This is a genomic window from Budvicia diplopodorum, assembly GCF_009800925.1.
Classification (GTDB): domain Bacteria; phylum Pseudomonadota; class Gammaproteobacteria; order Enterobacterales; family Enterobacteriaceae; genus Budvicia; species Budvicia diplopodorum.
Window position 1 is genome coordinate 1 of the sequence record NZ_WOYF01000018.1, and the last position, 57,671, is coordinate 57,671.

General features: G+C 49.5%; 50 protein-coding genes and 1 other annotated feature (1 of these 51 running past the window's edge). Of the genes, 15 read left to right on the forward strand and 35 right to left on the reverse strand.

What is annotated here, in order from left to right:
• The 3 genes from GVI43_RS13810 to GVI43_RS13820 all read left to right on the forward strand — a co-directional run.
• Nucleotides 1-1,982, forward strand: a 1,982-nt coding sequence (locus GVI43_RS13810; protein WP_159567440.1) for a VENN motif pre-toxin domain-containing protein, incomplete at its 5' end; no start/stop codon positions are given.
• Between the two features lie 395 nt (nt 1,983-2,377).
• Nucleotides 2,378-2,971, forward strand: coding sequence for a hypothetical protein (locus GVI43_RS13815; RefSeq protein ID WP_159567441.1), 594 nt, complete (start codon nt 2,378-2,380; stop codon nt 2,969-2,971).
• Nucleotides 2,972-3,286: 315 nt separating this feature from the next.
• A complete protein-coding gene (locus GVI43_RS13820) occupies nt 3,287-3,463 on the forward strand; it encodes a hypothetical protein (RefSeq protein ID WP_159567442.1) in 177 nt (58 codons plus the stop codon).
• Nucleotides 3,464-3,545: 82 nt separating this feature from the next.
• On the opposite strand, the gene GVI43_RS13825 is transcribed toward GVI43_RS13820, so the two are convergent.
• From GVI43_RS13825 to glgB, 7 genes are all read right to left on the reverse strand, one after another.
• Nucleotides 3,546-4,028 carry an AraC family transcriptional regulator gene (locus GVI43_RS13825; protein ID WP_159567443.1) on the reverse strand — a complete coding sequence of 161 codons (483 nt, stop codon included), beginning with the start codon at nt 4,026-4,028 and terminating at the stop codon, nt 3,546-3,548.
• Nucleotides 4,029-4,047: 19 nt separating this feature from the next.
• Nucleotides 4,048-6,189: a 4-alpha-glucanotransferase gene (gene malQ, locus GVI43_RS13830; protein WP_159567444.1), complete on the reverse strand. Its 2,142-nt coding sequence runs from the start codon at nt 6,187-6,189 to the stop codon at nt 4,048-4,050.
• Nucleotides 6,190-6,324: 135 nt separating this feature from the next.
• Complete coding sequence (gene glgP, locus GVI43_RS13835; protein ID WP_159567445.1) at nt 6,325-8,772, reverse strand: glycogen phosphorylase; 2,448 nt, start codon at nt 8,770-8,772, stop codon at nt 6,325-6,327.
• A gap of 190 nt (nt 8,773-8,962) precedes the next feature.
• Nucleotides 8,963-10,396 carry a glycogen synthase GlgA gene (gene glgA, locus GVI43_RS13840; protein WP_159567446.1) on the reverse strand — a complete coding sequence of 478 codons (1,434 nt, stop codon included), beginning with the start codon at nt 10,394-10,396 and terminating at the stop codon, nt 8,963-8,965.
• A gap of 137 nt (nt 10,397-10,533) precedes the next feature.
• Entirely contained in the window at nt 10,534-11,811 is a 1,278-nt protein-coding gene (gene glgC / locus GVI43_RS13845) for a glucose-1-phosphate adenylyltransferase (RefSeq protein ID WP_159567447.1), read from the reverse strand.
• 66 nt (nt 11,812-11,877) lie between these two features.
• A complete protein-coding gene (gene glgX, locus GVI43_RS13850; RefSeq protein WP_425482155.1) occupies nt 11,878-13,899 on the reverse strand; it encodes a glycogen debranching protein GlgX in 2,022 nt (673 codons plus the stop codon).
• Nucleotides 13,871-16,087 (reverse strand): 1,4-alpha-glucan branching protein GlgB, encoded by a 2,217-nt coding sequence (gene glgB, locus GVI43_RS13855; protein WP_159567448.1) that lies wholly within the window; start codon nt 16,085-16,087, stop codon nt 13,871-13,873. The genes glgX and glgB overlap by 29 nt, the downstream gene beginning before the upstream one ends.
• A gap of 1,110 nt (nt 16,088-17,197) precedes the next feature.
• On the opposite strand from glgB, the gene GVI43_RS13860 reads away from it, so the two are divergent.
• Complete coding sequence (locus tag GVI43_RS13860; RefSeq protein WP_159567449.1) at nt 17,198-20,470, forward strand: autotransporter family protein; 3,273 nt, start codon at nt 17,198-17,200, stop codon at nt 20,468-20,470.
• 119 nt (nt 20,471-20,589) lie between these two features.
• Here the strand turns inward: GVI43_RS13860 and GVI43_RS13865 are convergent, their stop codons facing one another.
• The 3 genes from GVI43_RS13865 to pbpG form a co-directional block, all read right to left on the reverse strand.
• Nucleotides 20,590-21,180 carry a Yip1 family protein gene (locus GVI43_RS13865; protein ID WP_159567490.1) on the reverse strand — a complete coding sequence of 197 codons (591 nt, stop codon included), beginning with the start codon at nt 21,178-21,180 and terminating at the stop codon, nt 20,590-20,592.
• A gap of 214 nt (nt 21,181-21,394) precedes the next feature.
• The gene (locus GVI43_RS13870) at nt 21,395-22,321 is read right to left on the reverse strand and encodes a DUF808 domain-containing protein (RefSeq protein ID WP_159567450.1); all 927 of its coding nucleotides are present in this window, start codon (nt 22,319-22,321) and stop codon (nt 21,395-21,397) included.
• A gap of 230 nt (nt 22,322-22,551) precedes the next feature.
• Nucleotides 22,552-23,469, reverse strand: coding sequence for a D-alanyl-D-alanine endopeptidase (gene pbpG, locus GVI43_RS13875; protein WP_159567451.1), 918 nt, complete (start codon nt 23,467-23,469; stop codon nt 22,552-22,554).
• 326 nt (nt 23,470-23,795) lie between these two features.
• Here pbpG and GVI43_RS15925 point away from each other — a divergent pair, with 326 nt between their 5' ends.
• The 4 genes from GVI43_RS15925 to kwaB all read left to right on the forward strand — a co-directional run bounded on the left by GVI43_RS15925 (nt 23,796) and on the right by kwaB (nt 26,959).
• Complete coding sequence (locus GVI43_RS15925; protein ID WP_170324339.1) at nt 23,796-24,050, forward strand: hypothetical protein; 255 nt, start codon at nt 23,796-23,798, stop codon at nt 24,048-24,050.
• A gap of 272 nt (nt 24,051-24,322) precedes the next feature.
• Nucleotides 24,323-24,811, forward strand: a complete 489-nt coding sequence (locus tag GVI43_RS13880) for a DUF1003 domain-containing protein (RefSeq protein WP_159567452.1) — start codon at nt 24,323-24,325, stop codon at nt 24,809-24,811.
• 571 nt (nt 24,812-25,382) lie between these two features.
• Nucleotides 25,383-25,955: an anti-phage protein KwaA gene (gene kwaA, locus GVI43_RS13885; RefSeq protein WP_159567453.1), complete on the forward strand. Its 573-nt coding sequence runs from the start codon at nt 25,383-25,385 to the stop codon at nt 25,953-25,955.
• Between the two features lie 8 nt (nt 25,956-25,963).
• Nucleotides 25,964-26,959, forward strand: a complete 996-nt coding sequence (gene kwaB / locus GVI43_RS13890; protein ID WP_159567454.1) for an anti-phage protein KwaB — start codon at nt 25,964-25,966, stop codon at nt 26,957-26,959.
• Nucleotides 26,960-27,083: 124 nt separating this feature from the next.
• On the opposite strand, the gene GVI43_RS13895 is transcribed toward kwaB, so the two are convergent.
• From GVI43_RS13895 to dusC, 3 genes are all read right to left on the reverse strand, one after another.
• Nucleotides 27,084-27,446 carry a hypothetical protein gene (locus GVI43_RS13895; protein WP_159567455.1) on the reverse strand — a complete coding sequence of 121 codons (363 nt, stop codon included), beginning with the start codon at nt 27,444-27,446 and terminating at the stop codon, nt 27,084-27,086.
• Nucleotides 27,447-27,862: 416 nt separating this feature from the next.
• Nucleotides 27,863-28,402, reverse strand: coding sequence for a DUF2058 domain-containing protein (locus tag GVI43_RS13900; protein WP_159567456.1), 540 nt, complete (start codon nt 28,400-28,402; stop codon nt 27,863-27,865).
• Nucleotides 28,403-28,559: 157 nt separating this feature from the next.
• Nucleotides 28,560-29,498, reverse strand: coding sequence for a tRNA dihydrouridine(16) synthase DusC (gene dusC / locus GVI43_RS13905; protein WP_159567457.1), 939 nt, complete (start codon nt 29,496-29,498; stop codon nt 28,560-28,562).
• A 153-nt stretch (nt 29,499-29,651) separates the two neighbouring features.
• Here dusC and GVI43_RS13910 point away from each other — a divergent pair, with 153 nt between their 5' ends.
• Nucleotides 29,652-30,266 carry a hypothetical protein gene (locus GVI43_RS13910; RefSeq protein ID WP_159567458.1) on the forward strand — a complete coding sequence of 205 codons (615 nt, stop codon included), beginning with the start codon at nt 29,652-29,654 and terminating at the stop codon, nt 30,264-30,266.
• Nucleotides 30,267-30,306: 40 nt separating this feature from the next.
• Here GVI43_RS13910 and moeB read toward each other — a convergent pair whose 3' ends face one another.
• The gene (gene moeB, locus GVI43_RS13915) at nt 30,307-31,068 is read right to left on the reverse strand and encodes a molybdopterin-synthase adenylyltransferase MoeB (RefSeq protein ID WP_159567459.1); all 762 of its coding nucleotides are present in this window, start codon (nt 31,066-31,068) and stop codon (nt 30,307-30,309) included.
• Between the two features lie 3 nt (nt 31,069-31,071).
• Complete coding sequence (gene moeA / locus GVI43_RS13920; RefSeq protein ID WP_159567460.1) at nt 31,072-32,313, reverse strand: molybdopterin molybdotransferase MoeA; 1,242 nt, start codon at nt 32,311-32,313, stop codon at nt 31,072-31,074.
• Nucleotides 32,314-32,547: 234 nt separating this feature from the next.
• On the opposite strand from moeA, the gene folE reads away from it, so the two are divergent.
• Nucleotides 32,548-33,219 carry a GTP cyclohydrolase I FolE gene (gene folE, locus GVI43_RS13925; protein ID WP_159567461.1) on the forward strand — a complete coding sequence of 224 codons (672 nt, stop codon included), beginning with the start codon at nt 32,548-32,550 and terminating at the stop codon, nt 33,217-33,219.
• Between the two features lie 5 nt (nt 33,220-33,224).
• A complete protein-coding gene (gene yeiB / locus GVI43_RS13930; RefSeq protein WP_159567462.1) occupies nt 33,225-34,415 on the forward strand; it encodes a DUF418 domain-containing protein YeiB in 1,191 nt (396 codons plus the stop codon).
• A 16-nt stretch (nt 34,416-34,431) separates the two neighbouring features.
• Here the strand turns inward: yeiB and sanA are convergent, their stop codons facing one another.
• The 4 genes from sanA to GVI43_RS13950 all read right to left on the reverse strand — a co-directional run bounded on the left by sanA (nt 34,432) and on the right by GVI43_RS13950 (nt 38,468).
• Nucleotides 34,432-35,190 carry an outer membrane permeability protein SanA gene (sanA, locus tag GVI43_RS13935; RefSeq protein ID WP_159567491.1) on the reverse strand — a complete coding sequence of 253 codons (759 nt, stop codon included), beginning with the start codon at nt 35,188-35,190 and terminating at the stop codon, nt 34,432-34,434.
• Nucleotides 35,191-35,417: 227 nt separating this feature from the next.
• Entirely contained in the window at nt 35,418-37,115 is a 1,698-nt protein-coding gene (locus tag GVI43_RS13940) for an NAD-dependent malic enzyme (protein ID WP_159567463.1), read from the reverse strand.
• A 274-nt stretch (nt 37,116-37,389) separates the two neighbouring features.
• Nucleotides 37,390-38,076, reverse strand: coding sequence for a CidB/LrgB family autolysis modulator (locus GVI43_RS13945; protein ID WP_159567464.1), 687 nt, complete (start codon nt 38,074-38,076; stop codon nt 37,390-37,392).
• On the reverse strand, nt 38,073-38,468 hold the full coding sequence (locus tag GVI43_RS13950) for a CidA/LrgA family protein (protein WP_159567465.1): 396 nt from the start codon (nt 38,466-38,468) through the stop codon (nt 38,073-38,075). Before GVI43_RS13950 ends, GVI43_RS13945 begins: the two co-directional genes overlap by 4 nt.
• Nucleotides 38,469-38,936: 468 nt before the next feature.
• Here GVI43_RS13950 and GVI43_RS13955 point away from each other — a divergent pair, with 468 nt between their 5' ends.
• Both GVI43_RS13955 and GVI43_RS13960 read left to right on the forward strand, forming a co-directional pair.
• Nucleotides 38,937-39,146 carry a hypothetical protein gene (locus GVI43_RS13955; RefSeq protein WP_159567466.1) on the forward strand — a complete coding sequence of 70 codons (210 nt, stop codon included), beginning with the start codon at nt 38,937-38,939 and terminating at the stop codon, nt 39,144-39,146.
• Nucleotides 39,136-40,560 carry an APC family permease gene (locus tag GVI43_RS13960; RefSeq protein WP_159567467.1) on the forward strand — a complete coding sequence of 475 codons (1,425 nt, stop codon included), beginning with the start codon at nt 39,136-39,138 and terminating at the stop codon, nt 40,558-40,560. Before GVI43_RS13955 ends, GVI43_RS13960 begins: the two co-directional genes overlap by 11 nt.
• Before the next feature lie 154 nt (nt 40,561-40,714).
• Here the strand turns inward: GVI43_RS13960 and sbcB are convergent, their stop codons facing one another.
• From sbcB to hisG, 10 genes are all read right to left on the reverse strand, one after another.
• The gene (sbcB, locus tag GVI43_RS13965) at nt 40,715-42,142 is read right to left on the reverse strand and encodes an exodeoxyribonuclease I (RefSeq protein ID WP_159567468.1); all 1,428 of its coding nucleotides are present in this window, start codon (nt 42,140-42,142) and stop codon (nt 40,715-40,717) included.
• 291 nt (nt 42,143-42,433) lie between these two features.
• Complete coding sequence (fucO, locus tag GVI43_RS13970) at nt 42,434-43,585, reverse strand: lactaldehyde reductase (protein ID WP_159567469.1); 1,152 nt, start codon at nt 43,583-43,585, stop codon at nt 42,434-42,436.
• 286 nt (nt 43,586-43,871) lie between these two features.
• Entirely contained in the window at nt 43,872-44,489 is a 618-nt protein-coding gene (gene hisIE, locus GVI43_RS13975; protein WP_159567470.1) for a bifunctional phosphoribosyl-AMP cyclohydrolase/phosphoribosyl-ATP diphosphatase HisIE, read from the reverse strand.
• Nucleotides 44,483-45,259, reverse strand: a complete 777-nt coding sequence (hisF, locus tag GVI43_RS13980; protein WP_159567471.1) for an imidazole glycerol phosphate synthase subunit HisF — start codon at nt 45,257-45,259, stop codon at nt 44,483-44,485. Before hisF ends, hisIE begins: the two co-directional genes overlap by 7 nt.
• Nucleotides 45,241-45,978 carry a 1-(5-phosphoribosyl)-5-[(5-phosphoribosylamino)methylideneamino]imidazole-4-carboxamide isomerase gene (hisA, locus tag GVI43_RS13985; protein WP_159567472.1) on the reverse strand — a complete coding sequence of 246 codons (738 nt, stop codon included), beginning with the start codon at nt 45,976-45,978 and terminating at the stop codon, nt 45,241-45,243. The genes hisF and hisA overlap by 19 nt, the downstream gene beginning before the upstream one ends.
• 5 nt (nt 45,979-45,983) lie before the next feature.
• Complete coding sequence (gene hisH, locus GVI43_RS13990; RefSeq protein WP_159567473.1) at nt 45,984-46,571, reverse strand: imidazole glycerol phosphate synthase subunit HisH; 588 nt, start codon at nt 46,569-46,571, stop codon at nt 45,984-45,986.
• On the reverse strand, nt 46,572-47,639 hold the full coding sequence (gene hisB / locus GVI43_RS13995) for a bifunctional histidinol-phosphatase/imidazoleglycerol-phosphate dehydratase HisB (RefSeq protein WP_159567474.1): 1,068 nt from the start codon (nt 47,637-47,639) through the stop codon (nt 46,572-46,574).
• A 14-nt stretch (nt 47,640-47,653) separates the two neighbouring features.
• Nucleotides 47,654-48,709, reverse strand: a complete 1,056-nt coding sequence (gene hisC / locus GVI43_RS14000; RefSeq protein WP_159567475.1) for a histidinol-phosphate transaminase — start codon at nt 48,707-48,709, stop codon at nt 47,654-47,656.
• 8 nt (nt 48,710-48,717) lie between these two features.
• Nucleotides 48,718-50,022 (reverse strand): histidinol dehydrogenase, encoded by a 1,305-nt coding sequence (gene hisD / locus GVI43_RS14005; RefSeq protein ID WP_159567476.1) that lies wholly within the window; start codon nt 50,020-50,022, stop codon nt 48,718-48,720.
• Nucleotides 50,023-50,027: 5 nt separating this feature from the next.
• The gene (hisG, locus tag GVI43_RS14010) at nt 50,028-50,927 is read right to left on the reverse strand and encodes an ATP phosphoribosyltransferase (protein ID WP_159567477.1); all 900 of its coding nucleotides are present in this window, start codon (nt 50,925-50,927) and stop codon (nt 50,028-50,030) included.
• A 45-nt stretch (nt 50,928-50,972) separates the two neighbouring features.
• Nucleotides 50,973-51,097, reverse strand: a sequence feature (His leader region).
• 453 nt (nt 51,098-51,550) lie between these two features.
• Between hisG and GVI43_RS14015 the strand changes: the two genes are divergently transcribed.
• Entirely contained in the window at nt 51,551-52,378 is an 828-nt protein-coding gene (locus tag GVI43_RS14015; protein ID WP_159567478.1) for an SDR family oxidoreductase, read from the forward strand.
• Nucleotides 52,379-52,744: 366 nt separating this feature from the next.
• On the opposite strand, the gene artM is transcribed toward GVI43_RS14015, so the two are convergent.
• The 5 genes from artM to GVI43_RS14040 form a co-directional block, all read right to left on the reverse strand.
• Complete coding sequence (gene artM, locus GVI43_RS14020; RefSeq protein WP_159567479.1) at nt 52,745-53,410, reverse strand: arginine ABC transporter permease ArtM; 666 nt, start codon at nt 53,408-53,410, stop codon at nt 52,745-52,747.
• A complete protein-coding gene (gene artQ / locus GVI43_RS14025; protein ID WP_159567480.1) occupies nt 53,410-54,114 on the reverse strand; it encodes an arginine ABC transporter permease ArtQ in 705 nt (234 codons plus the stop codon). The genes artM and artQ overlap by 1 nt, the downstream gene beginning before the upstream one ends.
• An 11-nt stretch (nt 54,115-54,125) precedes the next feature.
• Entirely contained in the window at nt 54,126-54,857 is a 732-nt protein-coding gene (gene artJ, locus GVI43_RS14030; RefSeq protein ID WP_159567481.1) for an arginine ABC transporter substrate-binding protein, read from the reverse strand.
• 75 nt (nt 54,858-54,932) lie between these two features.
• Nucleotides 54,933-55,661 carry an arginine ABC transporter ATP-binding protein ArtP gene (artP, locus tag GVI43_RS14035; RefSeq protein WP_159567482.1) on the reverse strand — a complete coding sequence of 243 codons (729 nt, stop codon included), beginning with the start codon at nt 55,659-55,661 and terminating at the stop codon, nt 54,933-54,935.
• 239 nt (nt 55,662-55,900) lie between these two features.
• Nucleotides 55,901-56,491 carry a phosphatase PAP2 family protein gene (locus GVI43_RS14040; protein WP_159567483.1) on the reverse strand — a complete coding sequence of 197 codons (591 nt, stop codon included), beginning with the start codon at nt 56,489-56,491 and terminating at the stop codon, nt 55,901-55,903.
• Nucleotides 56,492-56,893: 402 nt separating this feature from the next.
• On the opposite strand from GVI43_RS14040, the gene nikR reads away from it, so the two are divergent.
• Nucleotides 56,894-57,346 carry a nickel-responsive transcriptional regulator NikR gene (gene nikR / locus GVI43_RS14045; protein ID WP_159567484.1) on the forward strand — a complete coding sequence of 151 codons (453 nt, stop codon included), beginning with the start codon at nt 56,894-56,896 and terminating at the stop codon, nt 57,344-57,346.
• A gap of 66 nt (nt 57,347-57,412) precedes the next feature.
• Here nikR and yqhD read toward each other — a convergent pair whose 3' ends face one another.
• Nucleotides 57,413-57,671, reverse strand: the end of a protein-coding gene (gene yqhD, locus GVI43_RS14050) for an alcohol dehydrogenase (protein ID WP_159567485.1). Its footprint extends 899 nt past the window's final position; 259 of the gene's 1,158 nt are visible here — the last part of the coding sequence; the start codon falls outside the window, past its right edge — the gene reads right to left on this strand; it ends in the stop codon at nt 57,413-57,415.

Below are 57,671 nucleotides of genomic sequence, written 5' to 3' on the forward strand. Positions count from 1 at the left end.
TCATCAGCGGGCGCGATACCAGCCTGATTGGCGCACAGGCCAAAGGCGACAGCGTGTTGATGGACGTCGGCCGCGACCTGACCGTCAGGTCGCTACAGGATACCGACGACTACAGCTACGAAAGTTTCTCACTCAACGTCAGCGGCAGCTACGGCTCAGGCTTTGATATGAGCCTGGGTCTGGTTGTGGACAAAATGGACAGCACCTGGGCCAGCGTCAATGAGCAGGCCGGTATTTTTGCCGGCAAGGGCGGCTATGGCATCACCGTTGGCGGCCACACCCAGCTCGACGGCGCGGTGATTGCTTCTGAAGCCACCGCCGATAAGAACAACCTCGACACCGGCACGCTGGGCTGGAGCGATATTAAGAACAAGGCCGAGTACGACGTCAGCCACCTGTCAATCAGCGTCGGCACCGGCGGCGGCGCGCCAATGGGCTTCCCGGGCGTACCGACCACACCGATTGTGGTGATGTACGGCGAGAAAGCCTCCAGCACCACCAATTCGGCGATTGCGGCGGGCAATATCACCATTCGTGATAAAGAGAATCAAAAGCAGGACGTGGCAGCGCTCAGCAACGATACGCAGAATGCCAACGACGTGCTGGATAAAATCTTCGACGCCGAGAAAGAGCAGAACAAGCTGGCGGCCATTACGCTGGCGGGGGAGATTGCGCAGCAGGTCACGACCATCGCCACCAATATTGGCGTGAAGGCCGCGCAGGATGAGGCGGATAAAAATGCAGGATCGTTGGCTGAAACATTATCCAACGATCCGGATTCTGTTGCGAAGGCTAGAGAAAATCTGGCCAAACAAGATATTACATCGCCGACTGAGGCTCAGTTAAATAAAGCCATTTATGATATGGCTTACAGTAATATCTACGAAGGTGTGATGAGAGACTACGGCACCGGCAGCGATGTTCAACGGGCAATCCAAGCTGCTGGGGCTGCTTTGACAATAGCAATGGGTGGTGGCTCTGTAGGGAATGCAGCGGCAGCGGCTTCAGCACCTTATCTTGCAAATGAAGTGAAGAAACGCACTGAAGGACCAGAAGACAAAGATAAAGTCATCAATGCCATCGCACATGCCATTGTAGGTGCTGCTGTTGCGCAGGGTTCAGGAACTAATGCCCTTGCTGGTGCGGCCGGTGCAACCAGTGGAGAATTGATAGCTCAGATTATTATCAAAGAACTGTACAATGGCAAAAATCCTAAAGACCTGACGGAAGATGAACGTAAGACAGTATCTGCATTGTCGATGATAGCAGCCGGCGCAATTGGTGGCGTAGCCGGAAACAGCTCAGAGTCGTTTGCTACGGCGGCAGGGGCTGGGAAAAATGCAGCGGAAAATAATACAATGAGCCTACCAAAAGGGATATCGGATCACGGACAAAGTGTATCCAGCCTCCTGACAGATATGACACAAAAGGGCTCATCACAGGCAGAAATCGATGCAGCAATGCGGGATTATATGAATGGGAGTTTGCCAGAGGGGGCAAATATCACCAAGGCACTCATTGATCATTATACCAATGGCTTAATGATAGGTGGCGCTTTGTATCTGGGGCCTGCGGCAGCAGCGGGTGAAATGGCCACTAGCGGAGCATTGACTCTGGGTGCGAACGGCGCTTATCAGTGGTATGACTTGAGTCAGCCGGGCAATGAAAATAAGCCATGGGACTACAAATCCAGTATTGGATCATTTGGCATTGGGTTATTGGGACCGGGACGTGGAATAGTGGCAAATACGGGTATATCAATGGGAGGGGCATTCTTTGTTGATGGACCAGATGGCGCATCTCAAGCCGGAGCTATGTTTGGAGGCTTTTTCGGTGGGGTAGTCGGAAAATATGTACCAAATTTGCTTACACCGTATATAGGCCCGTCATTCTCAGGGGCCACCGGGATTGCGGGAGGAGCATTCACCTCTGAAGTGGTGAATGATGCAGTTAAGAATGCTAATAAAAAGGAAGGGCAGTAATGATACTGAAGAAAATGACTCCTTATATTTTTGTATTGGTATTTTTATACTTGACTGGAGCATTTTTTCTGCTCGGATTGGGAGCTCGTTGCGTTGTTGGGTTGATATACACATCATCATTAAATATCTCAACAGAAGATGTTCTCAAAACTTTGATAATGAGTTCAATAACAGGGGCGTTCCTCTCTATTGGCGCTCTTGTATTTAATCGAATAGGTATTTATAACGCCCGAAAAAGGCCCCCATCAGATCCAGATCAGTGAGTACTCTAAACCCAGTTCTTATGAGCTGGGTATTGTGAACTGTCCTTGATTTAATACCCACGTTGTTTTCATATCAATAAACTAAAGTCATTATGACAAGGCAATTGGAATTTAAAGGATTATAGGATTTATATGAATTATCAAATAGCACCTTTCTGGTTCTATTCAGGAAAAATTATCCTGATGGTATTTACGGCAATTGGGTTATCTTTTTTTGGAATAACCGCACTTATTTTTTATGGGCTGTTGATCGGGTTAGTATTTAATATTGCTATTCCTATGCGTTTACATCAGTTAGTTGAAAAAGGGTTTGTTGTTATTCCTGAAAAACTTTCACAGTGGACTATCTATGTGCACGGAATTCCGGTTCAGGAAACGCGTAGTCAGCTGACTAATCCTCATTTTGCAGTTGAAGAGCATATGCGTACTTTCTTTTTGCGATCTTTTATCACCAAAATAATAGCTCAAATCACGGTACTAACCGTGTTGATATCACAAGTATGGAAAGCTGCGCCTACTAATGTCTGGATCCTTAGCATCGCCTTGACGGCTGGGTTCTGGATAGCTGTTAAATGCATTAGCACCTTTATTGCTTTAAATGCAATATTCAGACAAACGTGGCAACACATGGAAGTTGTTACTCGGAATGATAGTGTGTGGTATTGCGCCGGATTCGGTCAAGGTAGTAAGCAAGTAACAGCTTTAGATAAGCTACTCTTACTTTAATTATTTTTTGCGATCCATCCCCAAAATCCAAAATTCCCCGTCCAAAAAGCCGTTACACCAATTGACCCAATCCCTGAGTAAACATACAGTACCTGCGCAGGCGGTTTTTCGCCTGCAAAAGCAAAACCCCGCAGTGCTCGAACACATACGGGGTTTCTAACCAACAAGTTACATGAAGAGGTAACTCATGGCTGTAAAAGAGCATAACCAAACTCGCCCCAAATTTATACTCGTCACCCGATCTAATTTTCGATCCAGCTCGAATAAACGATCTTCTGTTTCAGTCGGTTACCGGCTAAGCGGGGGGACAATCCCATGCTTAATAGCGTTGATTCGACCTCTACCGATCTGCTAGAACTGGCTGAACAGTGCCTTGCCCTTGTCTCAGCAATAATTAACCTTGATGAGGCTTCGCTAACGGAGTCACTCCAGTTTATTCTGCATGAGAAACTAGCCGCTTTATACACGGTATTGTCCGCCAATAACGGCTAATTTCCGGCAGGTCCCGATTAATAGACGCCCATTGGCGTCTATTTTTACCTCTATTGTCTTACCCGATAGCTTAACGCCGTGGCTATTTTTTCATCATCGGAAAATAGATATCGGTGATTAGCTGGTCTTCCGGCGTGTTCATCGGGTTGTTGCGGTAGATTTCATACGAAGGCTGCTCGGTTTTCTCATACTCGCTGGCCGGTAGCCATTGGTTATAAAACTGGTTATAAACCGGTTCCAGAGCAGAATAGGGCCCGACGTGGTGATATACCGCGTAGCAGCCGCCGGTTAGCTCTATGGGGTTGACGATTTCAGACAGACGCTCGTCTGCGAGCGGCTGGTAAAATTCAACGCAGGCGTCTGAACGGCACTGCTCCGGCGCTTTGGTTTTGGGGTTATCGTGGTAAATGGCAATGCCGCACTTTGCCTGAGCCGTGAGGTCGGCGGCTAATATCCAGTCCCATAGCGCGCCAAAGGCTTTATGAATGTCTATGTAGGGTCCGTTGTGGCGAATGCCATATACCGTGGTGGTTTCACGCGTTTCAATGGTGATATTCATATTCATATTATTATCCCTGTTTAATTTATGAGTCTCGGGTGGATTGAACGGCCTTTAATAGCCGGACTATTTCAATATTATCAAAAATACTGTTTAAATCTACAGTTATTTTTCGCCGCCAGTTAGGATATTGAACCGTGGTTCCCGGTACGTTAACCGGGCTATCCATGCCCAGCCAGTCTTCCGGCTGTAGCCCAATCAGCAAGCTGCCGGTGGAGGCAATAAACCGATGAATGTGGTTGCTGAGCGCTGGGGTCATGGGTACGTCAGCCCGCTGCTCCTGCGGGTTCTCATCAATAAAACCGTTATCAAACAGCGTGGTTAATATTTCTCGTTTGCTGCGCTGTCGGTCAGCGTTAAGCTCGGCCAGAATCTCTGGGTCAGGGTAGATCCCCAGCCTTTCGCCCAAATCTAAATCACCCGCCTGCCAGTAGCTGTGCAAGGTTGGCAGGTCGTGGGTGCTGATGGTTGCCATCGCCTGAGCGGGGTAGTCGGCGGGGTTTCTAAACTGGCCTTCGGGCGTTTGCTCAAAGTACAGCACCTTATACGAGAACACGCCGCTCTGTTGGAGCTTATTGACTATCTCTGGCGGAACTATGCCCAAGTCTTCGCCGATCACCATGCATTTTTGCCGCTGGCTTTCCAGCGCCAGAATCGCCAGCAGATCGTCAACCGGATACATCACGTATCCTCCCCGATCGGCAGTTTCGCCATAGGGGATCCACCACAGGCGCAGCAGCGACATCACGTGGTCGATGCGTAACGCGCCGCAGTGGCGCATATTGGCGCGCAACAGGTCAATAAACGGCTGGTAGGCGCGCTGGACCATAATCTGTGGGTCCATTGGCGGTAGCCCCCAGTTTTGCCCCAACGGCCCTAACGGATCGGGCGGAGCGCCGATTGAGGCTTTAATCCGGTAGAGGTTTTTGTCGCACCACGTATCGGAGCCTCCGTCGGTCACGCCGACCGCCAGATCGCGGTAAATGCCGATCGGCATGCCCTGACGCTGGCTGAGGGTAAAACATTCGGCTAACTGGCCGTGGGCCAACCACTGTAGCCATGCGTAAAAGCGTACGTCGTCCGCGTAGTTTTCGACAAACTGCCTGACCGCCGGACTGTTACCGTCGTGATATTCCGCTGGCCACGCAGGCCAGCCCCACATAAAGGGTTCACGGGCCGCATGATAGGCATGAATCGCATCAAACTCAGCCTGCTTTTGTAGCGATTCGCCGTGGTTATACAGGAAGTCGTTGAAGGCACTGACCCTAGGGTGTTGGTCGTCTAAATTTTTAAAATGGCCGTAGGCATGGCGCAAGCCTTCCAGCTTTAGCGCCATCACCTGAGGGTAATCAACCAAGTCGGTAGCGCGTACTGCCTGCCAGCGCTGTTGCACCGGCGCGCTGAGCCACCACGCTTGGGCGGTAACGCTGTTTTGAAACTCGCTAACGGTCGTTACGTCAATATAGATAACGTTTAGCCAGTTGCGTGACGACGGGCTGTAAGGGCTGGCGCTGCCCGGATTAGACGGGTAGAGCGCGTGAATGGGGTTAAGGCCAACGAAGGCACCGCCGCGCCGGGCAACGTGGCCAAGCATCTGTTTCAGGTCGCTAAAATCACCAATGCCCCAGTTGGTTTCTGAGCGCAGGGTATACAGCTGAATACAGGTGCCCCACAGCTTGGTGTGATTAACCAACGGGCGGGGAATAAAGCAGCGCTGTGGGGCGATAATAATGCGACACGACCACTGCTCATCGCCCTGAGTGACGGTTAGCAGGTGATACCCCAACGGTAGGGTTGGCGGTAAGATTATTATCGGGCTTTCGTCTAATTCTGAGCTACCGGAATACTGGTGCGCATCGGCCATCAAAGCCATTGACAGATCTTCCAGCTGTAAATGCCATTGATAAGCGCCGGGTCGGCTGAGCGGCAACCGGTATTCGGTTTCGGCGTAAAAAATCGTCACGCCCGGCAGCGGCGAATGGTCAATATCCTGCCAAAAATCGCTTTCTGACGCCGCCATCGCCGCAAAAAGCCGTTCCCTGACGCTCAGCGGGATGCTCTCTTGCTGCCCTTTGGCATTAATATAGTGGGTTGCTATTCCGGCCAGCTCCAGCGCGTCTTTTTGGGGGGAGTCTGGCAGCGTTGCCTGAAGGGTAAGCTTATCCATGAGTCAGATTCATCATAAATCCCCCGCCGTAAAGCGGGGAAGAAGTGTCGGGTTGATAGCGATACCTTTGGCGTTTAGCGTGGCGATCACGCCGGGCACGTTTGGGTATCGCTCTTGGGTATCGATAGGGTTCAGCTACAGTTTTACCGGTTTAATATTCCAGATCTCGTCGGCGTACTCTTGAATCGTACGGTCAGAGGAGAAATACCCCATATTGGCGATATTGAGCACCACTTTATGCGCCCACAGGTTTGGCTTACGGTACAGCTTATCGACTTCATCCTGCATGTTGACGTAAGAGCGGAAGTCGGCCAGCAGTTGGTAAAAATCACCGAAGTTAACCAGCGAGTCAAACAGGCTGCTGTAGCGATGAGGCTCTTCGGGGCTAAAGAGGCCGGTGGCAATCTGGGTTAAAACCTCATGAAGCTCTTCATCTTCCTCATAGAACTGGCGGGGAAGGTAGCCGTTGCTGCGTAGCGCTTCCACCTGCTCGGCAGTATTGCCGAAAATAAAGATATTATCGTCACCGACGTGCTGTTTGATTTCGATATTGGCCCCGTCGAGGGTGCCGATGGTTAACGCGCCGTTCAGGGCAAACTTCATATTACCGGTGCCCGAGGCTTCGGTACCGGCCAGCGAGATTTGCTCTGACAGGTCGGTTGCCGGAATGATTGCCTGCGCCAGACTAACGCTGTAGTTAGGAATGAAAACCACTTTGAGCCTGTTTTTGATCCGTTCATCGCCGTTCACCACTTTGGCTACGTCGTTGATCAGGCGAATAATCAGCTTCGCGTTGACGTAGGAAGAGGCCGCCTTACCGGCAAAAATAACCACCCGAGGCACCCAGTCTTCATCCGGTGACGCCAGAATACGGTTATAGCGGTTAACCACCTGCAACAGGTTAAGCAACTGGCGTTTATATTCATGGATCCGCTTTATCTGCACGTCAAACAGCGCATTGGGGTTGACAATGACGTTCAGGTTTTCGGCAATGTAGGCCGCCAGCCTTTTCTTATTTTGCAGCTTTACCTGTTTGATTTTGTCAATAAACGCCGGGAAGTCGATATGATCGTTTAAGTAAGAGAGTATGCTCAAGTCGGTGCGCCAAGCGCTACCAATCACCTCATCCAGCAGGGCTGACAGCGGCTTATTGGCAAGGCCTAACCAGCGGCGAGGGGTTATGCCATTGGTTTTATTACTGAAGCGACCGGGGAAGAGCATAGCAAAATCAGCAAACAGTGACTGAACCATTAGCTCTGAGTGCAGCGCCGATACGCCATTGACTTTATGGCTGGCAATCACCGCTAACCAGGCCATACGAACCTTTCGGCCGTTATTTTCATCAACGATCGACACGCGGCTCAGCAAACCCGGATCGTCAGGGTAGTGGCTTTTGGTTATGTCCATAAACTGGTCGTTAATTTCAAAGATAATCTGTAGGTGGCGGGGCAGGTTTTTACCCAGCATATCAACCGGCCAGGTTTCCAGCGCTTCGCTCATCAGGGTGTGATTGGTATAAGAGAATACCTGACAGGTGACGAACCACGCGTCTTCCCAGCTATAGTTATGGTTATCCATCAGTAAGCGCATCAGCTCAGGAATAGCCAGCACCGGGTGGGTATCATTGAGGTGAATGGCGATTTTACTGGCCAGATTGTCATAGGTTTCATACAGCGCCCAGTGACCGCTCAGAATGTCTTGCAGCGTGGCTGAAACCAGAAAATACTCTTGGCGCAGTCGCAGCTCACGGCCGGAATAGGTTGAGTCGTTGGGGTAAAGTACCCGGGAAACGTTTTCTGAGTGGTTTTTATCTTCTACGGCGGCGAAGTAATCACCCTGATTAAATTTACCCAGATTAATTTCATTACTGGCTCGGGCCGACCACAGGCGCAGGGTGTTGGTGGCATCGGTATCAAATCCGGGAATAATCTGGTCATAGGCGCAGGCCAGAATTTCTTCGGTTTCCAGCCAGTGGCTAACGGCCCCTTCGGTCTGAATGCGCCCGCCAAAAAATACTTTATAGCGAATATGATGGCGCGGAAATTCCCATGCGTTGCCGTATTCTAGCCAGTTATCCGGTGATTCAGCCTGCTGGCCGTTAACGATATTCTGTTTGAACATGCCGTATTCATAGCGAATGCCGTAGCCGCGGGCCGGTAAACTTAAGGTCGCCAGTGAGTCGAGGAAGCAGGCCGCTAAGCGGCCAAGGCCGCCGTTGCCTAAACCCGGATCGTTCTCTTCGTTAATCAGTTGCTCAAGGTTAAATCCCATGTCATTGAGCGCCTGCGCTAAGTCTTCGTAAATACCGACGGAAAGCAGGGCGTTAGACAGGGTTCTGCCCATCAGAAATTCCATCGACAGGTAATAAACGCGCCTACCTGACTGAGATATATGCGCACGGGTGGAGCGCAGCCAGCGTTCTACCATTCTGTCGCGCACCACAAAAGAGATCGCATTTAACCAGTCGTGTTCGGTGGCCAAGGCCGGCTCTTTACCAATGACAAATTTCAATTTTTCCTGAATTGAAGTTTTGAGGCTTTCAATTCGGTCAGCGGGTGATTCAAAATTAAATTGTGAGGACATTGTTTATTCATCTCTGGTTTGTGTCAGTGTTTTAGGGCAAATCTATTTTTATCAACAGCCCCGTGAATAATGTTCTGTCACTTGGTTAATACGCTGGCAGATTTTATCGGCCACCTTTATAACGCTGGCCTCAATAACCAGCGGGCTTAGCTTTGAGTATCGTTCAAAAACTCAGCAATACCAGTAAGGTTTATTCTAACTGGCTATACATTTGTAAATATTTCTTAGCCGCGATGTCCCAGCTGAAGTCCATCGACATGGCCTGTCGCTGCACGCGTTTCCATTTTACCGGCTCGGCCCACAGCGCAAAAACCCGTCGCATGGCGTTAGACAGTTCGCTGGCCTGACAGTCACGAAACACAAATCCGGTGGCGGTTTTGTCCGCCAGATTCTCCAGCGAGCAGTCAACCACGGTGTCGGCAAGCCCGCCGGTATGCCTGACCAGCGGTAAGGTGCCGTATTTCAGGCCGTAGAGCTGGGTTAGCCCGCAGGGTTCGAAACGGCTTGGAATCACGATGACGTCGGCGGCCCCGATGATCCGATGGGCCAAGTTTTCGTCGTAGCCGATTTTAACCGCAATCTGCTGCGGGTGCCGTTCAGCCATGGCCAGATAGGCATGCTGTAAGTCGGCATCGCCGCTGCCCAGCAGCATTAGCTGGCAGCCTTCGTCTAGTAGGGTTGGCAGGGCTTCCAGCAGTAAATCTAAGCCTTTTTGGTCGCTCAGGCGGCTGACAACGCAAAACAGCGGTACGTCGGGGGTAATTGATAGCCCCGTAGCCGATTGCAGTTGGGCTTTGTTTTCCGCTTTGCCGCTTAGCTTTTTAGCATGGTAGCTTTGCGGGAGCAGCGCGTCTTTTTGCGGGCTCCAAGTGTTGTAGTCGACGCCGTTGAGTATGCCTTCCAGCTTGCCCCAGTCCCGGCGCTGGCTGAGCAGGTGTTCCATACCAAAGCCAAACTCGGGCCGGGTAATTTCCTGTGCGTAGGTCGGGCTGACGGCGGTAATTTTATGAGCGTAGTACAAGCCCGCTTTGAGATAGGAAATTTGGCCGTAAAACTCCAGCCCTTCCGGCTGCATAAAGTGCCACGGAAGCTGAAGCTCATCCAGATGGTGGGGAGAGAACAGACCCTGATAGGCCAGATTATGAACGGTAAACACAAAGCGCGCCGGGTAGCCTTTGGTCGCCAGATAGGCACCGGCCAGCCCGGCGTGCCAGTCATGGCCATGAACCACCTCCGCCTGCCAGTAGAAATCTATACCGCAGGCCAGTTCGCAGGCGATCCAGCCCAACAGGCCAAAGCGTTTATAGTTATCGCCATAGTCGAGCTGTGAACTGTCGTGATACGGGCTACCCGATCGATCGTACAGATGCGGCGCGTCGATCAGATAAACGCCAACGTTGTTGTAGGTGCCGTAGCGTAGAGTGACTCTGCCGGCAAAGGTGTTGACCTCGGTGACGATTACGGTGTCTGGAATTCCGGCCAACAGCGCCGGAAAGCCGGGCAGCAGTAGGCGTACGTCGGCACCGGCGGCAATTTGTGCGCCGGGCAGGGAGCCAATCACGTCGGCCAGCCCTCCGGTTTTCAGCAGAGGAAATAACTCAGAACATGCGTGTAGAACTCGCATCTTGTCTCCTGAATATTCGTTTCTTTAACGCGTCGAAATAATGGTTAACCGCTTGGTTAACGCAATTCTTCGGTTAAACAATCTCGACCGACCCGCGGTGGCAACCTGATTGAAACCACCGTCGGGGCAGCTATTGGCTAAAGCTTTTTCAGCATCTCACGGGTAACCAGAACGATACCGCTTTCTGAGCGGTAGAACCGGCGTTCATCCTCTTCGGCATTTTCACCGATGACTAAACCTTCGGGTAAATTACAGGCCCGATCGATGACGCAGCGGCGCAGGCGACAGGAGCGGCCTATGTACACGTCCGGCAGTAATACCGTTGAATCCAGCGTGCAGAACGAGTTTATTCTAACCCGAGGGAACAGTACTGAGTTGAGCACCACAGAACCCGAAATAATGCAGCCAGCGCCGATCAGTGAGTTCATGGTCATGCCATGGCTGCCCGAGCGGTCTTGGACAAATTTGGCCGGTGGCAGCGGTTCCATATAGGTTCGAATTGGCCAGTTATGGTTATACATATCGAGTTCAGGCGTGACCGAGGCCAGATCGAGGTTGGCGCTCCAGTAGGCGTCTAAGGTACCCACATCGCGCCAGTATGGCGTAGCGTTAATATCTGAGGTGACGCACGACAGGCTAAACGGATGCGCCCATGCGACCCCTTCGGATACCGCTTTCGGTATCAGATCTTTGCCGAAGTCATGGCTGGTTTCCATGCTGTTGCTGTCTTCTTCCAGTAGCTTATACAGATATTGAGTATTAAAAACGTAGATACCCATGCTGGCTAACGACATATCAGGGTCGTCCGGCATGGACGGCGGATTGTTCGGTTTTTCTAAGAAGTTCAGGATCCGATGGTCATCCGCAATGTCCATCACGCCGAATTCGGTGGCTTCCGTGCGGGGAACGGCGATACAGGCAACCGTGCACTGGCTGCCTTTCTCTACGTGGTCGAGCAGCATGCGCGAGTAGTCCATTTTATAGATATGGTCACCGGCCAGAATGACGATGTACTCTGCGTTGTAGCGGCGGATAATATCTAAATTTTGGTAAATGGCGTCGGCGGTACCGCGATACCATTCTCCGACGTCTTCACGCTGCTGGGCCGGTAATAAATCGACGAATTCGTTCATTTCTTCATTGAGAAACGACCAGCCGCGTTGAATATGCTGTACCAGAGAATGTGAATGATATTGGGTTAACACGCCAATGCGACGGATCCCCGAGTTCATACAGTTAGACAAAGCAAAGTCAATAATGCGGAATTTTCCACCAAAATGAACCGCCGGTTTGGCGCGTTTTGAGGTTAAACCTTTCAGGCGTGAACCTCGTCCTCCGGCTAAAATGAGCGCCACGGACTGTTTTGGTAATTGCCTTGCCAACATTAACTGATGGTTTGTATCTGTCTTAACCATTTTTCCTCCTAACATCTATAAAACCCTATAGGTAAAATTTAAATGAGTGCCATAAAAAGGCATAAGTTAATCAATATCTTGTTGTTGCTTTTGCAATACGCCGATCGTTCGAGGCATGGCCTGACACGTTGTGCGGTCAATCTGAACTTCACGCTGGCTAAACGGTGGGGCAGTTAGCCATTCTCCTGCCGGTAAACTTAAGGTTTGCCGGTGTTCGCTCAAATTAATGACGATTAGCCATTGGCCTGACAGTAATATTTGCAGAACCTGTTGTTCACCCTGTTCCCACTGCTGCGGTGACAACCGTTGGCTTTGAGCATTGAGCCAATCCACATCGCGGATTCCGTCCTGTGATGTGACCCAGCCTGTCCACCAGTCAGCGGTGGTTAACGCCGGGATTTTTTGACGCAAATGAATCAGCCCGCTGGTGAAGCTAATTAGCGCTTCATCGGCCTGAATCCAGTTTATCCACGTCAGGGCTGAGTCCTGACAGTAGGCATTATTGTTACCCCGTTGGCCGTTACCCAGCTCATCGCCGGCCAGCAACATGGGGGTGCCCTGTGAAAGCAGCAGGGTTGCCAGCAGCGCTCTGACGCTGACTGCGCGACGTTCTAAGGTTTGGCTATCGGCATCTGAACCTTCGGTGCCGTGGTTATTGCTATAATTCTGTGAATGACCGTCGCGGTTGTCCTCTCCGTTAGCGTAGTTGTGCTTTTGATTAAAGCTGACCAAATCGCTGAGGGTGAAGCCATCGTGGGAGGTGATTTTGTTTATTGAGGCGAACGGCAGCCGACCTTGGCGATTAAACACATCGCTGGAGGCGGCATAGCGACGGGCAAACTCACCGGCGCTAAGTGAACCCTGTAACCAAAAGCGGCGCATATCATCGCGGTATTGGTCGTTCCATTCGGCAAACGGTGAACTGAATTTACCTAACTGATAGCCGTCGGGGCCGATGTCCCAAGGTTCGACAATCAGCTTCAATTGCGATAGCGCCGGGTCTTGAAGCAGGGCGATGGTGAGCGGTGAATCCGGTGAAAACGCGGGCGTTCGGCCAAGCACCACGCCAAGATCGAAGCGAAAACCGTCAACGTGACACTCATTGGCCCAAAAACGCAGGCAGTCCATCACCCATTTCACCGTTGCCGGTTCGGTGAGGCGCAGCGTGTTGCCGCATCCGGTCCAGTTGTGGTAATCCCCTTGCTCATCGATCCAGTAGTAGCTGGCGTTATCAATGCCGCGCAGCGACAGGGTCGGGCCTTTGAGGTCCAGTTCGGCAGTATGGTTAAACACCACGTCTAGAATCACTTCAATTCCGGCGGCGTGCAGCGCCTTAACCATATCTCTGAATTCAGACAGCGGCGTTGAATTCGCCTGCCCGGACCAGTAGTCAGGCTCGATGGCAAAGGGTGCCAATACGTTATAGCCCCAGTAGTTGGTTAATCCTGCCCGCTGTAGCCGGGGTTCATCGATATGAAGCTGAACCGGCAGCAGCTCCAGCGCGGTGATGCCTAGCTTTTGTAGATATTGAATCATCACCGGATGGGCAACCGCCGCGTAGCTGCCGCGTAAAATGGCCGGAATAGCGGGGTGGGTTTTGGTCAGGCCTTTTACGTGGGCTTCGTAAACCACGGTTTTTGACCACGGCGTTTGCGGCGGTTTATCCTGCTGCCAGTCGTAGACTTCATCGGTCACAATGCATTTGGGCACCAGGCTGGCGCTATCCGTTGATTCCGGTTGAGGGCCTGAATCGACCACCAGAGGGCTGTCGGGGACTTTGCCATCCAGCGCCCGGCAGCAGGGGTCGATCAGCAGCTTTTGCGGATTGAAGCGTAAACCCTTGGCCGGATCCCAAGGGCCGTAAACGCGGTATCCATAGCGCAGCCCCGGCCGATAGCCAGCAAGGTAACCGTGCCATACGTTACCGGTACGGGCGGGGAGTAATAGCCGATGTTCCCGATCGTGTTCGTCAAACAGACACAGCTCTACCTTTTCAGCATGGGCTGAAAAAAGCGTAAAGTTGATGCCGCTGCCATCAAAATGGCTACCGGCAGGGGAATCACAACCCCTGAGTAGCATGAGCGTCATATCGGGCTTCCCGTCGTAAATAGATGGTTGCCAGAGGCGGTAACGTTAACCGCAGCGAATGATTTCTGCCGTGGGAAGGGATAGCTTCACTGTGTACGCTGCCCTGATTGCCAGCGTTGGTACCGCGATAATATTCAGAATCGGTATTGAGAATTTCCCGATACTCAGCGGGAATATCAATGCCAATGCGGTAGTTCTCTCGCGTAACCGGCGTAAAATTACTGACTATCACCAGTTCATTACCGTCTGCATCGCGGCGCGCAAAGGCAAAGACTGAGTTTTGTTTATCGTCGACCACCAACCATTCGAAGCCTTTTGGATCAAAATCTAACTGATAAAGCGCAGCCTGCTGCTGGTAGCAATGGTTAAGGTCGCGTACCAGATCCTGAACGCCGTTATGCCAGCCGCCCTGAATCGGATCTAATAAATGCCAGTCGAGGCTGCTGTCGTGGTTCCATTCACGACCCTGTGCGAATTCACCGCCCATAAACAGCAGTTTTTTGCCGGGGTGAGCCCACATAAATCCGTAGTAAGCGCGCAGGTTGGCAAACTGTTGCCATGTGTCGCCGGGCATACGACCCAGCAGCGAGCGCTTACCGTGAACCACTTCATCGTGCGACAGCGGCAGGACAAAGTTCTCGGTATGGGCGTAAAACATGCCGAAGGTCAGCAGATCGTGATGATACTGGCGGTGAACCGGGTCGAGCTTCATGTAGTCCAGCGTGTCGTGCATCCAGCCCAGATTCCACTTGTAGTGAAAGCCGAGCCCGTCCATATCCGGCGGCAGGGTCACGCCCGGATAGTCGGTAGACTCTTCGGCGATAGTCACCGCGCCCGGGCACTCAATGCCGATGGTTTTATTGGTGTAACGGACAAAATCGATGGCTTCGAGGTTTTCATTGCCGCCGAATTTATTCGGGATCCACTCACCGTCGGCCCGGCTGTAGTCGCGATAGACCATGGACGCGACGGCATCAACCCGCAGGCCATCGATACCAAAGCGTTCTATCCAGTACAGGGCGTTGCCCGACAGGTAATTACACACTTCGAGGCGGCTATAGTTGTAAATCAGCGTATTCCAGTCTTGATGAAACCCTTCGCGCGGATCGGAATATTCATACAGTGCGGTTCCGTCAAACTGGGCCAGACCGTGGGCATCGGTGGGGAAGTGGGCCGGAACCCAGTCAAGCAGCACGTTAATGCCTTCTTTATGGGCCGCGTCGATCAGATCGCGAAATTCTTCAATCGTGCCGAAGCGGCGGGTTGGTGCATACATGCCAACCGGCTGATAGCCCCACGAACCGTCAAACGGGTGTTCATTCATCGGCAGCAGTTCAATGTGGGTGAATCCCATGTATTTAACGTAGGGGATCAGCTGCTCTGCCAGCTCTTTATAGCTGAGCCAGCCGTTGTCATCGCGGTGGCGACGCCATGAGCCTAAGTGAACTTCATAAATCGACATTGGCGCAGAGAAACCGTTTGCCTGACGACGCTTATCCGACACCGGAACCCGCGGCGGTAGCTGGCAAATGCGCGATGCGGTATTGGGGCGCATTTCGGCGGCGAAGGCATAGGGATCGGCTTTCAGTACCGGTTGGCCGTGGCTATTAATCACTTCATATTTATACAGTTGCCCAACCTGTACGTGAGGAATAAACAGTTCCCAGATCCCGCTCTCTTTACGCAAACGCATTGGGTGGCGTCTGCCGTCCCAAAAGTTGAACTCGCCAACCACGGAAACGCGCAGGGCGTTCGGTGCCCATACGGCAAAGGTGATGCCGTCAACGTCGTCTAGCCGGGCTGAATGGGCACCGAGCCGCTCGTAGGGCCTTAGATGCGTGCCTTCAGCTAAAAGCCAGCTGTCCAGTTCCTGAAGCAGCGGGCCAAAACGGTAGGGGTCTTCAATCACCTGCTGGTGATCTTGCCAGCTGATAAGAAATTGGTAACGGTAGGGGAGTTCCCTTGGCGGAAGCGAGCCGGAGAAGAATCCGGTCTGGTCTACCTGCGATAGGGTAATAAGCGGTTGCTGGGTCTGCTTATCTAATACGCTGACCTGTAGCGCGTCAGGTGCAAAGGCGCGAACGGTAAAGCCGTTGCTTGTTTTATGCATACCCAGTATTGAGAACGGATCGGCATAGTGTCCCGTGGTTAGCTGCCGGATTGTATCCTTATCAATAGTTCCTGACATCCCTCTTCTCCCTTATCGAAATTTTTAGGAAACCGAAGCCAAAGCTCAGCTCAAAAAAGAATAAAGGTGAGATCCTGATATCATTAAACTAACGACGATATCAATAAGTTACCTGATTTCACCATACTGTAATAGTAGATTAAAACTGTGAGATAGTTCTTGAATTCACTTCATGCGTGGGCGATCGCCCAATATGCTAAATTTTTCAGTATTTATAGGGTTCTAAAGGCAGGAAAATGATATTTGAGTCCCATTAAAACCACTATGCTAGGTTGGGATGACCATCGGCGAAAATGGCTATGCCATTGTTTATTTTAGTACATAAAAACAAGCGGAAAGTTGAACCTAGATTGCGCGGGAGTGTGAGTTACTTCAATTTGTTGATAATTATAGAATTAATAATTTATAACTTATTTTGTAGTGGGTGTTTATATTGTTTTTTAGCCTCATTTTCCTACTATATTTTTTGATATTATTATTTTCATTATTTATAAACTAGATTGCATTTGCAACCACACATTAATAAATGTAAAAAATTATTTCATTCACGCTATTGCAGTATGTTTTTTTATTGTAAATAATGTTTTTGAATATTTTTATTTCGGTATTTAAATTTTGGTGAATAAGTGAATTTATCTATTAAGTAGCAGTAATTCATTATATCGACCTAATGAGTTTGCATTATTCTATCTTAAGGGCTTTCTTTTAAACCTGCATCTAGCGTTAAATATCGATTTTAATCGTATTGATAATTTTTTAGATCGATTAAATGATCTTGATTGGAGTATTAAATTGTAGTTTAATCGGTGGCACTTTTTAATTCTGATTGCATTTAACGCTGATTATGACTGAATCTATCGATGTCTGTGGTAATAACCCTATTTTATAGTTGCTTTAATGTTTTATGCCCCGTGCCATTTTTAAATGATTTTAGTAAAAGCATTTAGTGATTTTTAACTCAATCACAAGAGCGTTTTTTTTAATAAAAACAGGCGTAAAGGTAGATTCAGTAATTATTCACTATTTATTATCGATTATTCATTACCCATAAAATTAAATTTTTAACATTCTAATGAAGCAATATTTAACATAATTAAACGGATATTTTTTATGAACAGTACCTCTATAGTATTACCTAAGTTTCAAAGAACCCTTCTGTCTACTTTAGTTATCACGTTTCTTAGCGCTCCTTACTCTTGGGCGGATAATACCTTTAGCGTTACCAATGGTTCGGTACAATCGGTCTCCGGTAATTATAATTCAGCAACCAGTAACGTTCCGGCTATTCTGGTTCAAGGTGCTAATAGCACCGTCAATAGCAGTTCAGGCCTAGTGGTCAATACCAACGCGCGCGCTAGCCATGGCGCTAAAGTGGCCGATGGCGGAACGATTAATCTAACTGATTTCCGCATTACCATCAGCGGCGATGTTGCAAACGGTATTAACAATATTAACGGTACCGTTAATAATCAGGGCGGTACTATCACTACCACGGGAGGTAGCTCACACGGGCTGGTTGTTCAAGGTAGCAGCTCTAGCGCGATTCTTAACGGTACGACTATCTCGACGTCTGGGTCAGGCGCTTACGGTATCTATGGCTCTTCGGGGGCGAACGTTTCTCTGACGAATACCTCCATTTTGACCAAGGCCAGCGGGATCGATCTTAGCAATGCGGGAAGTAAGCTGACCGGTAGCGGTAATCGTTTTGATATTACCGGTAATGGCTCTACCGCTATCAGTTTGTCTAGTAGCGGAGTGACCGGCAATTTAACTAATACAACCGTTCATATGCAGTACGGTTATGCCATCGCGTCGGTGGCTCGCGGTGCTGAATTAACGTTAAATGGCCTGACGGCCACCGGGTCTGTCGATCAGGTATTGGAAGGCGGCGGTACTGTTAATCTGAGCAATGCTGACATTCACCTCGATCGGGGGGGAGTGGTGAGGGCTATCGGCAACGCCACCACGATGGCCAACGTTACGCTGACCAACGTTAATGCCGTTTCTGAAAGCGGCAATTTAAATATGATCGATGCGAATATCTATGCTGACGTAAAGGTGATCGGCGGCTCTTATCTATCTAAAGGTGATTATGCCAAAGGCGTTTGGGTGCCGGGCATCGATTCTAAAATTCAGGTTCAGGGTTCACAAATTGTTACCGAAGGCGGCGGCGCGACCGCTATTGAAATCCGGGGAACGGCGCAGGTAGACAATACGATTGCCAGAAGTAAGGGTGACAATTCCCACGGCCTCTATTCTGAATACCGTTTTGACGCGACCAATATGACCGTTTCAACGGCCGGTGTGGGTAGCATTGGCGCAACGGCAGCCAGAGGCGGAATGTTAAATTTAAATACGGCTACCGTTGATACCACCGGTAATTCGGGCATGGTAATCGGTACGTTTTCCGGCTCAACCGTCAATGCAAAAAATGTTGTTGGTACTTCAACCGGTGCCAGTGCGTATGGGTTATGGAGCCAAACAAGCGGTACAATTAACCTTGAAAACAGTCGTATTACCACTCAGGGCATTAATGCCGGCGGTATTTATGCAGCAGGTGCAGGCACCGTCTATACCAAGGTTGATCTCAATAATTCAGCGGTGATTAGTGAGCAGGGTACTGGCTTACGCGCCTATGGTGCTAATATTAACGCCACCGTACGCAATGGCTCAACGTTAAGCGGTGGCAACGGTATTTTGATCGATGCGGCGCTAAACGTTGCCAGTAACGTTAATATGACCGTAGATAATCAGTCGATTGTCGTGGGCGATATACGGGCGGCTGGAAATAATAACGTCAATTTGTCATTAATCAATCGTTCGGTATGGAACGGCGCAGCGGTTAATGCCAACGGTATCAATATTGATGATACCAGCGTTTGGAATATAACCGGTGACGCCGACGTTAAATCGCTAGCCCTGTCCGGTAACGTTAATTTTTCGCCAAACTCAACCAGCGCTCGCGCTTCCGGCTCTGATTTCAGCACGCTAACCGTAAACGGTAATCTAACCGGCGGCGGTAGCTTTGTTTTAAACGGTGAGTTGGGAGATAGCAATTCGGCGACGGATAAAATCCACGTGATTGGCGATGTGACCGGTAATTACGGGGTAAACGTAGTTAACCGCGGCGGCCTTGGCGCCCTGACTACCGGCGACGGTATTAACGTGATCGCCGTTGACGGTGACGCTTCATCCGGCCAGTTTGCTATGAACGGCAGCGTATCGGCCGGTGCCTATGACTATTATTTGTACCAGATAGATACTAATCACTGGAACCTACAGTCAAATCTGACGCCGGTGGTTCCTGCGCCAAATCCAAATCCAAATCCAGAGCCAGAGCCAGAGCCTGCGGAGCCATCGGACCCTGTTATTCCGGTACCGACACCAACGACACCACCGACACCAACTACACCACCGACACCAACTACACCACCGACACCAGAGATTGCTTACCGTGCTGAAGTGCCCGGATATATTGCGGCACCATGGCTCAATGAGTTCTACGGTTTTACTACGCTGGGTAGCCTGCATGAACGCCGTGGCGATTCCGCGGCATATAGCTCAGCGTTTAGTGAGGGCGCATGGGGTCGTATTAGCGGCCAACATAACCGTTTCGACGCCGGTCGCTTTAGCTATGATTCCGATATCTGGTTTGCCCAGCTCGGTAGTGACGTATACCGGTCAGAAAATGCGGCCGGAACGCAAACCACCGCCGGCGTGATGATTACGCTGGGTACGCAATATACCGACGCCCAAGATCGCGCACGCGCCGTCAGGCCTGAACTGTCGGTGAATACCGGCAAGATTAAAACCGATGCTTACGGTTTGGGCGGCTACTACACCATGATGACCAATGACGGTGGCTATCTTGACTTAGTCGGGCAGGGTACCTGGTATCGCAATAAGTATGAAAGCCGAAACGATGCCGATCAAAATGGTTACGGTTTAGCCATGTCGGCGGAAGCGGGTCAGGCATTCAATATTATTGACGGCTGGAGCATTGAACCTCAGGCTCAGCTGAAGTACCAGTATTTGAACCTGAAAAGCTTCAGCGATGCTCTCTCCGACGTAAGCAGTACCTACCATAGCGTTGGTCAGGCCAGAACCGGATTGCGCATTTATTATGATTCAGCAAAAGAGCAGACGGTTAAGCCTTATCTATCGAGCGACGTGATTTATCAGTTAGGTAAAGAGCCTGAAGTTACGGTGGATACCGCAACTATTCGGCCAGATTTTAGTAAGTCTTACTGGCAGGGTGGCGCCGGTATCACCGCTAAAGTCGGCAACGGCGTAGACGTTTATGCCGACGGCCGATACCAAAAAGCCTTTGATGGCCAGATGGAAGGCTATTCAGGTAATATGGGTATTAAAGTCAGCTTCTAATCCAATTGGCTAAACAAAAAATGGGCTATTACCTAGCGGTGATAGCCCATTTTACTATTCATCAACGCTCTATCCACTCTTGTTCAACGGTTAACGGTCGGTTTGATATTTCGTCGGTACTACCAAAAATGGGAACCGTATCCCCACAGCAGAACGGTCAGCCCCAGTAAAGCCTCAAGAACCAAAATACCGATGGCCAGTGTTGAGCTGGAAAAGATAAAGCCTTCATTGTGGTCAATATGAAGAAACGCCGGAATACCGGAGTAAAGCAGATAAGCACAGTAGCACAGCCCCACAATACCGGCTAACAGGCACAGCCAAACCAGCGGGTAGAGCGCCACGATGCCGCTTAAAAACATCGGCGTTGCGGTATATCCGGCAAAAATAATGCATTGCGACAGGCTTGGGTTCTGCTGGTAGCGGTGGGCCATCCAGTGAATGACTTTACCAACGATGGCGACGGCAACCAACAGCATCAGGTAAAACACCACACCAATGTACAAGGCAGTGACTGGCATGATTTGGATCACCCGATCTTCGCCCAGCATCCAGCCGAAATAGGTGGTGCCTATGGCGGAACAGATAACCGGTATGGCCGCCATTTGCAAAATATAGCTGGAATAGAGGTGGGTAATCGTCTCTTTTCTTTGACTGATCTGTTGGAATTCCCGGTCAGGGTGGGCCAGAAGTCCCCATACGTGATTGAACATCATAAGTCACCTCAGATCCTGCCGGTGGCCGCACCCGGCATGGAATTACGCCTTTCAATTGGGCGAGTCTTATCATGCGGTCCTATAGTAAGTATAGAACGGGTTGAGGCAATAGATATGCCAACGGCCGAGGATTTTATGACTAACGATGAGCGCTCACCGGCCGGTTGCCGGTGAGGAAAAGTGGGGTATTCAGGCAGGCTAATCAGGCAGACTATGAAGGCAGCTTTGGCCGCTTGAATTTACTGATAATCGTGACGCCCGCTAAGACTATTGCTCCGACAACTAGGCCGAAAAGCATGTTCAGTAGGGTCGGGCCAACGGCGCTAAGCACCCCGCCAACGGTGGGAATACTACCGACAGCCGCAGCCAGCCTTTCAATCGCGTGACCGACCGGAGGCAGACCGTGAGTCAGTATGCCTCCGCCCACCATAAACATGGCCGCGGTGCCAACAATCGACAGCGTTTTCATCAGATAAGGCGTTACGTTGACCAGCCCGTTACCAATCGCTTTAAGTACGCTGGACGGTTTGCCGCTGAGGTAAAGCCCCACGTCGTCGAGTTTAACAATTCCTGCCACCAGACCATATACGCCAATCGTCATCACGATAGCGATACCGGATATCACGATAACCTGCTGTAAAAAATCGGCTTCGGCCACGATGCCTAACGTAATGGCAATAATTTCGGCAGACAGAATAAAGTCGGTTCTGATTGCCCCTTTTATTTTATCTTTCTCAAAAGCGACCAGATCTTCCGGCTCCTGCTCAGGCGCACTATGTTGGTCGGAGTCTGAATGTTTCCGATGAAGATAGGTATGGGCCAGCTTTTCGAACCCTTCAAAGCACAAAAATGCGCCACCGACCATTAACAATGGCGTGACCGCCCACGGGGCAAATGCGCTGATTAGCAGCGCCAAAGGAACCAGAATCAGCTTATTAAGAAACGACCCTTTAGCCACCGCCCAAACCACGGGGATCTCGCGCTCAGCCCTTATACCGCTGACCTGCTGAGCGTTCAGCGCCAAATCGTCGCCTAATACGCCAGACGTTTTCTTTGCGGCCATTTTGGTCATGAGAGCAACATCGTCCAGTACGGAAGCAATGTCATCGAGCAACGCAAGTAAGCTACCACCAGCCAAAGTATAAGTTCCTTATGAAATTGAATAACAAATTGGGTAACAAATCGAATAACAACCTGCCTTGATGCAGGCAACAGGGTTTAAAGCTTACCTGAAGCGGTTTGCTCTTCCTACAGAAAGATCGGGCGAATAGAAGGGGAAAACCCTTAACGTTTACTATAGCACCGCCGCTCAGGTATCAACCAGAACGGCGGCGTTATCAGGCGGTTTGCGAAATTAGAATGGAAAGGTTAAGCCTGTTTGGCTTTCGGCTTTTTATTGCTTTTGGCCGCTTCAGGCACCATCGGAGCCTTACCGCTTTCCATCCATTTGCGTAAACGGTTGGCGTCAGCAAAGTGGGTATACTTACCGTAGGCGTCGAGCACCACTAAGGCAACATCGCGGTTAGCAATGGTAGTTCTCATCGCCAGACAGTGCCCGGCTTCATTGGTAAAGCCGGTTTTAGTCAGGTGAATATTCCAGTCAGTATTGTTGATTAAATGGTTAGTATTGCGAAAGCCCAGCGTATAGTTTGGCTTTTGGAAGGCGACTATTTTATCGGGGGTGGTGCTTAACTGGCTGAGCAACGGATACTGTTTAGTGGCAATCAGCAGGCGAGTTAAATCGCGGGCGGTTGAAACATTGCTTTCAGACAGGCCGGTTGGTTCAACGTAACGGGTGTGAGTCATGCCAAGGGATTTAGCTTTAGCGTTCATTGCCCGAATAAAGGCGTTATAGCCCCCGGGATAATGATGGGCAAGGCTGGCTGCCGCGCGGTTTTCTGATGACATTAATGCCAGCAGTAGCATTTCCTGGCGGGTAATTTCACTACCAATTTTTACCCGTGAATAAACGCCTTTCATCTCTTTAGTATCGTTGATATTAATTGGAATAACTTCGGTAAGCGGCTGTTTCTTATCGAGAACAACCATGGCGGTCATCAGCTTGGTAATTGAGGCAATCGGAACCACTTTGTCCGGATTGTTGGAATAAATAACGCTACGATTCTTCATGTCGATCACTAGCGCACTATTGGAAGCCAGCTCCGGCTGTGATAATGAGCTTTGAACTGCGGTTGGGCTACTTTTAGCCATCGCCTCGGGTATCGAGATAGTGCCGGTGGATAAAATTAACAGGCTTAAGAATGAACAACAGATTTTTGCGCGCATAGCTCACTGACTTAATTTAGATTATTGGAAACGAACGAAACGTTCAGCCTGTAGAATTATAATTTATCATGATGCATTTCGTATAACTGTATTCATGCATATATACCTAATAAAAAGATGGATATTTGTAATAAATTGTATTTTTATGCTGTTAAGGCCGGTTAATCGATTTTCATCATGCCAAGCTGGCGATATTTGCCCATGAAACCAGCTATTGTCGACATTAGTTTTTGCTATTTATTTTGGCTATTCATCTTGGTTATTCATTTTCTAGCTCGCTTTTACCGCGTCAATGGTCTAATAAATATAATAGCTAAGGGGGTATTATGATATGGCTAGAACAAGGGCTCTACCTTAGAGTCGAACAGACAGACCGCGCTCCTAAACCTTATCCACTTGATAGCGGCTTTAACACCAACACGGCGTATCGTGCGCTGGGTATGTATAACCCTTCTGAAACCTCAGATGCCTATTTCATACTGTCTAACGACCGGGATGAGATCTGGTTCATATGCAACAGGCACTTTAGGACGGTAGGTCTATCATCAGATGAAAAAGCGTTTAGATATCCACTAGGGTAGGCCGTTAACGACGGCGATGAACGGTTTTTTTCCAAAACAATATTGATGATGATTTCAACGTTAATGGGTAAATGGGTATAAGAAACAACAATTCTATTTACAGAATTCATATTAACGTTTTCACCTTCACTAACTGTTTAATGATTAAGATTATTCATTTTTGGTAAATATATAATGGGGCATATTTTATAATATTTAAAAATGCACCCTCATTATTATTGCGTTTTTTGGCTACGCTTTAGTCCACACAGCCTTGATCGAGAGCTACCAAGATGGATACCAAATCACGAAACCAACTTGCAAAATTGCGCAAACAGAGTAAAGCCGAACATGAAGAGCTTTTGGCGGATCCTACCGCCTGTGAGCGGGAGGCTAGCTTTGGCGAACACTTGGCGGACGTCATCACCAGCGCGATAGCCTCATGGACTTTTATCCTGATACAAAGCACCATCATTATTGCCTGGACCATCTATAACCTTATTTTTAAGAAAAGCGGCTTTGATCCTTATCCGTTTGTTTTATTAAATCTGTTCCTTTCGTTTCAGGCCGCATATACCGCTCCGGCGATCATGATGAGCCAAAAACGCCAGAGCATGAACGACAGCCGCCGAAATGAAATAGAGTCCGACGTTAACGTCAAAACCGATTTGGAACTGTATGCGCTGCACGAAAAAATAGACGACATCAAAGATAAAGAGATCGCCGAAATTAAAGCCATGATGAAAGAGTTAATTGAGGAAATGCGCAAAGGGCGGGGGTGATGGGGGAAAGGTTATATTAGAAATAGTTTATTGGGTGTTGCTGGTAGGGTGGGGAAGGGCGAGGAGTGGGCTCATCGGTCCTATAGCGTGCAAATTTTATCTGTTCTTCGGTACAACGGGTCTTTTTTATGGTGGATATGCCTCTATGTGAGATGAACGATAGATCGGATATTCCAGTTTATCTTGGCGCTGTTTTCAGGGAGAGGATCACCACAGTTCTGCAACTAGCGTGGGCTAAGCCTGTGGATTGAAGAAAGCTAAAACTGAAAAAATTTGTGATACAAAAGCGGCTGGAGGTAAGATGTAGTGCGATTTTTGTCACAGACATAAGTTTACTCCCATAAAATTATGAATTGAGAGGTAGTATCTTTTAGACAAATGCAGGAGACTATGTAATAGCTATCAACTAACTTATTGAATTACGAACTCATGTTTTAAGATTAGAGGACATTATTTCATACAGAACAGGTTAGTTCTGCTTAATATTTTCCTTAAGTTTAGAGCAACATTAATATTAGCCACTATAATTTTATAAGGTGAATAATGGATACAAGAAATAGAGGGAGGGGGCATGATTTTAAGAAAAATTAATTTATATATCCTTTCTCTATCACTTCTTTTCTTCTTTTTTATAGTCATTACTGTGGATGTACCAATTTGTTTTGGTGATAAATGTGAATTTATTGGTGCCAAAAAACTACTCCTTAATAACGCTGTAGCAATAATATGCCTTGTCCTTTTTGTATATAGTATTTTGGCATATTTTAAATTTAAATGTGATATTAAGCAAACAACTGAGATTCCATTCGAAGTTGTGAAGGTTGAAGGGATCAATTATGAGCATTTAACTTTTCTTGCGACATATGTCATCCCACTGATAACATTCGATTTTGGAAAACCCCAATATATAATTGTACTTGGTCTGTTACTGGTTGTCATGGGTATTATTTATATTAAAACAGACCTGTTTTATGCAAATCCTTCATTGGCATTGATGGGTTTTCATATTTATAAAATAGATGGTATTTTCAAAGGAGGAGAAAAAAGAGAGGGAATTGTTGTTATAACAAAGAAAAAGATTAAAATGGGTGATTCAGTAAAATACATAAAACTTGATGATAAGGTTTATTACTCAGGATATTAAGGTTTTTTATGCCAGATATAATATATGATAAAGAAGTGATGGATCGTAAGCTTCAATATTTTATCGATAATCAAGCAAAGCTTGGCATTGTAGTCTACGCACTGACCAGAAACTCAAACACTCCTAAAAAAATGAATATTGATCCAGAGGCTCAGCGTGGCCTTATAAGTTTGTTTATGGATAATATTCGTGACAATGTAGTGTTAAATGAAGAATTATCCATATTACAACTTTCTGCCTCAGATGAGAGGATTAAGGTTATATATCAATATGATCTTGAAATTCCTCATGAGTTAAGTGTGTTAGATGATGTCAGACAGACTGATGGACACGAATTATACGATATTGCCATTGAGGGCGTAAATAATATAAGAGTATTGCTTATCGAAATAGGTGATGCAAGAGAACAAATGGTTTTGTATAAAACCATGGCTCCCGTAAATATCTTTTCAAGAAAAAGTTTTTTCCTAAAAAAATCTCGGACTAAATTTGAGAAAATTGATGATGACTTTTTTAGGATAAGTGATAATTTTCAACTTTTACGATTTTCTGACGGATTGTTTGTATTTGATTTAGATACTATTGAAAAATCATTTGGTTTTCATGAAGTAATTATTCGTGAGGCTTCATCGGGCATGACTGCAATAGCGGAGCGTAATATAGTATCAAACATCGATGTGTTAGAAGAACTTATCCAAGATGTAAAATATGCAAGGAAACTAACGAAAGTTGCAAGATCTTCTCCAGTGATTCAAAGAAAAATTGAAACTGCTAAGATCATACTTTTTTGTCAGAACTATCCATTGTTAAAAGGTAAGATAAGATTCTCTGACGATGGAACGCAAATCATGCTTGACACAAAAGTATCAAAAGATTTGTTCATAAAATTATTAATGGACGACTTTCTTATTTCTGAGCTTACGGAGAATTATTACAACAGTATAGCGAAGGATACTGTTGAAGTAGCCGTAGTTCGGCCTGAAGTTGCGCAGAATCCGGTTTAATGGCAATGGCGGTAGACCTACGACCTACCGCCATTTTTATGTAGTCAGTTATGAGCGAAAAGCGGAAGTTCTCAATGGCTTCCGCTGTTAATGGTGCATCTTAATCGGCAGGAGCGGGTCATGGTTAATCTGCATAGCTTTTCAGAAAGTCTTCTTCAGAAAGAGCTAGGTCATTTTTTATTAAAAATTCCAATAAATTATACTGAGCTTCTATTCGGTGTTGGCGGAGCGCGCCCATTTTCTGATTAAGAAGTATGTTTCTTATCAACTCTCGAGTGACTACATGTCGAGGGTGCTTTTTTAAGTTAGCGAGCCATTTTGGCATTTTATCATTAATTTCCTGCTGTCTTCTTTTTGGCAGCGAATCTATTCCGCCGCCAGCGCCTGGGAACATTACTCTTTTTGAGTGTTCCAGCTCCTCAAATACGTTAGTTAATTTTGTTAATGTATTACCAAGTGCGATTTGAGAGAAAATACCAAAGACCATGTTTTCTGCCTCATGTGGAAACTGTCCGGTCAAGGAAAGAGCTGGTTAATCATATGCTACTTCTAGATTGCTATTGATATCAAAGAATATTCTTAGCAAGGTAAACGAGCATAATTGAGAGCTTGGTAAATCACATCATTCAATGATAGTTGTGTTGTCTGTATTTTTATCATTCAATTATAGCTTATTAAGAACATAGGGTGAATGTACCGACCTCCCTGCTTAATGCTGTGCAGGCTTATCAAGGTCCGCTCCTGGCACAAAGCCGACGGTCTCGCCTATTTAATCCAACCGGGCTGCAAAGATGTTAGCAACTATCCAGAATAACCCTGCATTTCTCCATGAACTAGCTAAACATTCAATCTTAATAAAAAGCCCCTCAGGACTTTTCATACATAAGCATCTGCAAACCTTAATTACCACATCAAATCATCGGGCACTTTAAAATCAGCATACGGATCTTCTTCATCCTGCTCTTCCTGACTAAGTGCGCTATTTAATACGATACTGTTCGCATCTCGCAGAGCAATTTTATCGGCTACGATCGCGGGGATAATCGCGTATTCACTCTCTTTGCTGCTATCAACAACCAAACGAGCAATGGCGAGACGACCACTAATCAGCTGAGCTTGAGTCATCTTATCCACAACTATTTTTTTAATTAAATTATTATCGGTGAAGTTAAAACTAATATCGCCTTTTGAAATTTTGATTCTGTTCATTTCAATGAGCTGCTTCACCTGAGCTTTATATTCTTTAGATAAAGCAGCCTGTTTTTGCTGTTCGTTTAGCTGTTTATCACGCTCAAGCTGTGCCTGTTTATTTTCTTCCACAGCCTCTCTTGCCTCACGAGCCTGAACCCGTGATTTTTTGGCCGTTCTTTGGACTTTAGCCATTTTTTTGCTGGTCACTAATCCAGCTTTTAGCATTTGTTCTTGTAAGGTGAGTTTTGTCATCTTCGTTTCTAAGCCCGTTGAATAATTTGTGGGATTATACCTGTAATGTTTGAGGCTGTACCAGCTTGTAGGCCCTGATAACCGTATGGCTTGAGTTTGGAGGGGTTTATCAGAGGCTAACGTGACCTGTTCTCAGGTTTAGACACTACGCTTTATATCAAACGTGAGCGTTGGTAATAACCAGCGCTAACCGTTTTTTATCAGTAATGGTTCTGATCTCAGAAAATAATTCAGACGCTTCACCGTATTCCTTGCGCAAATACCCCAGCCACTGTTTAGTTCTGGCAATATTATACAGCCCGGTGTCATAAGGATTATCAGTTTGGACGTATTTCTTAAGCAGCGTTAATACCTGTTTCCACGGCAGCTTATCCTGCTGGTGCTTTACCACCGAGCCGAGATTGGGAATATTCAGCGCTCCGCGGCCAACCATCAGCGCATCGCAGCCGGTAATGTCTAAACAGCGCTGGCCGTCTGCGTAATTCCAGATTTCACCGTTGGCAATCACCGGAATGGTTAAACGCCGACGAATGTCTCCAATCGCCTGCCAGTCAATTTTATCTGCCTGATAGCCATCTTCTTTGGTTCTGCCGTGAACCGTAAGCTCATTGGCGCCGGACTGTTGAACTGCATCGGCGATTTCAAAACGACGCTCGGGAGAATCCCAGCCTAGCCTGACTTTCACCGACAGCGTTTTATCTGCGGGAATGGCTTGCCGCATGGCTTTAGCAACCCGATAGATCGTTTCTGGCTCGCGCAGCAGGCTGGCTCCGCCGTCACCGCCGACCACCCGTTTAGCCGGGCAACCGCAGTTCAAATCAACCCCGTGCGACCCCATTCCAATGGCTCTGGCGGCGTTTTCAGCCAGCCATTCGGGTGAATTGCCCAATAGCTGAACTCGTACCGGCGTTCCTGACTTGGTCAGCCCGCCATGGTGTAATTCGGGGCTTAAACGGTAAAAGCTCTTTTGCGGCAGCAGCATGCCCGTAATGCGCATAAACTCGGTTATGCACAGGTCATAGTCATTAATCTCTGTGAGAAGTTCACGAACAAAGGCATCCAATACGCCTTCCATCGGGGCCAACATTACGCGCATGGGTTCACCGGGGTAGCATTAAAATAAAGCGGGTGCATTCTGTCACACCCAGCTCCGAGATATCAATCCTGTTGGATTATTCATCCTATTTTGTTTACCAAAGCGTACTATATTTATTGACTGGCAGTTCGGTATGAATCGGAACTTACTATAATGAATATAAATTTTACGGTTTCCGGTATTCTTGCCAGATCTTCTTTAATCGAGCGCGGTGGTGAATCAATGAAAAATCTATCTCTGGCTATAGCGACCTGTCTGGCCCTATGGGGTGTGGGAGTTAGCGTTGCCTGCGCCGCTGAGGCCGCGCCAAACTTTACCTTTGCCGGTGAATACCGGGCGGTTAACCCTGAAAGCGGGGAAGTCGCCGCCTCCACAACGTTACGGATTATCCCTTATCAAAAGGGCATGGAACAGGGCGATGGGGAATCCAACCCGGCGCTGGCGTTACGCGCTTGGGTGGTGGAGGTCGAGGAAACTAACGAGAAAATATACCTCGATCGCCTGAGTGATAAAGACCGTGAAATGTCAGACAGCCTAAAGTCTCGCGGCTGGACCTGCGCTGTCTCTAGCCATCTGATATTTTGCGGCGGTCCGAAGGGCGTTCAACCGTTTGAGGGTGAAGACTTTACCAGCCAAACCGGCTGGCTGGCGGTGGTACTGCACGGTGGGCCTCTTGAACTGGTTAAGTGCGTTGCAGATACTTGCAGTACCGGCGACGGTCAGAGTGACGCGGCGCCGGAAGATAACGACCGGGCTAAGCTATTGTAACGCTGCTGAGCAGCTCGGTACTATCAGCCTTACGGCTTACTCATTCCGGCCTAGTGGAACACACCGAACAGGCGGGGTCTTTCATCAGCTTCATTTCCCGAAACTGCATGGTCATGGCGTCAATCATCAATAACCGGCCGGTCAACGGCGTGCCGAAGCGGGTGAGAACCTTAATGGCTTCCATCGCCTGCATGGCGCCAACCATACCCACCAGCGGTGACATAACCCCGGCCTCAACGCAGGTCAGGGCGTTAGCGCCAAACAGACGGCTTAGGCAGCGGTAGCAGGGTTCATCCTGCTGATAGGTAAAGACGCTAACCTGTCCTTCCATGCGAATTGCCGCGCCGGAAATCAGCGGCTTGCATAAGCCATGACACTGCTGATTGAGCCGATTACGAATATCCACGTTGTCGGTGCAGTCCAGCACGATATCGACCCGTGCAATTAGTTCAGCCAGTTGCCGATCGTCCAGCGCCGCATTCACGGTATGCAAGGTGACGTTGGGGTTAATCTGTGTCAACGAGAGGCGGGCCGATTCAACCTTCGCCATTCCGATTCGGTCGTCGCGGTGCAGGATTTGGCGTTGGAGATTAGACAAGGAAACGGTATCGAAATCCAACAGGGTTAGAGAACCGATACCGGCTGCCGCCAGATACTGCGCTGCCGGGCAGCCTAAACCGCCTAAACCAACGATCAGCGCCGATGAGGCCCGCAGCTTTTCCTGGCCGTCAAAGTCAAACCCGCGCAGAATAATCTGGCGGTTATAGCGCAACGTTTCGCTATCGGTGAGTTCAGGCAGCATCGGTTAGCTCTCCAACAGCGAATTAAACGGCTCTACGGTAACCCATTCACCGGCAGCAACCGCCGCGCGATCCTGTTCTAACACAATAAAGCAGTTAGCTTGACTGAACGAGCTGAATACGTGAGAACCCTGATGGCCGGTGGTTCTGACCTCCAGCTCACCCTGTGAATTGGTCGACAGAATGCCACGCTGGAAATCTAAACGGCCCGGCGTTTTTTTCAGACTGCTGGTGGTTTTCACCCTTTGCTGACGCGGCTTTTGCCACTGGCTATAGCCGCTGAGCTTGGCGATTAACGGCTGAACTAACTGATAGAAGGTCAGGGCGGCAGACACCGGATTTCCCGGTAAACCGCAGAACCACGACTGGCTCAGCCTGCCGAAGGCAAACGGCTTGCCCGGCTTAATCGCCAGCTTCCAGAAGCTGATTTGGCCCTGATTATCTAAAATTTGTTTGGTGTAGTCGGCTTCGCCGACCGAAACGCCGCCGCTGCTGATAACTAAGTCGGCCTGACGGTTTGCGCTGTCAAAGGCGTCTCTGATAGCGGTTTCGTCGTCGCGGATGATACCCAGATCGATAACCTCACAGCCCATCTGTTCTAGCATTAGCCGCACCGTAAAGCGGTTGGTATCATAAATTTGCCCGTCCTGAAGCGGCTGGCCGATCGGTTGAAGCTCATCTCCGGTAGAGAATAAAGCGACTTTTAAACGGCGGTAAACGCTAACCTGACTGACGCCCAGCGAAGCCAGCAACGGCAGCTGCGCAGCCCCAAGTCGCGAACCGGCTACCAGAACTTCCGCCCCTTGTTGAATGTCTTCACCGGCCAGCCGGATATTTTGCCCGGCTTTTGGCCGATGGGTGAAACGAACGCCGTTATCTTGAACCTCGGCCTGTTCCTGCATAATCACCGCTTGCGCCCCGGCCGGGACCGGCGCGCCGGTCATGATGCGCAAGCAGGTTCCCACAGGCCATTCACCGTGAAACGGCTGCCCGGCAAAGGCTTTACCGGCAACCGCAAGCACCGCGGATTCAGTCACTTCGTTAACGCGCACCGCATAGCCGTCCATCGCCGAGTTAGCAAACGGCGGCACATCGAGCGGTGAGGTCACGGACTGAGCGGTAATGCGACCGGCGGCCTGCGCTAGGTCGATTTGTTCGGTTTGTGAAACCGTTTCTACCTGCGAGAGCATTTTATTCAGGGCTTGATCGAGAGTAAGAAGATTTGACGTGGTTGAACAGCAATCCATCCGGCGGCTCCGTTAAAACCTGATTTGGTTTGAGCTGAAAGAAAATCATCGGTCTATTATGCCTGATAATGTCTGCCGGGTGAACGCTAAGGGGTTTGGATATGGCAGCATAAGATTCTTTTATTGACCGAATTTCTACAGATCGCTGGATAATCACGAGTGGCTAAATTACAGTGGATGGCTATAAGGTGTGATCCTTATCAAGAATATTGGAAAACGGTCTGGAGAGAGACGATGTCATCGCTGAGTAAAGAAGCCATATTAGTTCATTCCGCCTTACAAGCCAGAGGGCTGGAAACGCCACTGCGCGGGGCGGTAATTGATTCCGATACGCGTAAACAGCGCATTCAAGAGCATATGACAGAGATTATGCAACTGTTGAACCTTGACCTGTCCGATGACAGTCTGGCTGAAACGCCAAAGCGTATTGCTAAAATGTATGTCGATGAAATTTTCTCCGGGCTGGATTATGCAAATTTTCCGAAAATCACCCTGATTGAAAATAAAATGAAGGTGGATGAAATGGTGACCGTCAGGGATATCACGCTGACCAGTACCTGTGAACACCACTTTGTGACAATCGACGGTAAGGCCACGGTGGCCTATATTCCGAAAGAATCGGTCATTGGTTTATCTAAAATCAACCGCATCGTACAGTTCTTCTCCCAGCGCCCGCAGGTGCAAGAGCGTTTAACTCAGCAAATTTTGCTGGCTTTGCAAACGCTACTGGGTACCACCAACGTCGCGGTGTCTATTGATGCCATTCACTATTGCGTTAAGTCCCGTGGCGTTTGTGATGCCACCAGTTCGACCAGCACCACCTCGTTAGGCGGCCTGTTTAAAAGCAACCCAAGCACCCGCCAGGAGTTTCTGGCGTCGGTTCGCCATACTACCCACCACCCCTGATTTCAATGCAGCCACGTTTAGCTGAATCTGCGCCGGGAACCGAACCGCTGAACGGTTGTTCCCGGCGTATTTCATTATTAGACAGCGTGCGGGGCCTGTCTCTGTTAGGCATTTTACTGCTCAATATTAGCGGTTTTGGTCTGCCGAGCGCGGCCTATCTTAATCCTGCCTATGCCGGGCCGCCGCCGTTAATCGATGGCGTGGTCTGGACGCTGCTCGACGTGTTCGCCCAAGGCGTTTTTTTGTCGATGTTTGCCATTCTGTTCGGTGGTGCACTACGGCTGCTACAGTCACGGGGCCGTAGCTGGAACGTTCAACGACTGTTTTGGCTCGGCGTGCTGGGCGTTATTCATAGCGTATTGCTCTGGGACGGCGATATTTTGCTGTCGTACAGTATTGCCGGTCTGGCGGCGGTGATACTGATTCACGGTGCGTCATCGGGTGAAAATCTGATGCGCACCGGTGGGCTGTTATATCTGATTGGCCTTGGCGTTCTTGTGTGGCTGGGCTCATTGAGTAGCGCTCAAACCAATAGCGGATGGGTACCCAGTTTCAGCGAGTTACAGGCAGAAGCCGGGTGGAAACTGGTCGGTGGAATGGCGGCGTGGTCAGTGCGTTTTGACACCATGCTGATGTCCCAGATGTCGATGATAATCCAATACGGCTGGGAGCTGGTTGGCTCCATGCTTATCGGTTCTGCGTTAATGCGCAGCGGCTGGTTAAAGGGGCAGGGAGAACCACAGGCCTATCGCCGTCAGGGGTGGATGCTATTTGGCGCATCGCTGGCAATCGGTGTTCCCGTTGTCGGGTTAAATTGGTGGACCGGCTGGGACTATACGTGGGGGAGCTACTACTTACAGGCTCCGAAAGACCTGTCTGCCAGCCTACAGGGGCTGGGATATATCGCGTTATGGTACGGCTACGGTTGCCGTATTCAATCTAGCCGGATAGCCGGATATTTGGCTAAGGTAGGGCGCATGACGCTGAGCAATTATCTGTTGCAGACGCTGATTTGTACTACGCTATTTTATCGATTGGGCTGGTATCAGCAGCTTGACCGGCTCTCTTTGCTGGCATTAGTGCCGGTTATCTGGTGCGTCAATATCCTGTTTTCCGTTGTGTGGCTACGCCGGTTTAATAGCGGACCGGTAGAGTGGCTGTGGCGCAGGCTGTCTGGCAAGCCGCCGACCGGTTAATCAACTTACTGGCCCACTATTTACCCGCGCCGGCAGGTTGACGACCGCCGGACGGCCCTTCGTTTGCCGCATCTTCTAATTCAAAAAGCTGCTCTGGCGATACCGCTGGGTAATCCTGCACGTCGCCTTCAAGGCTATATGGGGTTGGAATGGGTACCGTTGGGCCAAGAAAACGTGGCTCACGCTTGAGAATATATAAATCCGATAGCGCACCCATTCGGGCTATCACTTCTCTGGCCCTGACGGTAAACATATTTTTCGGCGACGGCACGGCATAACACTGGGCTTTAATGCCGCTATGCAGGGCAATTAACAGCGCGCGCTCACAGTGAAAGCGCTGGGTGATGATGGTAAAGCCGTTGGTATCGAATACTTTTCGGGTGCGGATAATGGAATCCAGCGTTCGGAACCCGGCGTAGTCCAGCACGATATCGGAAGAGGGCACGCCGCCCGCTATCAGATCTTTACGCATGGTAATGGGTTCATTGTAGCTGAGCTGGGCGTTATCGCCGCTCAACAGCAGGTAGCTAACCTTATTGCTGTTATACAGGTTCAGCGCACCCTGAATGCGGAATTTGTAATACTGATTAATTACGCCGGTTCTGACGTATTTGGAGGTGCCCAGCACCACGCCGACGTGGCTTTCGGGTAACTCTTCTATGTTTTCATAAATATAGGGCGCAGTGCGCCAACTGATCCAGCGATCGAGCAGTAAAGCGGCGCCGAGGATTAAAATCAGCAATGCTAATAGGCTGTAAATCAGTCGTTTTAGTATCATAGTTAAATAATAGCTGAATCATAGTTGGATTACAGTTGGATCATGGTCGAATGCCAATCGAGTATTTGAGCCTGACCAGAAGGTTTAAGGCTACTTGACCCGAGGCGTGAACACAAGGTGGTATTGAGTAAAAAAAGAGATAACGCGCGGAAAAATGGTCAGATTTGGTGAGAAATCCAGCACCGGCCGTTGGACCGGCGCTGGATAAAAGCCACGGGATGAAATCAGAACGACGTGCGCTTGTAGCGACGGTATTCCGGATTCCAGAAGTTATCTTCAATCGCGTGAAGCAGGGCTTCGTCGGAGGTCAGTACCGCAACGGATTCAAGCTGTGCCGTTTTGGCGACCTTCAGCGCAATGTAGCGTGACACTTCCTGAATGTCGTCAATGGCCGGCAATAGCGCACCTTCACCGTGTTTAGCCAACGGCGAACAGTCGGCTAATGCGCGGCTGGCCGCCATCAGCATACCGTCAGTCACCCGGCTGGCTTTAGACGCCAAAACGCCAAGGCCAATGCCGGGAAAGATGTAGGAGTTATTACACTGGGCAATCGGGTAGACTTTGTCTTTATGCGTTACCGGCGCGAATGGGCTACCGGTAGCAACCAGCGCAGCGCCGTCGGTCCAGCAAATAATGTCTTCCGGGCGGCCTTCCACGCGAGAGGTCGGGTTCGACAGCGGCATGACGATCGGACGAGCGCAGTGACGGTGCATTTCACGAATAATTTCTTCGGTAAATAGCCCAGCCTGACCGGAAACGCCAATCATCACCGACGGCTTAGCGTTACGCACCACGTCTAGCAGCGAAATGGCTTCGTTGTCACGCTTCCAGTGGCTGAGTGAATCGTGTTTTTGTACCAGCCTGGCCTGAAAATCCAGCAGGGTCGGCATTTGGTCGGTTAGCAGGCCAAAGCGGTCTACCATAAAGATACGGTCGCGGGCTTCGCGCTCGCTCAGGCCTTCGGTGATCATCTGCGCAATAATCTGTTCTGCAATGCCGCAGCCCGCCGATCCTGCGCCTAAAAAGACCACGGTTTGGTCTTTTAGCTGGCTCTTAGCGGCACGGCTGGCGGCAATCAGGCTGCCTAACGTCACGGCCGCCGTACCCTGAATATCATCATTAAAACAGCACAGCTCATCGCGATAGCGGTTAAGCAGCGGGGTGGCGTTCTTTTGCGCAAAGTCTTCAAACTGTAGCAATACGTTCGGCCAGCGGCGTTTTACCGCAGAGATAAAGGCATCAACAAATTCGTAGTATTCATCACCGGAAATACGCGGGTGGCGCCAACCCATATACAGCGGGTCGTTGAGGCATTGCTGATTGTTGGTTCCGACGTCCAAAACTACCGGCAGGGTATAGGCCGGGCTAATACCACCGCAGGCGCAGTATAAAGAGAGTTTACCGATGGGAATGCCCATACCGCCAATACCCTGATCGCCTAAGCCCAGAATACGTTCACCGTCGGTCACTACGATAACCTTTACGTTTTGCTTGGTGGCGTTTTGCAGCATGTCATCGATATTATCTTTGTTAGGGTAAGAGATGAACAGGCCACGGTGGCGGCGGTAGATATCAGAGAAGTGCTCACAGGCCTCACCCACGGTTGGGGTGTAAATCACCGGCATCATTTCGCTCATGTGACTGTCGATCAGGCGGTAGAACAGGGTTTCGTTCGTGTCTTGAATATTGCGCAGATAAATATGTTTATCGATATCGGTCTTAAAGCCCTGAAACTGCCTATAGGCGCGCTCGGCCTGCTCTTCGATAGTTTCGATTGCTTCAGGCAACAGTCCGTCAAGGTTGAAACTGCTACGCTCTTCTTGAGTAAACGCGCTGCCTTTATTCAGCAACGGCGTTTCAAGCAAAATGGGGCCAGCATAGGGAATATATAACGGACGTTTATGTTCTGGTTCCAGTTCCATTAAATTGACTCTTTAATTAGATTAAAAAACAACAGGGCGGTCGATTTTAAGAAACCCAGCTAAAATGTACAATCAATGTTACTGATTTATGTATATTTGGTTGAAGATTGCGATCCCAGCGGCATTATTTCATCGATCGGCGGCAATCAAAGCTCACTCTTATAGGATAATTCAAAATGACTTTTTTGTTTGGCGGGGTTGTAAGGGAATGCAAATAAAGAAAGATAATAACAACTAAGCGGCGAGCAACGCCGCTATCGGTTTAATCATCTGGTTAGCTAAATAGTCGTAACAGCAGCGGGAAAACAAACGGGGCGGCCAGCGAAGTGATAATTCCGCAAATAACCAGCGCCAGCGAGCTATAGGCTCCTTCCTGATAATCCTGCTCGGCGCAGCGGGCGGTGCCCAGGGCGTGAGCCGTTGAGCCAATGGATAACCCTCTGGCCGCCGGGGTAGTGATTTTTAACAGATTAAGAATTGGGTACCCAAATACCGCACCAAACACCCCAACAAACATCACGCAGATGGCACTGATAGCGGGAACGCCGTGAAGAGATCCCGACACCGCCATGGCTATCGGCGTGGTGACGGATTTCGGCAATACCGAAGCGGCTATTTCCGGCGATGCGCCTAATAGCAGCGCGATGCCGGTACCGCTGACCATCGCCGACAGGCTACCAATCAGGCAGATAGTAATGATGGATTTCCAGCGGGCGCGGATTTGATGCAGCTGCTCATACAGCGGGAAGGCCAACGCAACAACCGCAGGCTGTAGCAGCTCGTTAAGCAGCTGGCTGCCCTGTAGGTAGCTTTCATAGCTGGTATTGGTCAGCAGCAGGATAGGCACAATAATAAACAGCGAAATCAGCAGCGGATTTAACAGCGGCATTTTCAATTTTATGGTCAGCAGACGGGCGCTATAAAACACCACCAGCGTTAACGGAATGGCCCACCAAATCATGATGGTTCCTTATCAGCTTTCGCATTTCTCACGCCGTGTACATAGTGTGATGAAAAGCCGACGATCAGCATCGTTACCAGACTACTCACCAGACAAGAGACCACCAATGGCCCGAACTGGCTAATCAACAGTGGGTAGTAATTCATAATTCCCACGCTGATAGGTATAAACAGCAGAGCCATATGGCGGGTAAATAGGCGGCAGCCGGGTTTGACCCAGTCCGACGGTAAAATTTGAGAAGAGAGCAGGGCAAATAGCACCATCATGCCGATAATACTGCCGGGAATAGATAGCGGAATAATGGCCGAAATGGCATTGCCAATCAGCAAACATAGGTAGATCAGGATAAAGGCCCGGAGGTATTGCCAGCAGAGTCTTAGGAACGAACGCATGAAATGGTCCCCTGCATTAACGCGTATTCATCATACGATTAAGGTTATAAGTGTGCTATGGGTCACACAATAAGACCGATGGAATATGATTACAAATCATTTCTTAAAATTGCCCGACAATCGCCCCGATACGCCGGTGGAAGGTAAGAGAAAAACCGGCGAGTAGCCTGATTATTGCTGATTCTCATTGCTTGTTTATAAAAGCGTTTTTTAAGCTACTGCGTTAGCCATTTAGAATATTTTTTTAGCACTATTGGCAAGCCGATTCTTGTGGTGCAAAATGGCCAAAAAATGAATAACTAGCGTAAAAATGCGTCGGTTGTTCTTTTAGCTTTGATCGTATGAAAGTTATTATAAATCAGAATAATATGATTTATAAATCGATTATTCTGAACTGAATAAATATTCTCTACGATTGACTAACCTCTATCCGTTAACGCAGGTTAACGTTTTCATAAGGAACGATCGATGGCAACTTCCGTACTCAAACCGCCGCTCTGCGTCGGCAATCAATACCGTCGCAGCGACTATGGTGCCAAAATCTCGCTTTGCGAGAGCCGATGTTACCCCTTCCTTTATTCCAGCCGCCCGTTTGATTATTCCCCCGCGGCCTCTCTGCTTGCTGTTGTATCGAGTCAAAAAGTCGAGAGTTTGGGGGAATATCGCTATGACGACTAGCCAAACGACTTCTTCCATTTCTTCAAATCGAGTTCAGCTCAAGCGTTCACTGAAACTGTGGCAAATTGTCGTTATCGGTCTGGCCTATTTAACGCCAATGACGGTATTTGACTCTTTCGTTATTGTTTCCGGTAAAACCGAAGGGCACGTTCCCAGCGCGTATATTCTGGCATTAATCGCGGTTCTGTTTACGGCGCTAAGCTACGGTAAGCTGGTGCGTCAGTTCCCTGAAGCCGGTTCGGCCTACACCTATGCGCAAAAAGCGATAAATCCCCACGTTGGATTTATGGTGGGCTGGCTGTCGCTGATGGATTACATGTTCCTGCCAATGATTAATACGCTGTTGGCGAAAATCTATTTAATGGCTATGTTTCCCTCCGTCGACCCTTGGGTTTGGGTGGTGGGCTTTGTGGCCGTGATGACCGTTATTAATTTGAGAAGCGTTAACTGGGTCGCTAATTTGAATATGGTGCTGGTGTTTATTCAGATAGCGATTCTGGTGGTGTTTATCTATTTAGTGTGGCACGGGCTGAGCCAAGGCCCTGAAGGCATTCAGCGCGATATGGCGAGGCCGTTTTTCTCCGACGAGGCGAAAGTGGTGCCGATTATTGCCGGAGCAACGGTGCTGTGCTTTTCGTTTCTCGGGTTTGATGCGGTAAGTACGCTGTCGGAAGAGACGCCGGATCCGAAAAAGACCATCCCCAAGGCGATCTTTTTAACCGCATTTTACGGCGGCATTATTTTTGTATCGGTGTCGTTTTTTATTCAGCTGTTCTTTCCCGATCTTTCGCTGCTAAACGATCCGGATAACGCGTTACCCGACATTGCGTTATACGTTGGCGGTAAGTTCTTTCAGGTGATTTTGCTTTGCTGCACCGTGGTCGGCGCTTTGGCTTCCGGTCTGGCATCTCAGGCCAGTATTGCCCGGCTGTTATACGTAATGGGGCGGGATAACGTGTTTCCTGAACGGGTTTTTGGCTATATTCACCCACAGTGGAAGACGCCGGTAACCAATATTTTTCTGGTGGGCGTGGTGGCGCTAACGGCGATCGTGTTGGATTTAGAAAGCGCTATTTCGCTGATTAACTTTGGTGCGCTGGTGGCGTTTAGCTTTGTGAATATTTCGGTGTTTTGGTTTTTCTTCGTCCGTCAGGGGCGTAATAAAACGGCCAAAGAGATTATTGGCTTTCTGGTATTACCGCTGATTGGCGCGGCGATGATTGTGGTGCTGTGGCTGAACTTGGAAGTGGACTCGCTACGCCTTGGCTTGATTTGGGGCGCGCTGGGCTTTTTGTATCTGATTTATCTGACCAGAGGCTTCAGGCAGCCGGTACCAACGCTAGGGATGAACCGTAAGAAGGTGATTCCCGTTGTGGTAGCGGATGGGGCGGGGGTTGCTGAGGCTGAGTCGTAGTCGTCATCCCGGTGAAAACCGGGATGACGACATGGTGGGCTAGTTTATGACTAGATAGTCGCTGATAACGACATGGGGGCGGTTACCTTATGACTAGAGAGTTGCGGCCGACTTACCCTGCAACGACAGCGTCAGCTTCTATTAGCTAGCGCACTTAGCCCACCAGCTCTTCAGCGTATTTAAACAGTGACTTCAGCAGCGCGAGCTTTTCGGGTTCTTGGCTATGAGTCTCGGCCAGTTGCTCGATCTTCAATACGTATTGTTGAATGCGCTCCGGGCTTAGCATCTCTTTACGGTGTGTCAGCCAGCGGCGCTGTTCAGCGTCATTCAAGGTTGCCGGATAGTTACGCGCTCTAAAGCGGAACAGCAGAGGCTCTAACCGATTATCGTTAAAGCTTAAGCTCAGCGCAGGAAGATTTTCCGGCCGGGTTTGCTGAATAATCTTCATGGCGGCCCGATCGGCATCGCTAAAAAAGCCGTCATATAAGCGGCCGTCAACGTCGCTTGGCGGGGTGAACGGGGTCGCATCGGCAAACACCGCCACTACTTTTTCTCTGATATCCGGGCGCTGGCGTAATAGCTGTAAATTCGCCAGACAGCGTTCACGATCGATTCCCAGCCTTTGCGCATTCTCTTTAAGCAGCGTTTTCGCCGGGGCCAATACCGGGCACTTATTGATATGCACCAGCTTCAGCGGAACCGGAGACTCACCGGCGGGCAAATCATCACGTCGGGTATACAGCCGCGCGCGCAGGGTGTCGGCATCTAGCTCAAGCAACGGCGCCATATCACCGGCTAAATCACACATAATCACCGCATTGGCGTTATCCGGATGCCATGCCAGCGGCGCAACCCAGCTGGTATTGCCGCGCAGAGCGCCAAACATGCCAGAAACGTGAACCAGCGGCGTTATTTCAGGAATATCAATCAGGGCGGCAACCTTACGCTTGTTGCGTAGCTGATACAGGTAGTCAAACAGCTTCGGCTGAGCCTGCTTAACCAGTTTGGCCATCGCGATGGTGGCATAAACGTCAGACATCGCATCGTGGGCCTGAAGGTGTTCAACGCCGTTGGCTTTGGTCAGGTGCTCAAGTTTGAAACTGGGCAAGCCGTCTGCGTTGGTTGGCCACTGAATGCCGTCGGGGCGCAGCGCGTAGCAGGCTCGCATGACGTCGAGCAGATCCCAGCGTGAGTTACCGTTTTGCCAACTGTAGGCATAGGGGTCATAAAAGTTGCGGTAGAAAATATTGCGGCTGACTTCATCATCAAAACGGATATTGTTATAGCCCAGAATACAGGTTTCCGGCGTGCTGAAATCCTGATGAATCTGGCGGGTAAATTCAGCCTCAATCTCGCCTTTCTGCAAGGCTTCCTGAGGCGTGATGCCGGTAATCATTACCGCATCGGGTTCAGGTAGATAATCATCGGCGGGCTTACAGTAAATCACTAATGGCTCGCCGATAACGTTAAAGTCGCCGTCGGTTCGTACGCCGGCAAACTGGGCTGGCCGGTCGTAACTGGGGCTGATACCAAAGGTTTCATAGTCGTGCACGTAGAATGTGGGTTGCGGTTTGTTCGCCATTAGATTTTCTTTGCCGTTATGATTTCAAGCCATCGTTCAGACGGATAATCATACGTGATTTGAGTTTTTGTGCACGGTTGTTTGTGGCCTGGTTTTTGTATGAGGCGACGAAGGTGAGAGTCTGATGGTAACCAAGCGCCGCCCCTCGGCCGCCAGAAAATCCAATATTCCGATAGTGATTATGCGAACGAAACCTACGATAAAACTCAATTGAACCGCTTTGTCATAAATAAAACGGCGCGGGCTATCTAACCCACGCCGTTTTAGCCTATGCAACAGGCATAACCGAGATTAATAGATTGAGCGGTACAGCTGCTTTATCTCTTCAACGTTAGTGTCCCGCGGGTTACCGCCGGTACACACATCGGCAAATGCCGCTTCGGACAGCGCATCGATATCGGCCTCTTTCATGCCAACTTCGCGCAGCGTAGCCGGGATCCCCACGTCTTTACTCAGCTGTTTCACTGCGTTAATGGTGGCTTCTCTGACCTCGGCAAGCCCCATGGTTGCGGCACCGTTGATGCCCATGGCAATGGCGATAGCGCGGAATTTATCACCGGTATAGTCGGCGTTGTAGGCCATAATATACGGCAGCAAAATCGCGTTAGCCACGCCGTGTGGAGTGTTGTAAAACGCGCCTAACGGGTGGGCCATGCCGTGTACTAAGCCTAAGCCGACGTTAGAGAAACCCATACCGGCGATGTACTGACCCAGCGCCATATCTTCGACCCCGGCAGCTTCACCCCGAACGGATGAGCGCAGAGAGCGGGCGATAATTTCTATGGCTTTCAGATGCATCATATCGGTGAGTTCCCATGCGCCTTTGGTGGTAAAGCCTTCAATTGCATGGGTAAGGGCGTCAATGCCGGTTGCCGCTTTCAGCGAGGCAGGCATGCTGGACATCATATCTGAGTCGATAATGGCAATAACCGGAATATCGTGCGGGTCAATGCAGACAAACTTGCGGCGGTTTTCTTCGTCGGTAATGACGTAGTTGATGGTTACTTCAGCCGCGGTACCCGCCGTGGTCGGGATGGCAATCATCGGTACGCTGGCATTTTTGGTGGGTGCAAAGCCTTCAAGGCTCCTGACATCAGCGTATTCCGGGTTGTTGATAATAATGCCAATCGCTTTACAGGTATCTTGAGGCGAACCTCCGCCGACGGCGATCAGGTAGTCAGCGCCGGACTGCTTAAATTTCGCTACCCCTTTTTGTACTACGGCAATCGTCGGGTTCGGTACCACTTCGTCAAAGATCTCATAGGCCAGATTAGCGTCATCTAGCAGTTTACTGACTCTGGTGGCTACGCCGAATTTAATTAAATCTTTGTCGGTAACTAATAATGCCTTAGTAAATCCACGTTTCTGAACTTCCTCGACGATATGGGCAATTGCCCCTGCGCCAAAGTAGGAAGTTTCATTCAGAATCATTCTATTTGCCATTGTTATAAGCTCCGTAAGGTTAGTGATATTAAGAAATCTGTTGCAACGCTAACGATCGCGATACCTTTAATTGGTTATATTCTATTGTTTTAACCTAGTTGGCCGGACAGGGAAATAGGGGAAAGCGATTATATTGTAATTATTTGATTTGGATTAGGAAATTTGCGAGGTGGCGCGGGTTTTTTGATGAAACGAAAGGCTCTTTTTACCCATAAGAAAACGCCGACGCTTGAGTTTATCTGCGTCGGCGTTTCAATTAACGGTTAGCCTGCGATAGGAACAAGCCTCAGGCTTTATTATGCCTTTCCCGCAGTCGGTTAATCACCGTGCTGAAATCTAAATCCTGATCCTGCAACAGAACCAGCAGGTGATACATCAGGTCAGAGGCTTCGTTGGTCAGCTCTTCACGATCGTTAACCGTGGCCGCCAGCGCGGTTTCTACGCCTTCTTCACCCACTTTTTGCGCAATGCGCTTGGTGCCGCTGGCGTAGAGCTTGGCGGTATAAGAGGAGCTTGGGTCGGCGTGCTTGCGGCTGGCCAGAAGTTGTTCTAACTGATACAGAAAACTCCAGTCGCTGGCGGCCGGTGAGAAACAGCTGCTGGTGCCGGTGTGGCAGGTTGGTCCGACGGGATTAGCCAGAACCAGCAGGCTGTCATTGTCGCAGTCGGGCGTGATGCTAACCAGGTTAAGCACGTTGCCGGAGCTTTCACCTTTGGTCCACAGGCGCTGCTTAGTTCGTGAGAAGAAGGTGACTTTGCCGCTGCGTTCTGTTTCGCTCAGGGCTGCCTGATTCATATAGCCCAGCATCAGAACTTCGCCAGAGACGGCGTGTTGAACCACTGCGGGCATCATACCGGCGGTTTTTTCCCAGTCCAGTTGGTCATGCTGTTGTTGTGTTAACACGTTCTGATCTCCAGCTTGTTCTCGGCTAAATAACGTTTAAGTTCGCCAATATTAATAATTTGTTTATGAAACACCGAAGCGGCGAGGGCACCGTCAACGTTGGCTATCTTAAATGCGTCTAAAAAGTGCTCCATGGTACCGGCTCCGCCTGATGCAATCAGCGGGACTTTACACACTTTGCGGATCTGTTTGAGCTGCTTTAAGTCATAACCGTTGCGAACGCCATCCTGATTCATCATGTTTAACACGATTTCACCGGCTCCGCGCTTTTGTACTTCTTTTACCCAGTCTAGCGTGCTCCAGGCCGTGGCCTTGGTGCGGGTTTCATCGCCGGTAAACTGATAAACCTGATAGGTATCTTGCTCTTGGTTGTACCAGGTATCAATGCCGACCACGATGCACTGCACGCCAAAGCGGTCTGAAAGCTGAGTAATCAGCGATGGATTGGCCAGCGCCGGGGAGTTAATCGAAATCTTATCGGCGCCAAACGATAGAATTTGGGCGGCATCTTCAATGCTTTTAATCCCACCGGCGACGCAGAACGGAATATCTATCACTTCGGCGACTTTAGCAATCCAGCTTTTGTCTACTACGCGGCCGTCCGATGAGGCTGTAATGTCGTAAAACACCAGTTCGTCTGCGCCTTCTTCAGCGTAGCGTTTAGCCAGCGGAACGATGTCGCCGATGATTTCATGGTTACGGAACTGTACGCCTTTTACCACCTGACCATCGCGAACGTCTAAGCAAGGGATTATCCGTTTTGCCAGCATGAAATAGCCTCCTCTACGTTGAATTTGCCGTCCAGTAAGGCCCGGCCCACAATCACGCCTTTGACTCCGCTGTTGCGCAGGGCGGCGATGTCATCCAGATCGCCAATACCGCCGGAAGCCTGAAAGGCAATGTCAGGGTAACGCTGGGCCAGTTCACAATATAGCTCAACGTTAGAGCCTGCCAGCGTGCCGTCGCGTGAAATATCGGTACACAGAACGTGCTTTAAGCCAACCGACCGATAGCGCTCTACAATCGCTTCCAGCGTTTGGCTTGAGTTTTCCTGCCAGCCGTTAATTGCCACGTTTTTGGTGCCGTTTTCATCAATGCGTACGTCTAACGCTAACACCAAAGCATCGGCACCGAAGCGTGAGAACCAGCCTTCTACCATTTCAGGCTGGCGAACCGCGGTGGAACCAATCACTATGCGGCTGGCTCCGGCATCAATTAAGTCCGCTACGTCTTGTTCAGTACGAATGCCGCCGCCAATCTGAACCGGAACGCTAACGCCGCCCAGCAGTTTGCGCAGTAGCGGAAGCTGGCGAGCCTTCGGGTCTTTTGCGCCGGTTAAATCTACTAAATGCAGTACCTGAGCGCCTTGTCGTTGATAGTCTAGCAGGCGAGGCAGCGGATCGCTGCCATACTCGCGCTGCTGACCGTAATCTCCCTGATGAAGGCGAACTACGGTGCCGTTAATTAAATCTAAAGCGGGAATAATCATGCGGGTTACATCTCCAGAAAGTTTTTCAGCAGCTGCGAACCGGCCTGTCCAGAACGTTCTGGATGAAACTGCACGCCGAAGAAATTGTCTTGCTGTACGGCGGCGGTGAAGTGCTCGCCGTAGGTGGCGTGTGCGATAGTTGCTGAGCATACGGGCATAGCAAATCCATGTACAAAGTAAAAGTAGGCACCTTCGTCGATGCCGCGAAACAGGTGATGGCCTGCCTGATAGCTCACTTTATTCCAGCCCATGTGCGGCAGGGGTAAACCATGGTCCGGCATCTTGTTAATCGGTGCGTCAATAATGCCCAGTGTAGTGATATTTCCCTCTTCGCTGCTTTTTGCCATCAGCTGCATACCAAGGCAAATGCCCAACACCGGCTGAGTACAGGCACGGATAAGCTCGATCAGATCCCGTTCCTTAAGCAGTTTCATCGCCGCCGGTGCTGAACCCACGCCCGGCAGGAACAGCTTATCCGAGCGCAAAACGATATCCGGATCGCGGCTGACCTGCGGGCTGTAGCCCAGCCGTTTAACGGCGTAAGAGACCGAAGCCAGATTGGCGCAGCCGGTATCTAAAATGACCACATTCATCTATAGCACCCCTTTAGAGCTGGGTAAGGTGTTACCTTCAACGCGGATAGCCTGACGCAAGGTTCGGCCAAACGCTTTATACAGGCTTTCCACCCGGTGGTGGTCGTTTTTGCCTTTGGTTTTTAAGTGTAAAGTACAGGCCATCGAGTAGGAGAGGGAGTGGAAGAAGTGCTCGACCATTTCGGTGCTCATGTCGCCCACCCGCTGATGGGTAAACTCGGCTTTATATTCCAGAAACGGGCGGCCTGAAATATCCAACGCACAGCGGGCTAAGCACTCGTCCATGGGGAGTACAAAGCCGAAACGGCCGATGCCGCGCTTATCGCCCAGCGCCTTTTTCAGCGCTTCGCCTAAGGCTAATCCGGTGTCTTCAATGGTGTGGTGATCGTCAATAAACAGATCGCCCTTAACGTTAACGTTCATGCGAAAGCCGCCGTGAGTGGCAATCTGATCCAGCATATGGTCAAAGAAGCCAATACCGCTGTGGATTTCGCTGCCGCCTTCGCGATCCAGCCACACTTCAACGTCGATTGAGGTCTCTTTGGTGGTGCGGTTGACGTGCGCATAGCGGTCTGACTTGGTGAGCTGGTCGACAATCTGCTGCCAGCCAAGAGCATCGCGCTGGTAGCGGATGCCTTTAATGCCCATATTGGTGGCCAGCTGCAGGTCAGTTTCCCGATCGCCAATCACATAAGAGTTATCGTAATCCATCACCTCTTGATTTAGATAACCGATCACCAGTTTGGTTTTTGGCTTACGGCAGTCGCAGCTTTCAACGGGAAGGTGCGGGCAAATCAGCGTTTGTTTAAAGCTAATGCCCTGAGATTCGAAAATCTGCATCATCAGCTGGTGCGGCGGTTCAAAGTCTTCCTGCGGGAAGCTGGCGGTGCCTAAACCGTCTTGGTTGGTGATCATCACTAATTCAAAACCGGCGGACTGTAGCTTTAACAGGGCAGGGATAACCTGAGGCTCTAAGGCGAGCTTATCTAACCGGTCAACCTGAAAATCTTCAGGCGGCTCGGCAATTAAGGTACCGTCGCGGTCGATAAAAAGGTATTTCTGGCTCATGGCGGCTCCTGATTCTAGTATGATTTGAGGGCGTCTGTGACAGCGTCACATTCACACTGAGTGCCGATAGATATGCGTAGACATCCCTTCAGCCCCGGCTGTTTATTTTGATCTCTGAGTATAATTCCCTTTTCCCAGAGTGCCTTAAAAGCCCGCTCTGAGTCGGTAAGATTAAACAGCAGATAGTTGGTTTCGCTCGGGAATACCTGCGTAACGCCCGGGCATTCGGCCAGCGTTTGCTTTAAGCGATCGCGGCGGGCATTGAGCTCAGCCACCCGCTGGCGCATGGTGGCAATTCCCCGATCGCTCAGTGCCTGTGCAGCAATGTCGGCCACCGGCGTCGACAGCGGATAAGGGGCAATCACCTTGAGCAGCAGGCCAATAATCTCTTCGCTGGCCAGCGTAAAGCCACAGCGTAAGCCTGCCAGCGCAAAGGCTTTAGACAGGGTGCGTAAAATCACCAGATGAGGATATTCGGCTAACCAACCGACTACGCTGGCCTGCGGGCAGAACTCAATATAGGCTTCGTCAACCACCACTAAGGCCCGGTTTTGAGTCATCGCCAATAGCGCGCGGATATCATCGGGGTTGATCAGGTTGCCGGTCGGGTTATTGGGGCTGCATACGTAAACCAGCTTAACGCCGTCGAGCGAGGCTTTAATCGCCGGAAGGTCTAACTGCCAGTCAGACTTGCTGGCCACCGTGCGGCGCTCAATGCCGAGGGTTTCGGCGCTAACGCTGTACATGCCGTAGGTTGGCGGGCAGTAGAGAACCGCATCTTGGCCCGGTTGGCAGAAAACGCGCATCAGCAGCTCGATGCCTTCATCCGCGCCGCGGCTAACAATTACTTGCTCGGGCTTCACGCCCGCATAGGACGCATAGCGTTGCAGCACGCTGGCCGGCTGGCATTCCGGATAGCGGTTAAGGTTTTGCTGAGTCAGCTGATACTCTATTGCTTCCGGGTATTCATTAGCGTTAAGCCACACATCGCCCTTGCCGCCAATGCGGCGGGCTGACTGATAGGGCGTTAATTGACGCACATTGTTTCGGGCCAGTTGTTCGATAGTCATAACGCCTCCTAAGCTTTGCCATTTAACGCGTTGAGTGCGGCTACCCGCAGAGTCACTGCCTGTTTGTGGGCGGTAAGCCGTTCCGCCTGAGCCAGCGTTTCGATAGTCGGAGCCAGATCGAGAAAACCTTGCGGTGTGAGCTGTTGTATCGTCATGCGCTTTTGGAAATCCGCCAGACCGAGGCTTGAGCTGGTGGCGGTATATCCATAGGTAGGCAAAACGTGATTGGTTCCCGACGCGTAATCGCCCGCCGACTCCGGTGACCAATCGCCCAAAAATACCGAACCTGCGCTGGTAATGCGCTCAACCAGTTCTTCTGGCCGTCGGGTTTGGATTATTAAATGCTCTGGCCCGTATTGGTTGCTGATTTCAATGCATTGATCGAGATCTTTGGTCACAATCAGGCGGCTTTCAGCCAGCGCCTGACGGGCGATCTCTGATCGTGACAACGTAACTAATTGCTTTTCTAATTCAAGAGAAACTGCCTGAGCGATGCGTTCATCCGGCGTCAGTAAGATAACCTGAGAGTCCGGGCCGTGTTCCGCCTGAGACAACAGATCGGACGCAATAAAAGCCGGCGTTGCCCCGCCGTCGGCAATCACCAGAACTTCGGACGGACCCGCTGGCATATCAATCGCTGCGCCGTTAATTGACTGGCTGACCTGACGTTTGGCTTCGGTAACGTAGGCATTACCCGGCCCGAAAATTTTATCGACTTTAGTTACCGAGTTAGTACCAAACGCCATGGCAGCAATGGCCTGAGCGCCGCCGAGCTGGAATATGTTTTTAATTCCGCACAGCTTGGCGGCATAAAGAATTTCATCGGCAATCGGCGGCGGCGAGCACAGCACCACTTCGTTGCACCCGGCCAGGCGGGAAGGGATTCCCAGCATTAATACCGTAGAGGGCAACGGTGCCGTACCGCCGGGTATATATAAACCAACCGAACGGATCGGGCGGGTGACCTGACGGCAGCGCACGCCGGGCTGGGTTTCAATGTCTACAGCAGGAATGACCTGAGCGCGGTGGAAGGTTTCAATATTGCGGGCGGCAATCGCCATCGCTTGTTTGATATCATCGCCGAGGCGCGCGCTGGCGGCGTCAATGTCTTGCTGGCTTACGCGAATATCGCTGAGCGTGACGTTATCAAACTTGGCGGTAAGCTCAAGCAGCGCGCCGTCGCCATCGATCTTCACTCGCTCAACGATCGCTTTTACCGCCGCATTAATGCGGCCAGATGCGTTAACCGCAGGCCGTGACAGCAGCGCTTTTTGCTGCTGTGGCGTGCTTGTTTCCCAGAAGGTCAGTTGCATGGCCGTTACTCCATCATTTTTTCGATTGGTAACACCAGAATCGAGCTGGCACCTAAGGCTTTAAGCTGTTCCATGGTTTCCCAGAACAGGGTTTCGCTGCTCACCATGTGCATCGCTACGCGATTTTTGTCACCGGCCAGCGGCAGCAGCGTAGGGTGCTCGGCTCCCGGTAGCAGGGCGATGATCTCGTCAAGGCGGTCGCTCGGTGCGTGCAGCATAATGTATTTAGATTCACGGGCCTGTATCACGCCCTGCATGCGGGTCAGCATTTTATTGATTAGCTGCTGTTTGTCGTCAGACATTTCGCCATCCCGCTGAATCAGGGCGGCTTTAGAACGGTAAATCACTTCAACCTCACGCAGGCCGTTGGCCTCTAAGGTCGCGCCGGTAGAGACTAAATCGCAGATAGCGTCAGACAGACCAGCGCGCGGTGCGACTTCAACTGAACCGTTCAACAGACAGGACTTAAAGCGAACTTTTTGTTCGTCCAGATAGCGTTTTAGTAAGTGAGGATAAGAGGTGGCGATGCGGGTATTTTGCAGGCTTTGGGCACCGGCATATTCAGTGTCTAACGGTACGGCAATGGATAAGCGGCAGCCGCCGAAATCTAAACGACGCAGGGTAATATAACGCGGGTCTTCACCCTGAGCTCGGCGGCTTAACAGCTCTTCTTCCAGTACGTTTTCACCAATGATACCCAGATCGACAACGCCATCCATCACCAGGCCGGGAATATCGTCGTCTCTGACCCGTAAAATATCGATCGGCATATTTTCAGCAAAAGCGATCAGGCGCTGTTCCTGAAGATTAATTTTGATACCACAGCGGGCGAACAGCTCTCTTGATTCATCGCTTAAACGACCTGACTTTTGCATCGCGATGCGTAAACGGGTTCTATCTAGCATGGTAATCCTCTCATTTTTTCTAATTCGTTTCTTGATTCGCGGGCATTAAAAAAGCCCTCGGAAGGAATCTTCCGAGGGCTCTCTTTAACTTTCTGTCGCCACTGGAAGATTCTTTGATCGTCTTCCAGCACCTATCGCCCAAAGACTAATCAGGATGATGGTGATGACGGTGGTTAAACAGAACGTTATGCATAATATGTTGCGCCTTGAGCGTAATTTAAAACGGTATATGTGTTGTTGCTGTTCAATAACCTAACCATTGTTCAACTTAATGGCAACTACTTTTTTTAAATATTATCGATAATTATCAATGGTACAAAAAGATAGGATTATGCACTCTGTTGACCGGGGATTATTAAGAGAAACAAACTCCTTGATTACCACCAATTTATAGCGGCTAGCGCTATTTCCCGGCATTATCTTAGCGGTAAATATAATCACCAGATCGGCCGATATGTAAACATCGTATTGCCAAACGCGCTGATGGTGCGGGATAAGGATTATACTTATTGCTTATCACCGTTTATCCATGAAAAGTTGTCAGTCAGGTGAATATGGCGATCTGATTTTATGGTATTCACTCTATTTATACTGAAAAGTCATACTGAATAGGCATGCTGAGAATGAAGAAAGTTTCAATTATTGGTCTGGGCTGGCTGGGAATGCCATTAGCCATTTCTCTGATGGGAAAGGGGTATCCGGTTGTGGGCAGCAAAACTACGCCGGACGGCATTGAGGCGGCACGGATGTCAGGCATTGAGGCTTATTCGTTAGTGATGACCCCGCAGCCGGAGTGTGATGCGAACGACTGGGAACAGCTGCTTCAGTGCGATGTGCTCATTATTACCTTACCGGCCAGCCGCTCACCGGAGCAGGGTGAAGGATATCGCCAATCGGTACAGACTTTAGTCGATAGTGCGTTGAGCAAACAGGTTCCACGGATTATTTTTATCAGTTCCACCTCGGTGTATGGTGACGCTGACGGTGAGGTGACTGAAGGCTCGCCGCGTGATGCTAAACGCCCGTCCGGCAAAATTCTGGTTGAGCTGGAGAACTGGCTGCACAATCTGCCAAACCTGAGCGTTGATATTTTGCGCCCGGCGGGGCTGATTGGCCCGGATCGCCATCCGGGGCGCTTTCTGGCCGGAAAGCAAGAGCTACCCGAGGGTAACTGCGGCGTGAATCTGGTGCATCAGGAAGACGTGATTGCGGCGATTGAACTGCTTCTGGCCCAACCGGATGGCGGCCGGGTTTATAATCTGTGCGCGCATATGCACCCGCGTAAGCGAGATTTCTACCCGATGATGGCTAAAGCTTTGGGCGTTGCGCTACCGTCATTTACCCCAACGCAAAGAACCTCTCTAGGGCGGATTATTAACGGGCAAAAGATATGCCGGGAGCTGGGGTTTGAATATCAGTTCCCGGACCCGGAGCGGATGCCGGTGAGGTAGTCGGTTGAGGAGGACAAAGCGGTTCAATTTGGTTTTATCGTAAGTTTCGTCCGCATAATCACTATCGGAATATTGACTTTTTCTAGCGGCCGAGGGGCGACGTTTTTGAGTATAGCGTGCACCGGGCCTAGGATTCCTAGGGGCGCTCCGGCTGCTTTCGCAGCTACGACCCCAACGGACAACGCCGTCGGGAACGGCGTTGAACAACACGCAGTGTTGGCCCATAGGGCAGACTACAGGAAGTAGTCTGTAACCCTCTCCCTCCGGTTAGCTATTTTTAAGACCAAATCATTAACCGTTGGTTTTGTCCGCAGTAAAAAGGCGCGGAAGCCATCTCCGCGCCTTTTTACCGATCATCATGAAAACCTATCGATGCTCAAACGCCAGCGCTTTACGCTCAACCATTCGCATCATCAAGGTTAACAGGCCGTTCACGCACAGATAGATAATTCCGGCTGCGCCGTAGACCATCACATCATAGGTCCGGCCGTACATTAGCTGACTGTAGCCCATCACTTCCATCAGGGTAATGGTGTAGGCCAGCGACGTACTCTTAAACACCAATACCACTTCGTTTGAATACGATGACAAAGAACGCTTGAAGGCGTAAGGCAGTAAAATACGCAGGGTTTGCCCTTTAGACATGCCTAGTGCTTCACAAGATTGCCATTGGCCGGCGGGAATAGCCCGCACCGCGCCGTGAAATAGCAAGGTTGAGTAAGCGGCACTATTCAGCGCCAGCGCCACCACGGCAGAGAGCCATGGCTCTGACACCAAATGCCAAAGTATTGGCGAGGATTTTATAAATTCAAACTGGCCCGGGCCGTAGTAAATCAAGAAGAACTGAACCAACAGCGGCGTTCCGGTAAACAGCGTGATATAGCCTTTCACTAGCCAAGTAACAACGGGTGTTTTAAGCGTCAGAACCACGGTGAAAAGCAGGGCTAGGATCAGCGCCACAATCAGTGAAATTACCGTTAAGGTCAGGCTGGTATAGAGGCCCTGAATAATGTCGGGTAAATACTTCAGCATTATGACGCCTCCCGTTCAAAGCGGGTAGCGTGCTGTTCGATGGCTTTTAGCACGTACTGGCTGAACAGCGTTATTGCCAGATAAATTAATGCGGCAATGACGTACCAGGTGAAGGGCTCTTGAGTGCGGATCGCAATGCTTTTGGACTGCTGCATCAGATCGTTAACGCTAATTAATGAAACCAGCGCGGTATCTTTTAATAACACTAACCACTGGTTGCCTAAGCCGGGCAGAGCATGGCGCCACATTTGCGGCATAATCAAGCGAAAGAAGATCGCCAATTTGCTCAGGCCCAGAGCCTGCCCCGATTCCCACTGGCCGCGCGGAACGGCTTTAAGCGCCCCGCGCAGGGTTTGCGAACCATAGGCAGCATAGAGTAAAGAGAGGGCTATAACGCCGCACAGAAACGGGCTAACGTCAAAATTCTCAATAGTAAACTTAATGGTCATACCGAAGAGTGAGAATCCATCGGCCAGTACCATAAGTAGCTCAGATGAGCCGAAATAGATAAACAGCACCACCAGAATTTCAGGCAGCCCGCGCAAAATCGTGACCAAGCCGGTACCGACATAGCCGATAGCTTTCAGGCGAGACGACTCCCATACGGCAAACAGCATCGCCAAAATCAGGCCGAGAGCGAGAGAGCAAACGGCAAGGCCGACGGTCATCCCGGCGGCGCTTGCTAAAGGTTGGATTTCATTCATCACTGGTTTGATTACTTCTGGAACCATTTGTCATAGACGGTTTTATAGGTACCGTCTTGCTTGATTTTTTCTAATGCGCCGTTCAGCTTATCGCGCAGGTCGGTATTTTTAGGACCAACCGCAATGGCGAAACCGGTACCGAAGTAGGTGTTGTCAGTGATTTTTTCACCCACGGTTGCCAGATCGGGATTTTTCTTCAGCCATTCAGCGACCACGGCGGTGTCGCCAAACACCGCATCGATACGGCCACTTTTCAGTTCAAGAATGGCATTCTGATAGCTATCGTAAGCAACCGGCTTGATTTCAGGATGCTTTTCAAGCAGATATTTTTGATGGGTAGTTCCGTTTTGCATACCAACCTTCAGCCCTTTAAGCGCGGTCAAATCGGCAACTTTACCCTTTACGCTAATAAACTGAGCGGAGTTATCGTAATAAGTATTGGTGAAGGCAACCTGCTCTAAACGCTCTGGCGTGACGTCCATGGCGGCAATAACGGCATCAAAACGGCGAAACTTCAGGCCGGGAACCAGACTATCGAAACCTTGATTAGCGAAGGTACATTCTGCCTTAATCTCTTTACATAAGGCCTTGGCCAGATCGATGTCGAATCCTTGGATCGTATTGTCGGTACCGAAAAATTCAAACGGAGGATAAGACGCCTCAGTGGCAAAGCGAATTTTTTCTGCCGCTGCGGCAGAAAGGCTAAGGCCGGTAAGAAGGGTGGCAACCAATAGTTTTTTCATGTCAAACTCCAGAAATAGATAAAATTAGTATGATATTTGGCGTGACTATTTAGTGTGACTGTCGTGTGTGACTGTTTAATGTGATAAATAACCGGCAAACTCTTTGGTCTGCGGGTGGATAAACGCTTGGGCATCACCGTGTTCAATCACTCGACCCTGTTCCATATACACCACGCGGCTGGCGGTTTTCTTGGCAAATTCAACTTCGTGAGTCACGATAACCTGCGTAATTCCCGTATCGGACAGTTCACGAATAATATTGACCACCTGAGCGGTGATTTCAGGATCCAGCGCCGCCGTTGGTTCATCAAATAATAGAATCTTTGGTTCCATCATTAAGGCTCTGGCAATGGCAACCCGTTGCTGTTGACCACCTGAAAGGTGCAGCGGGAAACGGGTACTGAATTTAGTCAGCTGCAGCCGGTTAAGCAGCTTTTCAGCGCGACCGATGGCCGCTTCTTTGGATAGCCCAAGAACGCGGCAGGGCGCTTCTATCAAATTTTGCATAACCGTTAAATGCGGCCATAAATTGTATTGCTGAAAAACCATGCCAACGTTACGCCGCAGTTCACGAATTGCGGGCTCAGCCAGAGGGCGGCTGAAGTCAAAGCTATTGCCCGCGATAGACAATTGGCCCGAACGGGGTTTTTCCAGAAGATTTAATACCCGGATCAATGAACTCTTACCCGCGCCGCTGGGGCCGAGTAATACCAAGGTTTCTCCGCTAGGGCAATCCAGATTGATATCAAAGAGTGCCTGATGGGAACCGTAGAAACAATTTATGCCGTTTAAATGAATACTCATGCGTCATTAATGAATAGTAATGAATAGGCTAATGGTAGCGTTGACGAGCAAGGGATGCAATCAAAGCCGCATAAATTTTACGTTCGTCTCATATTTAGTGGATAAACCAGCGTGGCTATCTATTCAGGCAACGGTAGCCTTAAGCGCCGATAAGACGTGATAACCGTTAATAAGAGTAGGTGACAAACGGGGAGAAAACAAAATAGCCGGCCACTGAGCGTGGCCGGTTGGCATCAAGCCTACATGACAGCGCAGTAAACCTGAAACGCGACCCAGCCAAGCACCGCACCTGCTGGCAGGTCAATCAGGTAGTGTTGCTTAGTGAACATACATGAAATCGCGATCAACAGCGGGAACATAAATACCCAAGGGCCCAGCGTGCTTAGCGCCAGTAAGGCGGTTAGCGTTGCTACCGAAACGTGCATGCTTGGGAAGCAGTTTGATGAATCATCAAATTTTTGTACATACAGCAGGAATCGTTCCGACGGGCTTTTTCCAGTATTCATGGTTCTCCAGTGCGCAGGCGTTGAAACCGGGTACAGCATGAAGAATGTCATTTGCATAACTAACAGCACGATATAGCTGAAAACAATCATAATGAACTGACGATGATCGGTGACGATCCAGTTGATATAAAGAATGGCCGGATAGTACAAAAAGCTATAAACCCACGACCATACTGGCCAGAAGGGGATTTTTTCGTCAATAGGCGAATGGAACTCTTTCACTTTGCGAATGGTATGACGTTGGGTAAAAAAGTAGAACTGATAAACACCGACAATAAGAATTCCGCTTAAAATCAGGTTGATAATGTAATCAATAGGACTCACTGGTTATTCCCTTAACGATTTAATTACTGATATGTAAATCAGCGATGGTGGCGTAGCTCAGAAATTGCCAGCAATGATATATAAGTTATATGGCTTTGGATATCTTAGGTATTCAAAAATAGTTACCCAGCCGGGGGTGATTTGTATCAAGCCGTTAAGAAATATTTTTCTTAACAATAAATTAATTGGATTTACCTATAATGCTCACCAAACGTTTCACTTCCACTTCACATATGAAATAGAAATGAAAATGTATTATTGGTTAAAAATAGTACGGTTGAATAAATAATCAACCGTCCGAAGGGAAGGGATTCTTGGTCGTAGAGCGCCTCGACGTATCGACCGTTTATCGCTATGATGCCCTGAATGAATCACAAGACTCTAACCTTATGGAGAGCGGCGATGCAACGTATTACCATTTCTATTGATGATGATTTAATGGAAGAGATCGATAAAATTATCAAGCAGAAGAATTACCAGAATCGCTCCGAGGCTATACGCGACTTAACCCGCACCGGCATTCAGAATTCATCATTAATCGTTGAAGGTAATCCTCCCTGCGTGGCGGCTTTGGTGTACGTGTATGACCATGAGTCGAGAGAGCTGTCTAAGCGATTAACCCGCACTTTCCACGACCAGCACGATATGACGTTGGCGAGCCTTCACGTTCACCTCGATCACGGTAGCTGTATGGAAGTGTCCATGCTGAAGGGAAACAGCGATGAAGTGGAGCGATTGGCTGAACAGGTGATCACTGAGCGCGGCGTTCGTTACGGTAAGTTAGTTATGGTGCCGGATAACACATCGGTGCAGGGTGATGAAGGGCATCATGGGCATCATCATCACGATGATTAACGGTGTTCGGCCTTAGAATGAGCGCCGTCGTTAACAACGGCGCTGCTTGGTTCCATTTTACCGATATCAGATAGCTGACTGGTAAATCTTTTGGCTGTCGGCCAGCGAAATATCGTGATGTTCACCGAGTTTGGTCATACCGTGTTGTTCCAGTTTTTTAACCAGCGCCGGAATGGTGCTGCCGTCTAGCTGATAGTCAGACAGGCGGGTAGGCGCGCCCATTTGCTGGAAGAATTTCTCAGTCGCGACGATGGCCGCCTCGATACGCTCATCTTCAGAACCCGAATCAATATTCCACACTCTTTCTGCGAACTGTAACAGTTTT

Coding starts and splice junctions, on each gene's coding strand:
- dusC (WP_159567457.1), bottom strand. CDS start 29,498: ATGCGCGTAATGTTGGCCCCGATGGAAGGCGTATTGGATGCCTTTGTT.
- GVI43_RS13950 (WP_159567465.1), bottom strand. CDS start 38,468: ATGCGTTCGTTCCTAAGACTCTGCTGGCAATACCTCCGGGCCTTTATC.
- GVI43_RS13910 (WP_159567458.1), top strand. CDS start 29,652: ATGAATATAAATTTTACGGTTTCCGGTATTCTTGCCAGATCTTCTTTA.
- GVI43_RS13895 (WP_159567455.1), bottom strand. CDS start 27,446: ATGGTCTTTGGTATTTTCTCTCAAATCGCACTTGGTAATACATTAACA.
- glgB (WP_159567448.1), bottom strand. CDS start 16,087: ATGTCAGGAACTATTGATAAGGATACAATCCGGCAGCTAACCACGGGA.
- folE (WP_159567461.1), top strand. CDS start 32,548: ATGTCATCGCTGAGTAAAGAAGCCATATTAGTTCATTCCGCCTTACAA.
- GVI43_RS13860 (WP_159567449.1), top strand. CDS start 17,198: ATGAACAGTACCTCTATAGTATTACCTAAGTTTCAAAGAACCCTTCTG.
- GVI43_RS15925 (WP_170324339.1), top strand. CDS start 23,796: ATGATATGGCTAGAACAAGGGCTCTACCTTAGAGTCGAACAGACAGAC.
- fucO (WP_159567469.1), bottom strand. CDS start 43,585: ATGGCAAATAGAATGATTCTGAATGAAACTTCCTACTTTGGCGCAGGG.
- moeA (WP_159567460.1), bottom strand. CDS start 32,313: ATGGATTGCTGTTCAACCACGTCAAATCTTCTTACTCTCGATCAAGCC.
- hisC (WP_159567475.1), bottom strand. CDS start 48,709: ATGACTATCGAACAACTGGCCCGAAACAATGTGCGTCAATTAACGCCC.
- hisF (WP_159567471.1), bottom strand. CDS start 45,259: ATGCTGGCAAAACGGATAATCCCTTGCTTAGACGTTCGCGATGGTCAG.
- moeB (WP_159567459.1), bottom strand. CDS start 31,068: ATGCTGCCTGAACTCACCGATAGCGAAACGTTGCGCTATAACCGCCAG.
- glgP (WP_159567445.1), bottom strand. CDS start 8,772: ATGTCCTCACAATTTAATTTTGAATCACCCGCTGACCGAATTGAAAGC.
- GVI43_RS14015 (WP_159567478.1), top strand. CDS start 51,551: ATGAAGAAAGTTTCAATTATTGGTCTGGGCTGGCTGGGAATGCCATTA.
- yeiB (WP_159567462.1), top strand. CDS start 33,225: ATGCAGCCACGTTTAGCTGAATCTGCGCCGGGAACCGAACCGCTGAAC.
- artJ (WP_159567481.1), bottom strand. CDS start 54,857: ATGAAAAAACTATTGGTTGCCACCCTTCTTACCGGCCTTAGCCTTTCT.
- glgX (WP_425482155.1), bottom strand. CDS start 13,899: ATGACGCTCATGCTACTCAGGGGTTGTGATTCCCCTGCCGGTAGCCAT.
- hisG (WP_159567477.1), bottom strand. CDS start 50,927: ATGCTAGATAGAACCCGTTTACGCATCGCGATGCAAAAGTCAGGTCGT.
- GVI43_RS13960 (WP_159567467.1), top strand. CDS start 39,136: ATGACGACTAGCCAAACGACTTCTTCCATTTCTTCAAATCGAGTTCAG.
- artQ (WP_159567480.1), bottom strand. CDS start 54,114: ATGAATGAAATCCAACCTTTAGCAAGCGCCGCCGGGATGACCGTCGGC.
- GVI43_RS13820 (WP_159567442.1), top strand. CDS start 3,287: ATGCTTAATAGCGTTGATTCGACCTCTACCGATCTGCTAGAACTGGCT.
- hisA (WP_159567472.1), bottom strand. CDS start 45,978: ATGATTATTCCCGCTTTAGATTTAATTAACGGCACCGTAGTTCGCCTT.
- GVI43_RS13815 (WP_159567441.1), top strand. CDS start 2,378: ATGAATTATCAAATAGCACCTTTCTGGTTCTATTCAGGAAAAATTATC.
- artM (WP_159567479.1), bottom strand. CDS start 53,410: ATGCTGAAGTATTTACCCGACATTATTCAGGGCCTCTATACCAGCCTG.
- GVI43_RS13825 (WP_159567443.1), bottom strand. CDS start 4,028: ATGAATATGAATATCACCATTGAAACGCGTGAAACCACCACGGTATAT.
- hisH (WP_159567473.1), bottom strand. CDS start 46,571: ATGAATGTGGTCATTTTAGATACCGGCTGCGCCAATCTGGCTTCGGTC.
- hisD (WP_159567476.1), bottom strand. CDS start 50,022: ATGCAACTGACCTTCTGGGAAACAAGCACGCCACAGCAGCAAAAAGCG.
- GVI43_RS13900 (WP_159567456.1), bottom strand. CDS start 28,402: ATGACAAAACTCACCTTACAAGAACAAATGCTAAAAGCTGGATTAGTG.
- hisB (WP_159567474.1), bottom strand. CDS start 47,639: ATGAGCCAGAAATACCTTTTTATCGACCGCGACGGTACCTTAATTGCC.
- glgC (WP_159567447.1), bottom strand. CDS start 11,811: ATGGTTAAGACAGATACAAACCATCAGTTAATGTTGGCAAGGCAATTA.
- GVI43_RS13955 (WP_159567466.1), top strand. CDS start 38,937: ATGGCAACTTCCGTACTCAAACCGCCGCTCTGCGTCGGCAATCAATAC.
- glgA (WP_159567446.1), bottom strand. CDS start 10,396: ATGCGAGTTCTACACGCATGTTCTGAGTTATTTCCTCTGCTGAAAACC.
- pbpG (WP_159567451.1), bottom strand. CDS start 23,469: ATGCGCGCAAAAATCTGTTGTTCATTCTTAAGCCTGTTAATTTTATCC.
- GVI43_RS13940 (WP_159567463.1), bottom strand. CDS start 37,115: ATGGAACTGGAACCAGAACATAAACGTCCGTTATATATTCCCTATGCT.
- artP (WP_159567482.1), bottom strand. CDS start 55,661: ATGAGTATTCATTTAAACGGCATAAATTGTTTCTACGGTTCCCATCAG.
- GVI43_RS13880 (WP_159567452.1), top strand. CDS start 24,323: ATGGATACCAAATCACGAAACCAACTTGCAAAATTGCGCAAACAGAGT.
- nikR (WP_159567484.1), top strand. CDS start 56,894: ATGCAACGTATTACCATTTCTATTGATGATGATTTAATGGAAGAGATC.
- kwaB (WP_159567454.1), top strand. CDS start 25,964: ATGCCAGATATAATATATGATAAAGAAGTGATGGATCGTAAGCTTCAA.
- malQ (WP_159567444.1), bottom strand. CDS start 6,189: ATGGATAAGCTTACCCTTCAGGCAACGCTGCCAGACTCCCCCCAAAAA.
- kwaA (WP_159567453.1), top strand. CDS start 25,383: ATGATTTTAAGAAAAATTAATTTATATATCCTTTCTCTATCACTTCTT.
- GVI43_RS13865 (WP_159567490.1), bottom strand. CDS start 21,180: ATGTTCAATCACGTATGGGGACTTCTGGCCCACCCTGACCGGGAATTC.
- GVI43_RS13945 (WP_159567464.1), bottom strand. CDS start 38,076: ATGATTTGGTGGGCCATTCCGTTAACGCTGGTGGTGTTTTATAGCGCC.
- sbcB (WP_159567468.1), bottom strand. CDS start 42,142: ATGGCGAACAAACCGCAACCCACATTCTACGTGCACGACTATGAAACC.